Here is a 57,671-nt window from a genome sequence, read left to right on the forward strand (position 1 = left end):
AGCTTCAAAGCGGAGGTGAATTCTAACGAGTTAATTTGAAGAGTCAAACACTTTTTCAAATTTTCTTTTTTAGAAGTTTTCCCTCAACTAACACTGCCTGAAGCCTTGCGGCGTCTGCCGTGTCAGTGAGGCGGCATTATAGGGAGTTTGGTTAGCTTGGCAAGTGCTTTTTAAATAAAAAATGGAAAAACACCTCAACCAGCCTAAAAAGCAACCAAAACGGCATTTTCTGATTACTTTATGAACTATAATTTAAATAAATGCATAAGCATCCGCAAACATACGCTCGTTAACCGCATGTTTATGCTGAGTAAATTGGTCTCTTGCTGCTCCTGCCATATCAAAACGGCCAGCGATATAGATATCAAAGTCAGCTAAAGATTCAAAATCCGCCATCACCGCCTGTAATACATTGCCAACTTTGCCAGACCATGCAGATGATGGCGTTTCCACTGTGGGAATAAAATCCATATTGGAATATTGACTGGCTAACTCTTGCAATTCTTCCAGCGCATAAAGCTGGCTTTCATCCTTAGCTCCCCAGTAAAGATGAATCGGCGTCGTTTGTTGGGTCGCTAAGCAATGATCTAAGATCGAACGCACGTAACTAAACCCAGTACCGCCTGCGATTAATAGTAGTGGTCGCTGGCTATCTTCTCTTACCCAGGCATCCCCATGAGGCGCATCAATAGTGATATCACTGCCCTCAGCCAATGCGGTTTCCATCTGCTGGACAACTTGCTGCGCATAAAGATTATGCTCAGCAGCACCAATATGCAGCTCGATGTTTCCTTCCAGTTGACAAGGGCTATTAGCAATTGAAAATGCCCGTTTGTCCTTTTCTCCCATTATCACCATAACATATTGTCCCGCTTTAAAATCTAATCGCTGCGCGGGCTGCAGTAAAATGCGATAAGTATGGCTCGCTAGAGGAGAAATAGACTTAACTTTACATTGCATAGTGTTGAGCTTCCTTTTTACTTGTTTTGCTCAGGCTGACGACCACAAAACAAGTTATCTATAGCCTAAAAACTAACCAGTACATAGTGAGCGAATTCATCACTGACTGGTATTCTCTATATTATGTGGCAAATTAAAATAATGACGATATCGGTTACCCAGCCACTGAGCACCCCATCGTTAACTTAAAAGTGATCTAACCCGTCTCTATACACGCGCCTAGGTCAACAGCGCATTATTTGATCGCTAATTGTGGCCAAAGTTGATCAATCTTAGCTACTAGCTGAGGATCTTTCTTAATTGGTGTCCCCCATTCACGAACCACTTCTCCTGGATATTTGTTCGTTGCATCTAAAGCAAGAGGCGATATGCCACGACCCTGATTATCCAGTTTGAACGTATCACGAGCTGGATCCATGCGAGTGGTTATCGCCCAAATGACATCATTCCAATCATGCACATTAACGTCTCCATCACAAATCACCAAAAATTTCACAACGGTAAAATATGATAAATATTGCCATACCTGTTCAAGCATTAATTTTGATTGCCCGGCTTGGGTTTTATCCATTGAGAGTAAAACGAACTGATTGTCGGCGCTTGGTGGTAAATAGATCTCGCGCAATTGGCTATGTTGCTGCTTCAATTTCAGCAAATCAGCCTCAGTGATCGGCGTCACCGGTCGAGTATTATTAAGGTTACTCGCCGACTCGACCGGCCATTTCTCAGTCGCGTCTAAGCCCATTTTTGAACCTAGACCAACCACAGGTGAAGCAAAATCCAATGAATCAATAGGGGTGTTTTCAATCATCAAACTATCTCGTACTGGCTGCATATACTGAGCCATAGCTTGAATAACTGACGACCAATCGCGCGCATCCACGGTGTGATCACAGACAATCACAAATTTGGTGTACATAAACTGACGAAGAAATGACCAGACCCCCATCATCACTCGCTTAGCATGACCTGGATATTGTTTTTTCATCGTCACTACCGCCATGCGATAAGAGCACCCTTCCGGTGGCAAATAGAAGTCAACAATTTCAGGGAACTGTTTTTGCAAAATAGGTACAAAGACTTCATTTAACGCAACACCGAGCACCGCTGGTTCATCCGGTGGCCGTCCGGTATAGGTACTATGATAAATCGCTTGTTGACGCATGGTGACATGAGTCACCGTAAAGACATGATGACGCTCAACTTCATTGTAATAACCAGTATGATCGCCATAGGGGCCTTCATCAGCGAACTCATTCGGGTCAATATAACCTTCGAGAACAATTTCAGCACTCGCGGGAACGTCTAAATCGTTACTGACGGATTTAACCACCTCAGTTTTACTACCACGTAATAAACCAGCAAAGGCATATTCAGACAAGGTGTCTGGCACGGGGGTAACTGCACCAAGAATGGTTGCCGGATCAGCACCAAAAGCCACCGAAATTGGGAACGGTTCACCAGGGTGAGTTTCCATCCAGTCCCGCAGATCAAGTGCACCGCCACGATGAGCTAACCAGCGCATAATAACCTTATTCTTGGCGATCTTCTGTTGACGATAAATTCCTAAATTTTGCCGTTTCTTGTTCGGGCCACGAGTAATGGTTAACCCCCAGGTTAACAAAGGGGCGACATCATTTGGCCAACAACTCATGACTGGGATTTTATCTAAATCAACCTTATCTCCCTGCCAAATGATTTGTTGGCAAGGCGCTTTACGTAATCGCTTAACAGGCATATTAAGCACTTGCCGAAAAACCGGTAGTTTATCTATCGCATCCTTAAACCCTCGCGGAGGTTCCGGTTCTTTAAGATAAGCGAGCAATTTACCCACTTCACGCAAATCTTGGACGCTTTCTCGCCCCATCCCCATCGCAACGCGTTCAGGTGTGCCAAATAAATTGGTTAAAACGGGCATATCGTAGCCAATAGGATTTTCGAACAGCAGCGCAGGGCCTTTCAAACGTAAGGTTCTATCACTGATCTCGGTCATTTCATAGTGAGGGTCAACCGGATGGGTAATACGTTTTAACTGACCATGCTGTTCCAGATAGTCGATAAAATCACGTAAATCCTTAAAATTCATAAGCTTTCTTGGTCGCTGGTTACCTAGAATTTAGTATAACAAAAAAGCACTTTAGTTCAGCGCTCTTTTCTATCGAATTAGAAGGTAATTTTTATTCAGCCTCCAAACTGACGTGACTGAATAAAAAAACACCACTGATTTGAGTGGTGTTTTTTTTTATCTAATAAAGCGTTATTGTCGGCGCATGGCATCAAAAAATTCATCATTGGTTTTGGTCATTGCCAACTTATCGATGAGGAATTCCATTGCATCAGTTTCGCCCATTGGATGCACGATCTTACGTAAAATCCACATTTTTTGTAACTCATCAGGCTTAGTTAATAGCTCTTCACGGCGGGTACCTGAGCGGTTAAAGTCAATTGCAGGGAAAACGCGTTTTTCAGCAATTTTACGATTAAGGTGCAGTTCCATGTTACCTGTCCCTTTAAATTCTTCGTAAATGACTTCATCCATTTTTGAGCCCGTATCAACAAGAGCGGTAGCAATAATGGTTAAGCTGCCTCCCTCTTCAACATTACGCGCGGCCCCAAAGAAACGTTTAGGACGATGCAACGCGTTGGCGTCAACACCACCGGTCAACACTTTACCAGACGAAGGAACCACCGTGTTATAAGCCCGAGCTAAACGAGTAATCGAATCGAGCAAGATGACAACATCTTTTTTGTGTTCAACCAAGCGTTTAGCTTTTTCAATGACCATATCGGCCACTTGAACGTGACGTGAAGCAGGTTCATCAAAGGTGGAAGCAACCACTTCGCCTTTTACTAAACGTTGCATTTCAGTGACTTCTTCTGGGCGTTCATCAATCAGTAATACCATCAAAACACACTCAGGATGATTGCTGGCGATACTTTGTGCGATGTTTTGCAGCAACATGGTTTTACCCGCTTTGGGTGGCGCAACGATCAAACCACGCTGCCCTTTACCAATTGGGGCGGCAAGATCAAGAACACGTGCAGTAATATCTTCCGTTGAACCATTACCACGTTCCATGATCATGCGCTCATTGGCATGCAAAGGTGTTAAGTTTTCAAAAAGAATTTTGTTGCGGGCGTTATCAGGCTTGTCGTCGTTAACCGTGTTCACTTTAAGCAGTGCAAAGTAACGTTCCCCTTCTTTAGGTGGACGAATTTTCCCAGCGATTGAGTCACCCGTTCGCAAGTTGAAACGGCGAATTTGGCTCGGTGATACATAAATATCGTCGGGGCCAGCTAAATATGAGCTGTCTGCACTGCGTAAGAAACCAAAGCCGTCTTGAAGGATTTCCAAAACACCGTCGCCAAAAATATCTTCGCCGCCTTTAGCATGAGCTTTTAAGATAGCGAAGATAATGTCTTGCTTGCGTAGACGCGCGAGGTTTTCAAGGCCTAGGCTCTCACCAAGTTTCACAAGATCAGACACAGGTCTGTTCTTCAGTTCTGTTAGATTCATTGTGGTGGATACTTGTTTAGTCAAAATAGGATCTATTTTCTAGTTAAGATGGATTTGGTCTCAGGATTGACCAAGAAGTGAACACTTGTTTAATTAACGTGCGATAAACTAGCACTAAATAACAGACTAGTCTAGAAAATGTTTTTTGCAAAATAAAACCGCACCTCATGTGCGGTTTTATACATTGCGCTAAACGTTCGCGTCCAAAAACTCTTTTAGCTGAGTTTTTGATAACGCACCGACTTTCGTCGCCGCCACACTGCCATCTTTAAATAGCAGCAGTGTTGGAATTCCACGGATACCAAATTTCGGCGGTGTCCCGGCATTGTGGTCGATATTTAATTTACCGATAGTGAGTTTGCCTTCATATTCGTCTGCGATTTCATCCAGAATTGGGGCGATCATTTTGCAAGGACCACACCATTCTGCCCAAAAATCAACCAGAACAGGGCCTGCAGCTTTGATCACATCGTTCTCAAAACTTTCATCAGAAAGCTGCAAAATTTTATCACTCATCTTCCACTCCAATGTGTTTTTTCTGAACTGGTTGCATACTAACCAGTAATTAGATGCTCTATTGGAATGTATTTACTTCCGTATTGCAAGTGTAAGCTGATATTCTATAGCAATGAAAAAGACACACATCACAGAGCAAAAGTTCGCCGACTTCGGTTTACACCCGCAAGTCATTGAAGGATTGGATAAAAAAGGGTTTGAATATTGCACCCCGATCCAAGCCTTGGCGTTGCCGGTCCTGCTCACCGGCCAAGACATTGCAGGCCAGGCCCAAACGGGCACTGGTAAAACCCTTGCGTTTCTTACTGCGACCTTTAATCACTTACTAACAACCCCTGAAGCGGAAGGACGAAAACCTAACCAGCCTCGGGCAATCATCATGGCCCCGACGCGTGAATTAGCGATTCAGATTTATCATGATGCAGAATCACTGATTGCCACCACGGGTATAAAAACCGCGCTAGCCTATGGTGGTGAAAGCTACGATAAGCAACTGACTAAAATTCAGCAAGGCGTCGATGTATTAATCGGTACCACTGGACGTATCATCGATTTCTATAAACAAAAAGCGTTCAACCTTAACCATATTCAAGCCGTCGTGTTGGACGAAGCCGATCGCATGTTTGATTTAGGCTTTATTAAAGATATCCGTTTCTTGTTCCGTCGCATGCCTGAACCGAAAGAACGCCTCAATATGCTCTTTTCTGCGACATTATCTTATCGCGTGCAAGAATTGGCCTTTGAACACATGCATAACCCTGAACATGTGGTCGTGGAAGCGACGCAAAAAACCGGTCACCGCATTAAAGAAGAGCTGTTCTACCCTTCAAATGAACATAAAATGGCACTTTTACAAACCATTATTGAAGAAGAATGGCCAGATAAAGCGATTGTTTTTGCTAATACGAAGCATCGCTGTGAACAAGTTTGGGGAAGTTTAGCCGCTGACGGACATCGTGTAGGGCTACTGACTGGTGATGTACCGCAGAAAAAACGTGAACGTATCTTAGAACAATTTACCCAAGGTGAATTGGATATTTTAGTGGCGACCGATGTCGCGGCTCGTGGCTTGCATATTCCCTTAGTCACGCATGTTTTTAACTATGATTTACCTGACGATAGCGAAGATTATGTCCACCGTATTGGCCGGACTGGTCGAGCGGGGGAAAGTGGTTCTTCGATCAGTTTTGCTTGTGAAGAGTACGCCGTCAATTTACCTGCGATTGAAGAGTATATTGAGCATAGCATCCCTGTATCTGAATATGATGCCAGCGCGCTGTTGACCGATTTACCCAAGCCGTTAACACTGCGTTCGTCACAACAGCGTCGTACCAATACTGCGGGTTCACGTTCAGGAAACCGAAAGCCTCAGCGTCGTCCACGAGCACCACGTCCAAAAAAGGATTCGTAACTAACCGATGAGTCAAAGTACTTCTTCACCATTGTATGCAGCTATCGATCTCGGATCAAACAGCTTTCATATGCTGGTTGTACGCCATATTGATGGCAGCGTACAAACGATGGCCAAAATTAAACGTAAAGTACGTTTAGCGGCAGGCTTGGATGAACATAATGTTCTCAGTCAGGATGCCATGCAGCGTGGCTGGGATTGTCTGAGCTTGTTTGCGGAACGATTACAAGACATTCCGGCGCAGCACATTCGTATCGTCGGTACTGCAACGTTACGTACCGCAACCAATGCAGAACAGTTCTTAGTCAAGGCGAATGCCATTTTAGGTCATCCCATCGAGGTCATTTCTGGTGAAGAAGAGGCGGCAACCATATACAAAGGCGTCGCACACACATCTGGTGGTGTGGGTCGTCGTTTGGTGGTTGATATTGGCGGAGCGAGTACAGAACTGATTATCGGTGAAGGGTTTGAAGCAAAAGCCTTAACCAGCCTGAAAATGGGTTGTGTGACTTGGTTGGAGCGTCATTTTAAAGATCGTCAACTGACGGCGATAAACTTTGACCATGCCATTCAAGCGGCCAAGCAGATGATGACTCCCATCTTAGAGGTCTATCGCCAATTGGGTTGGAATGTCTGCGTTGGGGCAAGTGGTACCGTGCAAGCGCTACAAGAAATCATGTTGGCTCAAGGCATGGATGAGGTCATTACGTTAGCGAAACTCCAACGTTTACAAAAACAGGCCATGTTAGCGGATCATCTTGAAGAGCTTGAAATAGAAGGCTTAACGCTTGAGAGGGCTTTAGTTTTCCCCAGTGGCTTGTCTATTTTAATTGCGATTTTTGAATCCTTAGACATTGAAGCAATGACATTAGCGGGTGGAGCACTACGTGAGGGGCTGGTCTACGAAATGGTGCAAGATCTCCGGCAAGAAGATATTCGCGCGCGCACAATTGCCAGTGTACAGAGCCGCTATCAAATCGATCAACATTATGCTGATCAAGTCGCTTCACTGGCTAGTCGGCTTTATCAGCAATGTGGTTCTGAACAATGGATTCCAGAGCCTCAAGCCGAGATGTTGTTACGCTCTGCTGCTCAGTTACATGAAATTGGTCTGGCCATTGATTTCAAAAAAGGCGGCGAACACAGTGCTTATCTACTGAAAAATTTAGACTTGCCAGGCTATACTCGTGCCCAAAAACACTATTTGGCAGAGCTAACCCGTCGTTATCGAGAGACTCTCTCTTCACTGCCCGAACAGCATGCGTTGTCTGCTACCAGTGCAAAACGTGTCTTACGTTTGTTGCGCCTTGCGATTTTGCTAAGCCATCGACGCAATCCAGCCTTAGAGCCGAAATTCGCTTTATGTGCCGATGAAGATAAGTTGACGCTAACTCTCGATGGGCAATGGTTACGTGATAATCCGCTCACTCATGCAGAACTGGAGTTGGAAGCTAACCGACAAACGGATATTGGCTGGCCACTCGCCATTGTAACCCACTCGCCATTGTAACCAAGTAACGCCCATCCAGCCCTTGCTATGCCAAGGGCTTATTCTCCTACTTGATTAAGCAAAGCCCTTAATTTGAGTGGTTTAACTGGTTTGGCCATAAAACTGAATCCGTTAGACTCTATTCCCTCCAGAATATCCGGATTACGATCAGCACTGATAATCACACCGAGAAACCCCTCTCCTAGTCGTAAACGGCATTGCTGTAATACTTCTAATCCTGTTCGACCGTTGTCGAGTCGGTAATCTGATAGAATGACATCCGGAATCCATTGATCATCGAGTGTTTTTAAACTAGATAACAGATCGGTAGACGTTTTTACCTCACAACCCCAGCGCTCAAGCAGATCACGCATCCCAATCAAAATATCGGCCTCATTATCCACACATAAAACCCGTAAATAACTCAGCTCAGAAACTGGGCTGCCCCCCAGCGAAGAAGGGATTATCTGCTCCGCTACACTCGCCCGCGCTAAGGTGATGGAAAAAACACTTCCTTTCTCCGGCCAAGAGCGCATGGAAATTTCATGACCCAATGCTTGGGCGATCCCTTTTGATATCGCCAATCCTAACCCTAACCCTTGATCGGAACGAATTTGTCCGCCTCGATTAAACTCTTCAAAAATCTCTTGCTGTTTATCTTCTTCAATCCCGATGCCGTTATCCCAAACATCAATGCGCACCTTGCCTTGCCTGCGCCTCACACCGAGTACCACTCGTCCTTTGGGATTATACCGAAACGCATTAGTTAAGAAGTTCTGAACAACTCGACGCAATAACTTGGGATCTGAACGCACATACAGTGATGAGGGAACCATATGAAATTCAATCGCTTGTTGCTTCGCTAACGCACTAAATTCGGCATCTAAATTCGTGAAAACATCCTTAATAGCGAAACTTTGCAGCTGAATATCTAATTTCCCCGATTCCAAACGAGAAATATCCAATAAATCACCAATCAAATCCTCAGCGGCACTTAATGCACTTTCAATATGATGAGCAAGCCGCTTCGACTCTTCTTCCTTCGCCACCTCAGATAAAGACGAGGCAAAGAGACGCGCAGCATTCAAGGGCTGCATGAGATCATGGCTGACTGCGGCTAAAAAACGAGATTTCGATTGAGACTCTCGTTCGGAGCGTTGCGTTGCTAATACCAACTGCTTGTTGAGTTTCTCTAGCTCACGCGTTCGCTCTAGCACTCGTTCTTCCAAATGCTCATTGGCTTCTTGTAAACTGCGTTCCACATTGCGAAAAACCGTAATATCGGTAAAGCTCATGACAAACCCGCCTCCCGGCATTGGGTTGCCTTGTACTTCAATCACCCGACCATCGGGACGCATCCGTGATGAGGTATGTCGTGAACCTTGTTCTAAATAGTAAACTCGCTTACGCACATGTTCTTCAGGATCACCCGGTCCACATAGCCCTTTTTCGGCATTATGGCGAATAATATCGGCAATCGGTCGCCCGACCTGAATCAGTCCTGCCGGAAAATCAAATAGTTCTAGATAACGCTGATTCCATGCCACTAGCCTTAACTGCTTATCAACGACCGCAATCCCTTGGCCGATATGCTCAATCGCACCTTGCAGTAATCCTCGGCTAAAGTCATACAGTTCAGAGGCCTCATCGACAATCGTCGCCACTTCTTCAAGCTGCATTTTCCGCCCTTGCAAGGCTGAGGTGAGTACTAACTTCGCCGATGAGGCTCCAAAAACACCTGCTAGCACTCGCTCAGTATGACGAATTAATCCAGAAGAGGCTTGCTGATTTGGCAGCAAGGTTTCTTGCTGTTGATGCCAATATTGCCCGAAGGCACTCCGTACCCTTGGTCGCCCGACAAAACGGGACGCTAACATTTCTAATTCAGCCACCGTTACCCGACTTTGATACAAACTCATATTCTCATTTTCAGGTAACGGCGTCCCAATAAAAGAGGCCGATTGCAAACGTTCACTCAAGCTAGAATGGGTAAAAAGCGACACCACCACATAGCACAACGCATTTAAACTGACACTCAATAGCATTCCCCAATCAATAGGACTCATACCAGCCGCCATTAAAGATTGAGGGGGTGTGATCACCCAAAGTAAAATATTACTGTCAGCATCTCCGGCCAGCATCTGAGTCGCGGTCATCAAGGTAATTAACCACAGTATGAATCCAACGGCTAAGCCAACATAAACGCCTTTACGATTGCCTTCCCGCCAATACATCCCTCCCAATAAGGCGGGGGCAAATTGGGTAATTGCAGAAAAAGAGAGAAAGCCAATCGCGGAAAGAGACGGAATACTATCCAGTGCAAGATAAAATCCCCATGCTCCCATCAACAATAACAAAATCAAGGTACGACGAATAATCACCAACAAGCCCGAAAAATGGCGATGGTTGCGATGTGTTAATCGCATACGACGCAGTAACAACGGCATCACCAAATCATTGGATACCATAATGGCAAGAGCAATGGTTGAAACAATCACCATACCAGAGGCAGCAGAGGTTCCCCCTAAAAAGGCCAACAATGCGATCTGCTCTGCGCCAACCTGCATGGGAATGCTCAACACTAAGGTATCTGGAGAGCCATTCGGTAACAAAATTTGTCCCACCCAAGCAATTGGCAGAACAAACACGCCCATTAATAAAAGATAAAGTGGAAACAACCAGCGAGCGGTGTGCAGATCTTGGGCTCGTTCATTTTCGACAATCATGGTATGAAATTGCCGAGGCAAACAAATAATGGCTAGCATCGTCAAAACAGTATGAACTAGGAGTGTCGGCCAATTGGGTGCTTGATAGGTTTGTTGCACATGACTTAGAAAATCAATGTCTTGCTTGCCAAAAATAAGCAAAACAATAAACACGCCTACCACTAAAAATGCGAATAGCTTAACGAGTGACTCAAAGGCGATCGCCATCATCATGCCACGGTGATGCTCCGTGTTATCGATATGTCGCGTGCCAAATAGCATGGTAAACAGCGCCAAAGCCAAGACCACAAACCAAGAGACATGATTGTCTTGATAGCCCAGTTCTGCATATAAATCAGGGGCAACCACATTAAGCCCCATGGTGATCCCACGCAGTTGCAACGCGATATAAGGTAAAATTCCTGCTACCGCAATCAAGGTAATGGCTACTGCTAACCCTTGCGATTTGCCATACCGCGCGCCAATAAAATCGGCGATAGAGGTAATGTGTTCTCGCTTAGCGATTAAGATCAACCGAGCTAGCATTCGCCAACCGAATAAGAAAACCAATATTGGCGCGAGATAAATGGGGAGAAAAGACCAAGGATTCTCACTGGCTTGGCCGACTGTTCCATAGAATGTCCAAGAGGTGCAATAAACAGCAATCGATAAACTATAAATCCAAGGCCGCCACTGAGCTAACCACTTAGCTTGCCTATCGCCATACCACGCGATTAAAAACAGTACGCCTAAATAAACCAGCGAAACTGGAATAACTAACCATCCTTGCATTATTTATCCTTGGGTAGTCGCCCCGATTGATAAGGAGGCTATTTTCTCAACTAGGAGGATTTAAGCGTCGACCACCATCACTTTAGAAAGTATGAGAAATGTCGTTTCTTTAGTTTAAGTTATAACCGAAAAAATGAATCCTCCGCAATACTTCGAACCAAGCATCACGGAGGATTGCGCTCTAAATCCAATAACATGAATATAAACGAGCGATTATGTCGATTAAAATTAACGTTTACGGTAGCGAACTAAACCAGCCAGGAACATGCCTCCTAAATAGAACAGTCCCATACTTCCACCTGAACTGGATGACAACTCCGGTTCGATTGGGGTCTTGCTCTTCACTTTCTGAGCAAATACATCAAACTCAGCGGCTGAGACAAAATCACCTACGCCCGATAACGCCTCAAATTTCAGATATTTCGCTTGATGTGGCGAAAATTGTAATTTTTGCACGCCATCACGCTGCTCAAAAGTACCTACCGACACTTCGGTGAAGTTCTGACCATCTTCAGACAAAGAGAGACGATAATCACCAATCGCGCCGTTTCCCGCACCAGGCCGTGCAACATAGCTAAAGCCACTGACCATAAAATCAGCGTTCAGATCGATGACAAAATGTTGCGGCGCTTTTTCTGAATCGTGTTCAGGAAACCATGGTGAATGATAAATACTATTCAAATCACCATCGAAAGCTTTTTCGATTTCAGAACCAGATTGCGCTTTAGGTTTTTCAATAAAGCGAATCGCCGTCCGATCAAACTCATTAAAGGTTGCTGTTTCTGGGCCGGTTAATTTTAAATTAGCCCAGTTGACACAATCTCCCGTCACGTCGTGATCGATATCATCAGCACGTAAAATAACCTGTTTGATGTTATACAAATCCAAATCCGGTTTCACTACCGCTGGGCCTTCTAGATCATATTCCCATACTTTAACACCGTCGGCGTAAACGCTCGCTTTAACTTTGTTGCCTTCAATTTTACAGCTGTCATCAATGCCGACATCCGCGGTTAAGCGCGTCCAAGTCCCATCCAGGCTAAAACTGACGTTTGCTGGTGCTTGCATACCAATACCGGACTGAAAATTCAATCCATTCATCTGCATTTCACTGCCCGTGACCGATGAGCCCACTTTGACCTCTCCTTCGATCGAGAGTTGCTCTTCGGTGAGTTCAATCGTTTGGGTTGGTGTGCGCTTTTTCGTTGCAATAATGTCAAACTCTCTTGCACTAACAAAGCCACCTGACGCTGCAACCACTTCAAATCGTAAATAACTCGCTTCAGTTTCTGAAAAATCCGCTATTTTTAACGCCTTTGTTTGTGGCCAAGTTCCTTCAGCAATAGGCTCTCCCCAGTTGCCATTCGTCGTCGATAGATAAAGACGGTATTGAGTAATGGTTCCATTACCTGCCAATTCGTCGGGTAAATAGGTAAAACCGGAAACGTTAAACGTGCCACCTAATTGAACAATAAAATCCATCGGAGCTTGTTCGGATGGTTCTGTCGGCTCCCATGGTGAGTGGTATAAGCTCGCCACATCACCATCTAATGCATTCACAAAAGGTGTTCCCGGTTCAGCTGGCATTGGTTTAACAATCTTGAGCAAACTTTTATCAAATTCCGTATGGTAGTTAGGCTGTGGATACGGTAGCGTTTCTGGCCATATTGCCGCTTCATCAATATCAAGCGTGACTTGCTGTTGCTCATGTACAGACTGTTTAGCAAGTTTAATATGCACTACACCATTTTTATCCGATGGGTCAAAGAACCACCCTTCAGCCACTTGTGCAAAGTCCTCTTGAGTCTGTTGTTGATTCAACACGAGGTGATTATGTTTAACTAACTGCGGAGCAATCAATGAACTCACTTGAAGGTGATAGCTTCGCTGATTAATTTGCCCATCATAAGGATGATGTATAACAGCCGGATCAATCGTGATCGTAATATCACCCGCAGTACCTATCTGAGGAGCTTGCACGCGAATCTGTGTTTCTGCGTAAGCATTCTGCTCTCGGTAAGCGCGAGTTTCGCCATCATCTTCATACAGAGTAAATTGGCTTTCACCGTGTGGGAAAACCTGCATGATCAAATGTGATTGATCTTGTAGTGCATCAGAACGCGCGCCTTGATACATCGGGATAATCGCACCAGCTCGAACTAACACAGGGATTCGATCAATCGTAACGGGATAGTATTCCAACACTTTTCCCCCATCTGGAACAGAGGTACGAGTCCCATCCCAGAAGTCTATCCATTCGCCTGCGGGTAAATAGAGTTGTTTATACCAACCATTGTTTTTTGCCATTGGCTCGTACACCGGAGCAACCAATAAAGACTCACCGTACATATATTGATATTTAAACGCTTCACTTTTCAAACGTGCATCATCAGGAAACTCCCAAGTCATGGCTCGAACGAGGGGCGCTCCCGATTGATCGGCTTGATAAGCATAATGATACATATAGGGCATAAGGGCAGACTTCAACATCAAATAATCCCGATTGATATCCCGATATGATTTGCCATTAAAATCACCATCATGCCACCAAGCATGCTTACGCTCTCCACGATCCCAACCTGACATAGAAATCAATACCGGAGTGAACGTTTTAAATTGGAGATCACGAGTAAAGGTTTCGGCACCCGAACCAAAAATACCATTAACATCTGAAGAGGCATAAGCTTGTCCCGATAATCCAGAACCGATAAATGTTGGAATATGCCAGCGTATATAATCCCAACTTGCCGCTTGATCGCCTGTCCAAGTGACACCATAGCGCTGTGTTCCTGCCCATCCCATGACCGTCCAAATCATGCCGCGCGTTGTTGAGTTTTCCATCAACCCTACATGAGCATCATGATTAGCGGCCAATGAATAAAGCTTTCCAGGGCCTGTCCAAGCAACATCCAATTTATACACTTTTACGCCATCACTCACTTCTTGACGAATTTGATCGAGCGATTTTTGTGTCCACAACCCGGTTTGGATTCCTAGCTGATCTAGCTCATTCACCGTACCCGCTAGATCAGAATATCCACACCCATAACCATCATTCGGTAAAATCCAACCCACCGGCATGTCGTGGTTTTTATAAGGTATTGCGACTTGATCCACCACATCTCTTGTATTTCCTGGCGAATCAGGCCAACCGGAAGGGTAAGCACCATTTTTATTTTGATAACAATCCGCATCGCCCAAATAATAAGCCCAGCGAGCCATCAAATGTGGACGTCCAGTTAATTTTGTATAGTGATCAACCAGCTCATGAGGTGTCTCCCCAACAAAATAGTAGGCATCAAAACGGTTTTCATTATAAGAAGATACCGCTTGATCAATATTGCGGAAATCATGTGCACCGTTGCGCCAAGTATGGCGTAATACCCCATATCCTTTATCTGAGAGATAAAAAGGAGCAGGACTTGGACGATCAAATTCTTCCCAGCCACCGGAATAGGAGGCTTTGAGAATTTTGCCATTAAATTCAAACTCTCCGTTTTGCTGCCCTCCACCGTAAAAATGTTCATCCTCACTGCTGGATAACGTTTGTACCGTTTTCACACTGCTGTTATAAAACTTGAGTTCACTTTGGTCAAAACCATCCACCGAAGCACCTAGATCGATCGGCTGCAATTCTCTCCACAGCAGGGTTGTATTATCGGATTTGTATAAAGCAAAGGTTAACGGCGCATGGTAAACACGTAACGCAAGAGCATCAGTTGTGATGAGATGGTATTCGCCTTGTTGTGAAACATTGATCGCGACATCACCTTGTTGGTCATTAATAACAATGTTAGGCAACGCCTCTGCATTAAAATCACTGCTATCACATTTAAAATTACCACACTGATCGTTGACTGCATCCGTTTTGACATCAGTAAAAATATCATTATGACTGGCTTGTAAACGAAACACGTGACTATTAATAAAATCAATTTTTACATGTTGATTATCAATGGTCTGCAAAAAAACAGATTGTCCATCCTGCGTGATGCTATCTAGATTAAGATGACCAAGTGGCTCGGCTAAGGCATTAACCGACCACGATGAATATATTGCTGCTGTTAATAATATGGGTATCACTTTCAGACGAAAAGCCAAAGGCTTCGTTTTATTTCTATTCATAGTAAAACCTTATTTATTATGGATTAAACCTTAATAATACAGCCAATAAAAAGAAATCAAAGACTTGATGTCACAAATGAAAACATAACAAAAACAAAAAGAAAACGAATTGAAAAAAATTGAACCAATTTAAAGGTTTTATTGCAAATGAGATATAATTTTCATTATTTAATTTCTATTTAAAATAAAAAAACCACCTATAAAATAGGTGGTAAACATTGCGAACAATGTAACGCTTTATCCAGTCTTGGCAAACATAGGGGGGAGACCTGAGCTGAAGACAAAGCAAAAAAAAATTATTATAAAATCAGGTTAAATTCTATTTGCGCTACCACAAACGTTAATTTTACTAATGACGACCTCTTTCATTGCCTGCATACCAGGAACTAAATATTGCCGAGGATCATTCGCATCAGGATGGCTAGACAAATAGTCTTTCATGGCATCTGAAAAAGCAATTTTCAATTCAGTCGCCACATTCACTTTACAAACTCCCAGTTCAATACAATGACGTACATCTTCATCAGAAATACCCGATGCACCATGCAAAACAAGCGGAATATCAACACACTGACGAATTGCAGCTAACCTTTCAAAATCCAGTTTAGGTTCTGCTTTATATAAACCATGAGCCGTACCAATAGCAACCGCAAGAGAATCAATCCCCGTACGCAGAACAAACTCCTTCGCTGAACTTGGATCGGTTAATTGTGCATTGGCTTCATCGACAATAAGATCATCTTCCTGCCCCCCAAGCAGTCCCAGCTCGGCCTCAACGGAGACACCGTGACGATGACACATGTCAACTACCGCTTTAACGGTTTTAATATTTTCGTCAAAAGGAGAATGAGAGGCATCGATCATGGCAGAACGAATTCCAGCATGAATTTTTTCTTCAATATCGGTAATACTTTCATGGTGATCCAGATGTAATACCAACGGTAGTTTATGCTTTTTAGCCGCAGCTTTACAAATAGAAACCAAGTAATCAACACCGGCATGTTTATAAGTTCCCGGCGTACCGGCCAAAATAACTGGAGAACGCATTTCAGCAGCAGTCTCAACAATTACTTGTATCGTTTCTAAATTATGAACATTAAATGCAGGAACTGCATAGTTATTTCTCTGGGCATCTTTTAACATTTCATGTGAAGATATTAGGTACATAAGGTCTCCTATGGCGTGTAATAACGCCACTCAAATAATATATTATTTATGGTTAATTAAAGTTTATTTAAATAATCTTTTTGATTATTAATATTTTTACTCTGTCATTGTTGATTCACAGCACCATACTTTATTCCCATTCACCCAGGTTTCTTTTAATTCAAGCGCTGGGTTAACGCATAAAAAATTAGCTTTTTTACCGACAGCGATGGAACCATATTTATCCTCGAAACCCAATAAACGAGCCGGAAATAAACTGGCTGATTCAATCGCATGTTTTAATTCCACACCCGCCATGGTTGATAAATTCTTCACCCCTTGGAATAACGCTAAAGTACTCCCTGCTAATCCCCCTTCTTGGGTGGTCACAATGCCGCTTTGCATACGGACCGCATTACCGCCCAAGAAATACTCACCATCAGGTTGGCCAGTTGCACGCATGGCATCGCTGATCAGCACTAAACGTTCTGCGGCACAACTGACACAAATTTTCATTGCTGCTGGATGAACATGATGGCCATCTGCAATCAACTCAATATAAGCTCGTGAGTCACTGAGCCCAGCTCCTACCACACCGGGTTCTCGATGATGAAGGCCACTCATCCCGTTGTAGCAATGGACAATGCCATCTGCACCGGCCTCAAATGCCGAGTTTGCTTGAGCGTAACTCGCATTGGTATGTGCCAACATCACGTTGACTTCTCGCTGTTTCAAATGACGAATGGCGTGGCATGCATTCTTTTTTTCTGGTGCTAACGCAACCGCTTTTAATGTGTCTCGACTGACTGCGATCAGATGATCCAGTTCTTGTGTGTCCAACTCACGGAATAAACTGGCATCATGAGCACCTTTATGCCGCTCGGTAAAATAAGGGCCTTCTAAATAACTGCCTAAAATCGTCGCCCCAGGAACACCTTGCACCATGGCTTCAGCCACATTAATCAAAGCACGTTCAATATGTGGTAGCTGATCGGTAACCGTGGTTGCGAGAAAAGCGCCAACGCCTTGACTCGCTAAATGTTGTGATAATTGGGTTAATGATTCGAGCGTGCCGTCCATCACATCGACACCAGCGCCACCATGCACGTGTGAGTCAACCAGTGCGGGTAACATCACTTCCACTTGCATCATGGTGGATATATCGTCTTCGGGCTGCTTAGGCCGAATTTGCGTAAAACACTCATCTTCGATGCTAATAATGTAATCTTGCTGCCATCCTTGCTCGGTAAGAATCTGTTTTACATTAATTTTCACTTTATTCGCTCCTCGACATATCACAAAAGCATTCGGTTAAATGCCTTCACATGCCGTTTCGGTCTGTGATTGTTTGGCCAACTCATCAAATAAACATGTCATTCCACGGTGGCCACATAACAAGGCTTGTTCTCTAAACTCGGTAATGTTGAGTTCGTCACGCTCCAACATCATCTCTAAAATTAATTGCAGGTTAGCCCCTGTAATGACTTCTATATTACCGTGCTCTAAAGCAAGGGTTGACGCGATACGAAATGGACTGCCACCCAATAAGTCGGTAATAAATACCAGCCCATCTTGTGTACCAACATTCTCCATTGCGGCTCGAAATTGTGCTTCCAGTTGTTGGGTTGTTGATTCCGGAGGGAAATCAATCGCTACACATTGCTCTTGTACCCCAATCACTTGGTGCATGGCTTTTTCCATACCTGAGGCAAATGCACCATGGCCGGAAATAATCACACTCAACATCTTCTTTTCCTCTTCTATTAAAGAGGGGGATCCAGCTGACTTAAAGCATAAGCGAAGTCATCGATTATCCAACACTCATGGCAACACCAAGTCAATTGGCTGGTACGTTGATCCCTTTAAGGATTCACGCCCCCTCTGATTGGCCGTTTTCTCTCTCGGTTAAAGCGTTATAAGAAACCGATAAAACGACCCGCAACCGCCATCACAACCGTAACCACAATCAGTTTAATTGGGCTCCAACCACGTTTAACTAGGGTATACATTAGCAAGGTATACACTAATGGAAGGAATGCGGGCATCAGCTTATCAATCACATCCGCTTGCAACTTAACGACCGCATCACCGGCATTAATTTCTAGCGTAGTAGAAAGACGTACATACGTCGCGACCAGTGCCCCAATGACCGTCATCCCCACAATGGAAGCCGCATGACCGACTTTTTTGGTATTGGCTTTAATCATCGGTATCGCTGCCACGCCCATTCGGTAAGCATAATGAGCCAAACCAAAGCGAAGGCCGAAATGGACCACGTTAAATAAGCAGAAGAAAACCACGGCTCCGAGAATCGAGCCTTGCAATGCGAGATCGGCACCAATCCCGCCACAAATGGGCAGTAAAGTAAGCCAGAACATGGCATCACCAATTCCTCCCATAGGAGCACCAACCGCAATTTTAGTGCTTTGGATACTATTCACATTCTGCTTTGAACGCTCCATCGCCAAAATAATGCCCATCACAAACGTAACTAAGAATGGGTGTGTATTAAAAAAGCCCATATGCCCACGCATTGACTTGGATAGGTCACTTTTATTGGTATGAATTTTTTCTAATGCCGGTAATAACCCATACAGCCATCCCGCAGCTTGCATACGCTCAAAGTTAAATGAAGCTTGTAATAGCAGTGAACGCCATGCCATTCGGTTAATGTCTGATTTGGTTAACTCAGTACCAATCGATTTATCACTGTATTCATCTTGTGGGACGTCAGGCGTTTGGTTGACATCGATATTGTGATTAGATCCCATCTTCAAATTCCTCTTGTTTAGTCGCAACAACAGCGGTGTCTGTTCCTTTTTTCATAAAATCAATCAATGCCATCGCCAGTGCTGCAGCGGCAATCGCTAACACAGGGAGTTCAAGCCAAGCTGCCGCGACGAATCCAAGAATAAAATAAGGAATGTAGGCATTTTTCATCATGATTTTCATCAGAACCGCAAAACCAATCGCTGGCATGATGCCACCCGCAACCCCTAAACCGTCGATCAAGGTTTTAGGTAGGGCTTCAACAGCCACCTTGGCGTGTTCTGCACCCAAATAGATTGGAAGAAAAGCCCATAAGAAATAAAAGGTACCCAATACCAGTAGCGCAAAATAGTTGACGCGTTCAATGCCTTTAGTGTCGGCGTTATCTGCCATTTGGTCACATTTAGACATCATTGGTGCCATCACAGAGAATAAGAAAGTAATCCCCATTTGTACGGCAACCGCAAAAGGTACCGCGACCCCAACCGCGACATCAGCGGGCACGCCGGAACTGATAGAAAATGTCGTCCCAACAATCGTCCCAATAATAACATTGGGTGGCTGAGCCCCCGCTAACGGGGCTAACCCCATCCAAACTAGCTCTAATGTTCCGCCCACTAATATCCCCGTTGGTAAATCGCCCAAAATCAAGCCAACTAAAGGGCCTAATACCACAGGTCTATGAAAGTGAGTTAAACCGTTAAAGAGATCTAATCCAGCGAAAAATGCCAGTATTCCCAGCATTAACGCTTGTATGAATCCTATTTCCATCTTTCAGTTCCTTTCTTAATTAAAGTAATTCAAAAACATCCGTAGCAGATTCGGTAGGGACTCCCTGCACACGGCATTTCACGTTATGTTTTTTTAATTGTTCAAAGCTTTCAATATCTTGTGCATTGACGGAAACGGTTTTATGAATTTGTTTTTTTCCATCCACGTAATGCATATTGCCAATATTAATGTCTTGAATTGGCACTCCGCCTTCAACCATCCTTAAAAAATCAGACGGTGTTTTAGCGACTAACAAAATTTTCTGGCGATCAGCGGCTTTGTGAATATTGTCGATGACTTTTTGAATACTCCAGAAACGAATCGCAATGCCTTCGGCAATCACCATTTCCATTAAATTTTGTTGGATGGTGTCCTCGGCAACGTCATCATTAGCCACAACGATGATATTTGCATCGACAAACCCAACCCATTGCACGCCCACTTGACCGTGCACCAAACGTTCATCAATGCGACTTAATACGATATTTGGCATTGTTTATTCCTTTTTAACGGTTGAACGGATAAATATTAACGCCCTGTACCACACGATTGACTTCCCCACTTGGGCAAGGATTATCTGGGCCAATCTCGAGATCAAACGAGCGAGTAAATGCATAAATCTGGGCAAACAATAAGAATGGGAAAGCCAGTGCCGCATCATCTGCATCGGCAAAATGCGGAATTTGAAAATAATCGCCTTCGGCAATCATGGCATCAACTTCAGTGGTTAACGCCACCACTTTCAGAGCTTTATTTTCCGCTCGTAACTCCCTCAAGAGATCACGATCATATTGGCGGGTATAAGGGTCATTAGAGATAAAAATAAAGATTATACTGGCATCATCGACAACCGATTTAGGGCCATGACGAAAACCTACCGGGGAGTCAAACGTGACAGAAAGCTTACCCGCCGTTAATTCAAGTAACTTTAATGCCGCTTCTTGCGCGACCCCTTGCAAGCTGCCACTGCCTAAGTAAATAATTTTATTGGCGTCTAAACGAGCCAATGCGGTAATACTAGCTAACTGGCCAGTCAAAATGGCACGGCACGCCTGTTCTATCGCGTTAAACCGTTCTTCATTAAACTGCTGGGGAAGCAAGGCATGTAAACAAGCAGCCATCATACTCGTTAGGCTACTGGTCATCGCAAAGCCTAAATCATTCGTTTCAGGTGGCATTAATAAGGCAAAACTCCTTACATCTTCGCTGGCTCGTAAATACAAGTTACCTTGCTCATTACACGTAATCACCAAATGATAACAGGTATCAAGCACTTGGCTGGCAAGCTCAACCGCAGCAACGCTTTCTGGGCTATTACCAGAACGAGCAAACGAAATCAGCAAGGTGGGACAGTTTTCCGCAAAATACTCTTCAGGATCAGCCACAATATCGGTGGTTGCGATTGCATCAATTCGACGCTTTAATTTTCCTGATAAATAAGGCGCAAGAGCGCGTCCAGCAAAGGCAGAACTGCCCGCTCCCGTGAGCACAATTCTTCCATTCGGATAAGAAAAAAAGGTGTTCATAAAATCGTTGATGCTCGCTTGCAAAGGCATTAATCCTTGTAACGTTCTTTGCCAAGCATCAGGCTGTTGTGTAATTTCTTTAGCGGTTGCTAATCCATTTTTATGCGCTAATTGTTGTTGAGAAATATTTAAATACATAAGGTTAGCCTTCTATTTATCACGGCAAGCGGCAGCATATAACGCCACCACTTCACCAATTTTGTTAACAATGATTGCCTTGGGATCCGATGTGAGCCGACCTTCACGGATCGCTTGAAACTGAATGGGTAAATATTGGCTGATTAACGGCAGAGGAATAGGATGATCTTGTAAGTTGTGTAATAGCACAGCTAAGCCGTCATTGACCTTTTGATCAGGCCAGTAGTAGCGAATGCGATCAGAAAAACTAAAGCTACGGGCTAAACGCTGAGTTTCGCTGTCTCCTTCGTAATACCCCTGCCAATATTTAGGCTCAGCATGCATCGCCCCTTCAAGTACTTGTCGTAATCCAGAGCAATGTCTCGCTGGAATTAATTCTTCTTCAATGCATGAGAGGGAAAATAAAGCCTCACGCAAAGCAAAGGTTAACGCGGGCCCAACTTTTAAAATCGCAAAATGATCGCGAACTAATGCTTTATAAGCCTGTGCGGTTTGATAATCGGTCGAATGAGCTTCAAACACCAAATGAGGATAACGTTCAACGACTTTACTCAGCGCTTGTGCTTTCTCTGGGCAATAATCAATAATGCCTTGATGATCAAACTCAACACCAGGTTGTACTACAAGGCCAATAACGCGTGACCAAATGTCTGCTAACCCTTGCTCAACAAAGGCAGAATAATGCGTTTCGATCGTGTTAATCGCCGCTTGAGGTTGAGTGACTTGTACGCTGCTTAGCGTTTCTGTTGCGCCACCAGGAACAGGAACTTCGGTGCCGATCACATAAACCAATGTGGAGTGGCCAAAAATACGACCCGCGGTTTTTTCTGCCACGAGAGCCAGTTTCGCTGCACGTTGTGCCACCGTTTCATCACTCAAGGGTACGGCATCACCCAAACAGCTCATGCTGCAATCTAAGTGAATTTTTTGAAATCCTGCAGAGACATAAGCCACAATTTGATCTTCAGCGAATTTCATCGCCGTATCTGCATCTAAATGCTGCCAACGATTGGGGCCTAAATGGTCGCCCCCCAACACGATACGTGACATGGGAAAGTGAGCCGATTCAGCTAACCGTTCAACCAAAGCACAGAAATCATTAGGTTGCATCCCTGTATAGCCACCAAATTGATCCACTTGGTTTGATGTTGCCTCAATTAAGAGCACGCTATTATCTAATTTTGCTTGCTCAATAGCGGCTTCGATAACCAGTGGATGTGCCGAGCAGACCGAATAAATGCCAACGGGACGCCCTTCTTTATGTTGTTTAATGATTTCTACAAGATGATTCATTCTTTCTCTTCGCTTCATTTTATCGCTTGAGTAAACTATAAAACAAAGGGAAACGAAACAAAACAAAACAAAAGAATAATTTAGAAGTGCGTCGCAAAAACAAAACGAAACCAAAGGTTACAATCACACACAGTGAAACAAAAAAGACAGATAAAACAAAAGATAACAGCACAAAAAGAAATAAAGTGAAAGTTTATTTCTTTCTATTTCTATTCGTAATGAAGATGGCTATAATCCAATTTCGTCTAAATCAGAAGGTAGATAAAGTGAAAAATACCAGTAAACGACGTGAGCATACGATTGCATTACTTAAAAAAAATGGCAGTGTGCAGGTCACTGAACTCAGCCAACAATTTGGTGTTTCAACTGTCACCATAAGAAATGATTTGGCAGCATTGGAAAAGCAAGGAATCGCAACGAGAGCTTATGGTGGTGCTTACCTTCAAGACAATGACATTCGGCCATATGAGCACTCAGTTGAAGATAAAAATCAACTCAATAAAACCTTGAAGGAAAAAATCGCCGCAGCGGCCGTTAGTCTGATTGAAGACGGAGATACCCTGATCCTTGACTCGGGCACCACAACCCACTGTATTGCAGAGGCACTAAGACACGCCAATGATTTAGTGGTTCTGACGAATGGCTTAAATATTGCCAATGCACTTTTTCCAGCAGAAGGCGTTGAGGTGTTAGTCATTGGCGGAAAGTTACGCCGAAAATCCATGTCATTTTACGGCGAACAAAATGATGGCGTGTTAGAGAACTATCACTTTAATAAATTATTTCTTGGGGTGGATGGGTTTAACCTAGAAAAAGGCATTACTACACATAATGAAAATGAAGCAAGACTGAACCGGAAAATGTGCGATATTGCCGATGAAGTGATTGCTGTTACCGATTCATCAAAATTCGGTAAAGTCAGTCTGCATAAAATTCTAGAAACCACACGAGTTGATAAAGTGATCACCGATCACGGGATTCCCGAGGAATATTTACAAGGCTTGAAGCGTCTAGGGATCAGTGTAATTTTAGTCGACGACTGAACGACGTTCGACGATCACAATCTGATTGATCTTACCGCCGATGGTAACTTATCAAGACAAAAAACCTCTCGTAACTGAGAGGCTTTTTCATGAACATTCAACACACAGAACTCAATCCATTAAGATCAATGTTGCGCTTCTGGCTCTACCTTTGACTCAGCCACCGGATCTGTTTGCGCTTGTGGTAATTCAACCTTAATAAATAAAGCCAAAACGCCCATCAACGCCATCGCCCAGAAAACAGCCGCACCCCAATGTTCATATCCCCATCCGCTGAGCGTTGTCATTGCCGCAATCACCGCACCAAGAGGAATCGCATTGTAAAGTGCCTGCAATGCCACCATTTTATTTTGTGGCGCATGCTGAATGTATTGAATGGCCGCAATATGTGCCATAGCAAAGGTGACGCCATGCAGTAATTGAATCGCAACTAAAGCCACAATCATCGTGGTCGAGGCCGTCAATCCCCAACGGATGATCACCCCAATGGCAGCGACCATAAAGAGTGAACGTAAACTCCAGCCAGCAAACATCCGTTTACTCAAGGCAAAGACTAACACTTCAGCAACCACCCCCAAGCTCCACAGGTAACCGATGATCGCCTCAGAGTGTCCCGCCTCTTTCCAATAAATCGCACTAAAACTGTAATAAGCAGCATGGCTTCCCTGAATCAATGCCACCAACACTAAAAACTTAATAACCGGTAATTCACGTAGCAGTTCTGAGAGTTTCGGTCTAACCGCATAGGCTTCACTCTCGGTGACTGGCAATGGTGTTGGATTACGTAAACTAATCAGTAGCGCCACCGCCACGCCAAATAAGGCGGTATACAAAATCATCGGAGTGCCATACAACGCAACAAGATAACCAACGACTGTTGAACCCGCAATAAAGGCCACCGACCCCCATAAACGTGTCCGTCCATAATCCAACAAATTGTGTTTTGCGTAGTAGTTCGCCATCGCGTCAGACAGTGGCACCACAGGGCCACAGCAAAGGTTAAACAAGATCGTCGCTAATGCCATTAACCAAAAACTGCCCCCAGTAAAAAAGTGGAAAGCAATAAACAGGACAGCTGCCAAGCTTAACCACCGTAAGGCCGGTAATAGATGCTCAACTTTATGAACGCGTGGGGTAATCACTAAATTAGCAACACAGCGTGTCGCAAAACCGATACCGACTAACAAACCAATATCAGTTGCCGAGACACCTTGATCTGCAAACCAAAGCGCCCAAAATGGTAAATACACCCCATACGCAAAAAAGAAACCAACAAAATATTGGGATATCCACCCAAACGGAGAGGGGTTAAACATACTACATCCTAGAAAATCAATAACCAGTGAATCATCAGTGGTACTTACAAAGGTCGCTATTATGCAATGACTCCCTTTAACTAAAAAGGGAACTTTCACTTAAAATCTTATTTCCCTGATCTGCTAAGTCGATAAGGACTATACCCAAACAACTTGCAGTTGCAGGGAGGTGGCAAGTGAGTGACAAATTTGTCTGGAACAAATTTGAATAGCCGTAGGCTGGCCTTGGGTGAAAGTCACGGATAGCTCTCATCATCCCCATCAGCATAGGCAAGCTATGTGATTGGGGTGAACGAACGTAGCCAACACACTGCCGCTTCAAGTAGGAAGGGTATAGACCAAAGTCGTCTGGCGAGAGACAAAAAATTAGCCACACTTAATCCAGTGTTCTCGTTGCGGTGAAAACCATGCCAGAAAAATTCAATATGCACTCGCCTCCGTTTGATCGACTCACGGAACCTCAGCAACAACTGCTCCGCCGTTCATTAGATATCGCCTACTACCGTGAGCGGGATATTTTGATTCAAAGTGGCCAAACGTGTCAGCAACTCTGGATTTTGATTAAAGGCACCGTCGAAGAACGCTCTGCCGATGGTCGAGAGATTTATGCCCATTACGCTAACGACGATATGTTTGATGTACGTGCCCTGTTCGAGCCGCACGCCAAACACCATTATGTGGCCTTAGAAGATACCTTGAGCTATCTATTACCCAAAACGATATTTTTAACCTTATATCGAGAAAATGGTCAATTTGCGGCTTACTTCGATAATAACCTCGCTAAACGACAAGCCCTCATTGAAGCTGCCCAGCAACAAAAAAATATCGCTGAATTTATCCTCACCAAGATAGAGCCTTCGCTCTATCTTCCCCCAACATTACTCAAACCAGAAGACTCTTTACAAGCGGTAACACAACTCATGAGAGAGCAGAGTATTGATGCCGCTTTTGTCGAATTAGCCCCCGATGATCCACGTTTAACCCAGCAGAATATTCCGCCTTATGCCATTATCACCAGAACCAATTTATTGCACGCGATTGCGCTAGACCATTATCCGCTTGATACCCCTGTGGCTCAAATAGCCACCTTTCCCGTGTTACATATTGAACAAGGTGACTTTCTGTTTAATGCCATGGTGATGATGACTCGCCATAAGGTCAAACGTTTAATGGTCTGCGATGGACATCGTGCGGTGGGGTTGCTATCGATGCTGCAGATCTTAAGTACCTTTTCGACCCACTCTCATGTCTTAACACTCGCGATTGCCAGAGCTTCTAGCATCGATGAGTTAGCTCTCGCCGCCAATAAACAACGACAACTGGTGGACAACTTACTCAGCCGCGGGGTTCGTACTCGTTTTGTGATGGAATTGATTGCGGCGGTCAATGAACAAATTATCGAAAAAGCCTTTACTCTCGTGGTTCCACCAGCGCTGCATGATCACTGCTGCTTTGTCGTACTTGGCTCAGAAGGACGTGCGGAACAAATACTCAAAACCGATCAAGATAATGCCTTGATCATCAAAGATGGCTTTGAATGGCATTCATTTTCACCGGTGTTAGAGACGTTAACCCACACCTTGTTACAACTTGGCTATCCACTTTGTCCCGGTCAAGTGATGGTAAACAATCCCGAATGGGTAAAATCGCAAGCAGCATGGAAAAAGACCCTCACCGATTGGGTGAAAAACGCGCATCCCGAGCACGTAATGAAGCTCGCCATCATGGCCGATGCTCATGCTGTCGCCGGCAATCAACAGCTATTATCGCCGATCAAACAACACCTCAGCCAATTAATGGCCCATCAAGAATTGATTTTAACGGAATTTACCCGCCCCGCACTTAACTTCTCGGTGCCACTGACATTATTTGGGCAGGTCAAAAGTGGCAAATCTGGGTTAGATATTAAACAAGGCGGCATTTTTCCAATCGTCCATGGTATTCGTGCGCTCAGTTTAGAATATGCCATCACCTGTAATAACACTTTCCAACGTATCGAAGCCTTGGTCAAACAACAAATATTAGAAAAAGAAACGGGAGATAACCTCAGTGAAGCCCTCAAGTTATTTTTTAAACTGCGCCTCGCTCAACAGCTCGATAATCAACATAACCATAACCAGCTTGACTTAAAACAGCTAGAACGAGCCGAGCGTGATCTGCTACGCCACAGTTTGCATGTGGTAAAAAAATTTAAACAATGGTTAGGCTACCATTACCAAATTAGAGATTAAATAACGATGAATCGGCTTATGCGATATTATTGGTTTCGTAAGTTAAAGGGCTCGCCATATCAAGCGCTTTTTGCTCCCTGTCAACAACAAGAGCTGGTCTCTCTGGACTGTGAAACCACGAGCTTAGATCCTAAACGAGCAGAACTTGTCACCATCGCGGCCACTAAAATCATCGGGAATCGTATTTTAACCAGTCAGCCCTTCGAAGTCCGCTTGCAAGCACCACTATCTTTAGATTCTCAATCAGTCCGCATTCATCGCCTGCGCCATCAAGATCTGGTTTATGGCCTCACAGAACGAGAAGCCTTGCTCCAGCTGATCGAATTTATGGGGAATCGCCCATTAGTGGGATATCACATCCGCTATGATAAAACGATTCTTGATCGCGCATGTCGTCAACAGCTTGGCTTTCCATTACCCAACCGATTAATCGAAGTTAGCCAACTTTATCAGGATAAATTAGAGCAGCAATTACCCAATGCTTATTTTGATCTGAGCTTAGCGGCCATCTGCCATCATCTCGACCTCCCTTTACATAACAAACACGATGCTCTGCAAGATGCGATTGCCGCTGCACTGGTATTTGTTCGTTTAACCAACGGCGATCTTCCCCGTTTAAGCTCTCCCTATCAACACATCGCTTAATTCGATACCAAACGTCTCATACTTCATCCTAAAGTCTAATTGTAGAAATTGTGCCTGTGGCTAACAGTTATAGGTATCGACCCAGCCCACTCGAAGTTATCGCTTCCAGTCAAAAATGGGGTCATTAATTTCCTCAGTGATGTTTAAAACCGGCACTGAAATGGAAATTTGTCGTATTCACAAGGAGAATAACAATGAGTGATGCCTATATCTATCCGGTCAAAGACCATATTAAAGCCCATACTCATGCTGACAACGAGACGTACCTAACCATGTATCAACAGTCCGTGAACGATCCAGAAAGCTTTTGGAGTGAGCATGGTAAAATGGTTGATTGGATAAAACCTTTTCATCAAGTCAAGCACACCTCATTTGATACTGGCCATGTGGATATACGCTGGTTTGAAGATGGTACTCTGAACGTTTCTGCCAACTGTTTGGATCGTCACTTGGCAGAAAAAGGCGATCAAATCGCGATCATTTGGGAAGGGGATGATCCGGAAGATGATAAGACATTAACCTACCGTGAACTGCATCAGCAAGTATGTCGTTTTTCAAATGCCCTAAAAGAACAAGGCGTTGGTAAGGGCGATGTCGTCTGCCTCTACATGCCGATGGTACCAGAAGCCGCGGTTGCCATGCTGGCTTGTACCCGTATTGGTGCCGTTCACACCGTAGTATTCGGTGGATTCTCTCCTGAAGCCTTGTCTGGGCGCATTATTGATTCGAATGCGAGTGTCGTGATTACCGCCGACGAAGGCATTCGTGCTGGCCGACCGGTTCCGCTCAAAAAAAACGTCGATGAAGCCTTAACCAATCCTGAAATCAAAAGTATTAACAAGGTCATCGTCTTGCAACGAACAGGCGGCCATGTTGAGTGGCATAACCACCGAGATGTATGGTGGCATGATGCCATTGCCCATGTCTCCGATGACTGTCCAGCAGAAGAAATGCGTGCCGAAGATCCACTCTTTATTCTTTACACCTCCGGTTCAACGGGCAAACCCAAAGGAGTATTGCACACCACTGGCGGCTATTTAGTTTATGCAACCATGACGTTTAAATACGTGTTTGACTATCAACCACAAGAAGTGTTTTGGTGTACTGCAGATGTCGGTTGGATCACCGGGCATAGCTACCTAATTTACGGCCCACTCGCCAATGGTGCAAAAACCATTTTATTTGAAGGTGTGCCAAATTATCCAGATACCAACCGTATGAGCCAAGTCATTGATAAACATCAAGTCAACATTCTCTATACTGCACCAACAGCGATTCGCGCCTTAATGGCGAAAGGGCATGAAGCCATCAAAGACACCCATCGCAGCAGCTTACGCATTATGGGATCGGTTGGCGAACCAATAAATCCAGAAGCTTGGGAGTGGTATTACAAAACGATTGGCGAGCAAAAGTCCCCGATTGTTGATACCTGGTGGCAAACAGAGACTGGAGGCATATTAATCAGCCCGTTACCCGGCGCAACCGCATTGAAACCCGGTTCAGCAACTCGACCTTTCTTTGGTGTTCAGCCAGCGTTAGTGGATAACATGGGTAATATTATTGACGGCGCAGCAGAAGGAAACTTAGTCATTCTCGACTCTTGGCCGGGGCAAATGCGCAGCGTCTATGGTGATCACGATCGATTCGAACAAACCTATTTTTCTACCTTTAAAGGGATGTATTTTACGGGTGATGGCGCACGTCGCGATGAAGATGGTTATTACTGGATAACTGGACGCGTAGATGATGTGCTCAACGTTTCTGGCCACCGAATGGGCACAGCGGAAATTGAATCCGCCTTGGTTGCATTCGATAAAATTGCCGAAGCCGCCATTGTTGGTGTCCCACATGATATTAAGGGACAAGCGATTTATGCCTATATCACCCTAAATGATGGCGTCTACCCTAGCGCGGAATTACATAAAGAAGTCAAAGACTGGGTACGAAAAGAGATAGGCCCAATTGCTACCCCTGATGTTCTGCATTGGACCGACGCACTCCCCAAAACCCGTTCAGGCAAAATCATGCGCCGTATTTTGCGTAAAATCGCCACAGGTGATACCAGTAACCTGGGCGATACCTCCACACTGGCGGATCCAAGCGTGGTCGACAAGTTGATCGCCGAAAAAGCACTACTGTAGAACAGTAAGCTAGGGTTTTAGGTCCTAGGTTTTAAGTCCTAGGTTCTAGGTTTTAAGTCCTAGGTCCTAGATCCTAGGTTCTAGGTTTTAGGTTCTAGGTTTTAAGTCCTAGGTCCTAGGTTCTAGGACCTGGTTTTCGCTTTTCCTAGGATCTGCTTTCCTCTAGGCCTCTCCTTTTCTAGCACCGTTTTTAGCTAAGATCCGATCAGCTTCAGCCAACCACATTCGTTCAAAAAACCACCCAACCGAGTCATTAGACCAGTAAATTGCTGCCATTTGCGATGAATTAGCTATAATCATGGTCAATTTAATAAAAACAGTGAACTTTTGACCAAAAAAATGTGTCGAAAAATTTAAAATATGGGATTATTGGATTACATCTCACAATAGAGGAAGATAGCCACACAATGTCCACAAATTTACGCATTCTTGTTCTTAATGGTCCAAACTTAAACCTACTCGGTCTACGTGAACCAGAACACTACGGCTCGCAGAACCTAGCGCAAATCGTCGAAAAACTAACAGAACAAGCCGCACAAGCTAATGTGGAATTAGAGCATCTCCAGTCTAACCGTGAGTATGAATTGATCGAAGCTATCCACCGAGCCTATCAACGGGTGGACTTTATCATCATTAATCCAGCCGCATTTACGCATACCAGTGTCGCTCTACGTGATGCGCTGCTTGGTGTGGCCATCCCCTTTATTGAAGTGCATCTGTCAAATATACACGCACGAGAAGCTTTTCGTCATCACTCCTATCTATCGGATAAGGCCCAAGGGGTGATATGTGGCCTAGGCGCACAAGGTTATGAATTTGCTTTGGCTGCAGCAATCAATACGTTGCAAACCAAGTAATAACCCAACACTCTACAACCCAAACTGGGTTGTCTTACTCACAAGATAAAAGAGAAAGAAACAATGGATATTCGTAAAATCAAGAAACTGATCGAATTGGTGGAAGAATCTGGCATTTCTGAGCTAGAAATCTCTGAAGGCGAAGAATCAGTACGTATCAGTCGCCATAATCCAGCGCCAACCGCTCCGGTTCATTACGCTGCAGCACCGGCTCCAACTGCCGCACCTGCGCCCGCTCCGGTGGCTGAAACCGCTGCACCAGCAGCGAAAGTACCAACGGGTCATCAAGTGCTTTCTCCAATGGTTGGCACCTTCTACCGCTCGCCGAGTCCTGAGGCAAAATCGTTCATTGAAGTAGGACAAAGCGTTTCAGCAGGCGACCCTCTATGTATCGTAGAAGCCATGAAAATGATGAATCAAATCGAAGCCGATAAATCAGGCGTGGTAACAGAAATTTTAGTCGAAGATGGTCAGCCAGTAGAATTCGACCAACCTCTTGTGGTCATCGAATAATCGAGGCGTGTTGTTATGCTAGATAAATTAGTCATCGCGAACCGAGGCGAAATTGCGCTTCGTATTCTTCGTGCATGTAAAGAATTAGGCATCAAAACTGTTGCCGTCCACTCCACCGCTGACCGTGATTTGAAACATGTTCTGCTGGCGGATGAAACTGTCTGTATTGGTCCAGCAAAAGGGATCGATAGCTACCTAAATATTCCTCGTATCATTTCCGCCGCTGAAGTGACAGGGGCGATTGCTATCCACCCAGGTTATGGTTTTTTATCAGAAAATGCCGATTTTGCCGAACAAGTTGAGCGTAGTGGCTTTATTTTCGTTGGCCCAAGAGCGGAGACCATTCGCTTGATGGGGGATAAAGTCTCCGCTATTACAGCAATGAAAAAAGCCGGTGTTCCTTGTGTACCGGGGTCAGATGGGCCACTCGATAACGATGATGCCAAAAACAAAGCTCACGCTAAACGCATCGGCTATCCCGTTATCATCAAAGCCTCAGGCGGTGGCGGTGGCCGCGGTATGCGCGTAGTTCGCAGTGAAGCAGAGCTTATTCCAGCCATCAATATGACCCGCGCAGAAGCAAAATCGGCGTTCAACAACGACATGGTATATATGGAGAAATACCTAGAAAACCCACGTCACGTTGAAGTTCAAGTGTTAGCCGATGGCCAAGGCAATGCGATCTATTTAGGAGAACGTGACTGCTCCATGCAGCGTCGTCACCAAAAAGTGGTCGAAGAAGCGCCAGCTCCGGGAATTACCGAAGAAGTTCGTAAATACATCGGTGAACGCTGTACTCGTGCTTGTATCGAAATCGGCTACCGTGGTGCAGGTACCTTTGAATTCTTGTATGAAAATGGTGAATTTTACTTCATCGAAATGAACACACGAATTCAGGTTGAGCACCCCGTAACCGAAATGATCACTGGCGTTGATTTGATCAAAGAGCAATTACGTATTGCCGCTGGCCAACCACTCTCCTTTACGCAAGATGATATTAAGATCCGTGGCCATGCGGTGGAATGTAGAATTAATGCCGAAGATCCTGAACGCTTCCTTCCTTGTCCGGGTAAAATCACTCGCCTCCATACTCCAGGAGGAATGGGAGTTCGTTGGGAATCACATATTTATTCCGGTTATACCGTTCCGCCATACTATGACTCAATGATCGGTAAACTCATCACCTATGGTGAAAACCGTAATGTAGCGATTGCTCGTATGCGTAACGCGTTAGACGAAATGATTATTGAAGGAATTAAAACCAACATTCCTTTGCAAGACATGATCATGAGAGATGAAAACTTCCAAAATGGTGGCACAAATATCCACTATTTGGAGAAAAAGCTTGGCATGCAATAATCTATTGGCCTGTTAATAATCCTCATGAGCATAGATACACCATGCTCATGAGGTAAACGGACTTGGCTAATACCGCAACCACTTAAAATAGAAGGAATATAACATCATGATGTCTTTTGCTGAGTTAACCTGAAACCACCTAATGTAATACCTAACTCTTGTGCTTGCTTATTCAAGTTCTCAGCTAAAGTTTGCAACTGTTCCGCCTTACTCTCAGTCGTTCGACTTTGTTCACTAATTTTCTCTACCGATTCACTCATTTCACGCGTAGCCTGCTCTTGCTGTGCGGCGGCAGAAGAGATTTGTTCACTCATATCAGCAACCGCATCTGCTTGCACACGAATATCATTAAAGTTTTGCTGGGATTTATTCACATTATCAAGTGCCACCTTGGCATGATTACTATTCTGAGTAATAGTTTCCGATGATTGAGCAATCCCCAACTTGAGACTCTCCAGCATAGAACGGATATCCTGTGTTGCTTGCTGGGTTCTCGTCGCTAGTTCGCGGACTTCATCGGCAACAACCGCAAAACCACGGCCCTGCTCCCCAGCGCGCGCGGCTTCAATGGCAGCATTCAAAGCTAATAAATTGGTTTGTTCAGCAATCGAACTGATAGACTCCGTCACCGTACTAATTTTTTGGCTCTCATCAGAAACAGTAATAATCTGTTGAATCGTGTGCTCCAACTCGGTAATAAATTTACCCATACTCATCACGGCACTTTCAACTAACTGGTCACCTTCACGCACTTTTTGTTGAACTTCGTCAGCAGCATGAGCAGTTTGCACAATACTCTCGGTGACTTCGATAACCGTTGCGGTCATCTCCGTCATCGCGCTCGCCACTTGGGTAGTATGTATGGATTGAGAGCCCATCTCATTCTGCATTGAATGGCTATGCTCCGACATTTTACCAGCATAAATAACTAAATCTTGAGTCACTTCTTGCATGCGCCCAAGAACCGCCTTGTAACGAGCTTGGATCATTTTACTATTTTGAATCAGTAAACCCATTTCATCTTCGCCTGCTAACTGAATGTTTTCCGTTAAATTTCCCGTAGCAAGTCTGCGTAATGTCCTCGACATGATTTCCACTTGCTTAAGCAATCTGCCTCGAATCAAATAGAGTTGGAAGATCAACACAACCGTGGTAAGCGCTAACGATATTAAAACTGGCCACTGCTGAGTCATATCGATTTGAGTGACCGAAAATATCAACATCAGCAAAGCAAAACAACTCAAGCTAGTATAGAGAGAAGCATAGGTGAGTCTCTGCAACCAATTGGGCTTAGGTAACAACTTGGTTGGATCGGCTTTCATCTGCTTATAAAGCGCTTCAGCTTGGCTAACTTGCTCTCTAGTCGGTTCTGAACGTACCGACTGAAAGCCAATGATTTCCCCCTCTTGGGTAATCGGAGAGACAAACGCATCAACCCAATAATGATCGCCATTTTTACAACGGTTTTTAACCATGCCACGCCAGTTTTTGCCTGATCGGACGGTCTCCCATAAACTTTTAAACGCGGCAGGCGGCATATCAGGATGGCGAACCATATTATGGTCACTCCCCATCAGCTCTTCTGTGCTATAACCACTAATCGTTATAAAAGGATCATTAACATAGCGAATTTTTCCTTGCGTATCGGTGATCGATACAAGATCACCGAGTCCATTAAAGTACACTTCCTTATTTGTCACTGGCCCATTATTTCTCATATTATTGCCTCCCACCAAGTCCCTTACGATGACATTTCATTGCTGTATTTATACTGATTACAACTGCTGAAAATATCACTGAGCAAATATCGTTCCAGAAAAAATAAGCAACAAAATACATAAGCAACTGATTTTTTTTAGCTACATTTGGCGTTGTAGACATTCTGTTGCAATTTAGTAATCATGTAGAGAAGCCGTTGCAAATTGCGAGCTTGGCACCAAATCATATTCATCAACACCACCTTATTAGAAAATATGCAAATGAACAGGTAATGAGATCTATCTGTTTCGTTACCAGCTCTTTTCTCTTACACTTAATCTCAATCGTTAACCAACCCTCTAAAGAGCCGATCTCCATGCCTTGGATTCAAATAAAACTTAACGCCACCAATCAAAATGCCGAGCCCATTAGCGATATGTTAATGGAAAAAACTGGTGCATTGTCTGTCACCTTTCTCGATGCAAAGGATACCCCTGTTTTTGAACCTCTTCCGGGTGAGACTCGCTTATGGGGGGATACGGATGTACTGGCCCTTTATGACGCTGAAATCGACACACAACGCGTCATTCAGCAGATTCAAGCAAGCCAGCTACTGGCTGATGGCTTTGCGTATAAAATTGAACAGATTGAAGATAAAGACTGGGAACGGGAATGGATGGATAACTTTCACCCCATGAAATTTGGTCAACGGTTATGGATCTGTCCAAGCTGGCGGGAGATCCCTGAACCAAATGCTGTCAATGTTCTTCTCGACCCGGGTCTGGCTTTTGGAACCGGAACACACCCAACGACAGCGTTGTGTCTACAATGGCTAGATTCACTCGATCTATCCGGTAAAACCGTCATCGATTTTGGTTGCGGCTCCGGTATTCTCGCCATTGCTGCGATTAAACTCGGTGCAGCAAAAGTAATCGGAATCGATATTGACCCACAAGCATTACTCGCTTCTAAAGATAACGCCGCTCGTAATGGCGTTGCCGATAAAATTGAGGTTTACCTGCCACAAAATCAGCCGGAAAATTTAATGGCCGATGTCGTGGTCGCCAATATTCTAGCCGGGCCACTACGTGAGCTTTCCCCTGTCATTAAAAGCCTGATTAAACCCGGAGGGCAACTGGCGATGTCTGGTGTACTCAATACTCAAGCTCAAGATGTCGCTAACTATTATCGTGATGAATTGAGTATTGATCCGATTATCGAGCAAGAAGAGTGGTGCCGAATCACTGGGCGAAAACAAGGCTAGTGATAAGTTTATACGCTAATTGATTGAAAAATAGACTATTTGCAAAAACAATTTGCTAACGCTCAAATATTAGTCTTTTCACACAGTAAAAAAATGCGTAAAATGCGCGCCCTTGCTGGTACGAAGCTGTGAATACGTTTTGAAAATCGGAAATCATCAACTTAACAACAATCTCATCGTTGCCCCGATGGCCGGTGTCACCGATAGACCGTTTCGAGAGTTGTGTCTCCGTTATGGTGCAGGAATGGCAGTCAGCGAAATGATGTCATCCAATCCGGCACTATGGAAAACAGATAAATCGAAAAACCGCATGGTACATGAAGGCGAATCGGGCATTCGTTCTGTACAAATTGCAGGTAGCGATCCACAGCTGATGGCCGAAGCTGCGCAGTTTAGTGTTGAAAACGGTGCACAAATCATCGACATCAACATGGGCTGCCCAGCCAAAAAAGTGAATAAAAAGCTAGCCGGTTCTGCACTATTACGCTATCCGGATATTATAGAAGGTATCCTCAAAACCGTCGTCAATGCAGTGAATGTTCCTGTAACACTCAAAACCCGAACTGGCTGGGATACAGCGCATAAAAACTGTGTCTATATCGCTAAATTAGCCGAAGACTGCGGCATACAAGCACTTGCCCTTCACGGGCGCACTCGAGCTTGTATGTACCAAGGAGAGGCAGAATACGACAGCATTAAAGCCGTTAAGCAGGCCATCAGTATTCCTGTCATCGCTAATGGAGATATTGATTCTCCACAAAAAGCCAAACAGGTACTGGAATACACAGGGGCCGACGCTTTAATGATTGGACGCCCAGCCCAAGGCCGCCCATGGATTTTTCAGGAAATCCAACACTATTTGGAAAACGGTACCACCATGCCTGAACTTCCAGTGATGGAAGTAAAAGCCATTTTGCTTGGTCATGTAAGCGCTCTCCATCAGTTTTATGGTGAGTATTTAGGGCCTAGAATCGTGCGTAAACACGTAGGCTGGTACCTAAAAGAACATGAGCAAGCAAGTGAGTTTCGCCGTGCCTTCAACGCGATAGAAGCAGCATCGCTGCAACTAGAAGCGCTTGAAGGTTATTTTGATAACGTTGCATCATAATTAAGAGAAGAGCTAGACCGAATATGTTCGAACAAAATCTGACTTCAGAAGCTTTAACCGTCACTACTGTCACTTCACAAGATCAAATCACGCAAAAACCCCTGCGCGATTCCGTTAAAGCATCTCTTAAAAACTATCTTGCCCAGTTAAATGGTCAAGAAGTCACTGAACTCTACGAATTAGTTCTAGCTGAAGTTGAGCAGCCACTGCTCGACACTATCATGCAGTATACGCGTGGAAACCAAACTCGCGCAGCAACCATGATGGGGATCAACCGCGGTACACTTCGTAAAAAACTGAAAAAATACGGCATGAACTAATACCCATTAGTTAACCTATTATTTATAAAGGGCTTATCTTTTAAAGAGTAGGCCCTTTTTTATTAAACGACCTTATAAACTATTTTAGACGGCTCAACGCTGATGCTTGAGTTGTGTGAAGTGAAGAAAAGAAAAAAGAGCCCGATTGGGCTCTTGATTGAATCATTAACAGTGAGTGGAAAGGCGTCAGATTTAACATCCATCGTTTTCCCGAACCACCACTCACCGGATTGGTGGCTAGGCTTTTAGTACCTTCACCGTGTAGCTGCCATCATTTTGATGATACAGACCGTGAATATCGGTCTCAAAGCCTGGATAGTGAGCACCAATTTCACACAGCATTTCTAGAAATTCCAATACTGGGCGAGAATCTTCAGTCACCATTTCACCAGGAAGCACCAAAGGAACACCCGGAGGATAAGGCAAAATCATATTAGCACTAACTCGGTTTACCATCTCACTAAGTTTCACTTCTTCAGTTTGACCGCGTAATTCTTGCTGCCAAGCCGCATGAGGGGTTACTTTCATTTCAGGTAATACATCAAATGCTTTATACATCAACTCAGGCAATTGATATTTTTTAATCAGATCATGAATACCTTGCGCCAACTCTTGAATGCGCATGCCTTCATAGAAACTTGGATCTTCTTTATACAGTGCTGGCAACATCGTACGGATCGTTAGGTTCAAATCATAACCACGTTTAAATTCGGTTAAGCCGCGTAGCAATTGCATCGCTTTTGACTTATCAATCCCAATCGAGAATAGGAACAGCAAGTTATAAGGGCCGGTTTTTTCCACCACAATACCGCGTTCATCCAAGAATTTCGCTACCAAAGAGGCTGGAATACCCGAACCTTCAAGCTCCCCATCCTTGCTCATTCCTGGCGTTAGTAGGGTAATTTTGATCGGATCAAGGTACATGTGGTTATCATCGAGATCCTTGAAACCATGCCAGTTCTCTTTAGGATCTAACTTCCAACATTCCGTGGTTTCAATATTTTCAGGTTGCCAAACATCAAAGAACCAACTTTCGCTTTCCCCTTTCAACCGTTTAATCTCTTTACGGAAGCGCACTGCACGATCGATAGAATCTTGCATCAATTTGCGCCCGGTATTACCGCGCATCATGGCCGCCGCAGTTTCAGTTGAAGCGACAATCCCGTACTGCGGTGAGGTTGAGGTGTGCATCATAAAGGCTTCATTGAAGGACTCTTTATCAAATTCACCTTTAATATGAATCATCGATGCCTGAGAGAAAGCGGCAAGCAACTTATGGGTTGATTGTGTTTCGTAGAACACTTTACCCGGCATCGCTTCACCACTCATGCCACACTTACCTTGATAAATCGCGTTAAAGTTAGTGTAAGGCACCCAAGCACTATCGAAGTGGATATGTTTACAATCTAACGACTCTTTAATGAACTGAGTATTGTAAAGCAAACCATCGTAAGTTGAGTTGGTGACAACCGCATAGCTTGGTGCGCTTGCACCCGGTGTGTTTGCCACTTTTTCTGCAATCACTTCACGGCTAAATTCACGTTGCGGAATACCGCCTAAAATCCCGTAAGCATTACGAGTAGGACGGAAATAAATCGGTGTGACATCGGTCATCATCATCAGATGAGTGAGCGATTTATGACAGTTACGGTCAACTAACACTGTGCTACCCGCAGGAGCGGAGAACATGCCAACAATCTTGTTTGAGGTCGACGTTCCGTTGGTCACAATGTAAGAGCTATCAGCATTGAAGGTGCGAGCAATGTACTCTTCTGCTTCTTGATGTGGGCCTGAGTGATCAAGCAATGACCCCAATTCAGGCATAGAAATGGATACGTCTGCTTTGAATGTATTTGGACCGTAGAAATCATAGAAGATGCTACCTGCAGGGCTTTTTTGAAATGCGGTGCCGCCCATGTGTCCAGGTGTACAGAAGGTATATTTACCTTCTTCGACATACTTAAAGAGTGCTTTGGTAAACGGAGGCATAATCGCCTCTTTATACTCTTGTGTCGCCTGATTGATTTTAATCGCAATATCATCGGCCATGCCTAAAGCATATTCGAAAAAGCTCACGTTCAAACGCAGATCAGTTAAAGAAATATCCAGGGTCGATTGCTCATTGGCAAAGGCATGCACTGGCAATTTTTCATTGACCTGACTGATGCGCTCGCACAGTTCCAGTGAGTATTTATCCCAGTCAAACAACACACCACAGATACGAGGGTTCATTTCAATCAGTTTAATCAGGTCTTTGTCATCAACCGGATAAACCACTTCATAACCCGCTTTTTCTAAAGCCGCATGCAGTTGGCGCACTGGCTCTTCTTTAAAGAACACACCCATGTGGTTCAAGATAGCAAAAATATTCATTTGGACATCTCCAAGACGAAAGAAGGCGCTCCCTATCTAACCTGATAGTGAGTATTAGGAACGCCAAAGAAATTAATTGACTAGCGCAAGCTCGGTATTGCGAGCGCTAGCATTGAGGAATTAAGCTGCTGACGTCGAAACGCGCTGCTTATGCGATTCATGGTATTGAGCAAAACCGGCTTTTTTGCTGTAGAACATCAATATGACTAATGAAATGATGAAGGTTGCGGTCAGTGTGCTTCCTTCTGCTCCTGCAAGCGCAATCATACAAAAAGCACAAGCAACACCAGAGAAGAGCATGACAAAACCATTACGGGTGGTCATACCTTCAAAGCGAATCAAGTTAATGCTGGAATAAAAATAAGGCAGCATGGTCAGTAGTACCGCATCGGTCGTAAGTTGGCTAAAGATGTCCGCGGCATGAGCGGTTTGCGAGCTAAACAACATCAACACAATCATTAAGGCTGTCATTTTCAGCGACGCAAGGATTAAGCCTTTTTTCGGTACACCATTACTATCCGTTTCACCATAAACTTTCGGGAAGTTACCATCAGCCGCCGCACGTTTACCGGCTTCACCCACCAACATCATCCAAGAACCTAATGATGTAAAACAGGCTAATGCGGTAAAGGCAGACACAAAAGGTGCAGACCAACTACCAAATAAGTTGGTGGTTGCCATCGCAAAAGGGGCACCAGAAGCGGCAATTTCACCCGCAGGGAAAAGGCCACTAATCATCTGAGTTGAAACAATATAAATAACACCGGCCAATGCTGTACCCAGCATGGTTGCTAATGGAACAGTGCGTTTTGGATTGTGAACCATACCGGAAGAAACCGCAGCAGACTCAACCCCCACAAACGACCATAAACAAATAAGTACCGCGCTGATGATTGCATGACTATCACTACCAGCAGACACATTCCAGTTATGCTGATAAATGGCCATGTCAAAATTCATCCAACCAAATAACGCCGTTCCAAGAACCGGGATCAAAATCAGCACCAAACCAATCGTACATAAACGGCTCACCCAGCTGCCACCAAGTAAGTTAACCAAGGTAAAAAGCCATACAGAAGCAATGGTTGCCAAACCAGCAGGAACCGGGTTATTCAGAATAGGGAAGAAAACAGAAAGATAAGAAACACCCGTAATGGCAATCGCGAGGTTACCAATCCAGTTAGCATGGTAGTAGAGTACGCCAGCCTGAAAACCAAACACTGGTGACACTTCCCCAGCATAAGCAATCGGGCCACCCTCTTGTGGGTTTTTTGTCGCTAAACGTGCGAAAACAAAAGCCAGACTCAACGCACCAATAATGCAGATAATCCAACTAAATAAAGAAATAGATCCAACGGTCGCCAGACTTGATGGTAACAAGGCAATGCCACTACCCATCATGTTACCTGCGACGACCCCAGTACAGGCAATAACGCCAATTTTTTTGGTACTCGATGACATAACGTCTCCCGATTTTTCCACGAGCTATTTGCTCAAACCCTCAGAAGTAAAAGAGCGCAACACAAGCAGGCTCCTTCACTGAACAGGGCGAAGGTTACGCTGAAAAAGCGCAGAAAAAATCAAGATGTGATTATCAATAAAAAAATGACCAAATCTTTATTTTGGTCACAAGCTGATAAAAATAAAAAATATAAACAATTTAAAATACAAAGCCTTATTGACAAAAAATTGTGTCAATAGGAAAAATATAAAGATATAAACCACCCCACACGATTCATCTTTATACCCAATAAAGTTATCAACCTTTATACCCTTCCTACTTCAAGCTGCAGGGGTGTTGGCTACGTTCTTTCACCCCAATCACATAGCCTGTCTATGCTCATGGGGATTCACTCACTTGCCGCCTACCTGCAACTCCAAGTTGTTTGGGTATACTTAAACCGTTAAAGGGAAGCATAGCTGAGTGATTTTTTCATCGTGCGCAACCGTTCCATCACTCCTAACGCAACACGTGGATTGAGAACGATCTTGCGATCAAATCGACCTGATCATTGAACAAGCAAGGGAAAGGCAGTAGCGGGGAAACTGTCCTAAGTAAAAAGCATCGTAAGTAAGAAATAAGATGAGTAAGAAAGATGGATCAGTAAATCGACGCCTTCCAATCATCCAAGATAACTGGAAAGCGCATCATCACCATAATCGTCAGTTTACGTTATCCGTAAAGGCTATAGCACGGTGGTTACAGAAGGGTGTACTGAGCGATAAAGCGCATAATCAATTGATTTTAAGTTGCTATAAAACGCTAGGTTTTCGCATAATAAATAGGTTTCTAATGAGGTATCAATATAAAAAGCTTCGCTATAAGCATCACTGGCAGCCTCCATATCCCCGTTTAATTCAAAAAGCTTACCCCGCAACACATAGCCTAATACCGATTCACGCTGGGTAAATGCTTGCTGCAAATAAATATGCGCCTGTTCAGGGCGGTTGGATACGATTTCATGCAGCGCTAACGCTTCAACAATGCGCCCTTGAATGTCAACGTCAGCCAATTGAGTGGCGTTGATGAGCTGATACGTCAGTTGATTAATTCGATCTTGCGCTAACGCTTGCTCTGGTGCTAAAGCGACTTGCACATAATAAGCCACTAATAATTCTGCTTGCACATAACGATTGTCTGGCTCAGCACGTAATACTTGCTCTAATAATTGAATCCCACGTTGAAATGATTCAGGTTGTGAGGTATTCAAATAATGATGCGCTCGAATTAATTGAGAAAGTGTTTGGTGATTCACCGGCAGACCAGCCATTAACTGCTCTACATGACTTTGAGCATCAACGACCTGTAAGGCCTGCATTAAGTCAAACGAGACCTGTTTAAGCACACGATTCAAGTGTGGAGGAACCAGCAAGTATTGACGACTAAATAAAATGGTACCGGATGCATTATTTCGGTATTCCAGATCGAGATAAGCCTTATCCTCTTGCTCTTTAACCAATACAGTCACGGTTTTTCCCGGTAATATTCCCGATGCAAAGCGAGCCTTACTCAGTCGGATACGGTAATGGGTCACTTGGCTTATATCTGCCGCTAATTTTTGTACAATCCCATCAGCTAATTCGGCACGCTCCTCGTGTTGAGAAAAGCCGTGATCAAATCTAAATTCAATTAAACGCGTATCGACCGCTTGAGTGATCGAGATATCAGATTGATGATAGGTAAAAAGGCCAAAGCCGATAATAAGCACGCTGATCCATAGCACATCAAAAATCAAAGTTCGCCAGCGTTTAAATGCCGTATGATGATCTTTGGTCGTCGTGCAACGAAATTGAAATGCTCGAGTTAATGGGGCCGCCGGGAAAGTGATATCAGAAGAAGAAACAGCGCCCTCTTGCTCAATGGCCCGGGCATCGTCGACAGTGATTGGTGGGCTAAGATCCCCTTCCTGCAATTGATGCACAGGATCAGAAAAAACTTCAGTGACCGTGGCGACTAATTTATAACCTCGCTTAGGTACCGTCGTTAAATAAGAAATGTTTTCTTCACGTCCATCACGTAGCAATTTTCTCAATTCAAAAATAGATTGAGTAACCACTTGATCGGTGACGATAGCGCCACCCCAGACATGTTCGATTAATTCCTCTCGACCAAAGACTTCGCCGGCATTTTTTGCTAAAAAATACAATAGATTAATCAATCTTGGCTCAACCGAAACTTCCCTATTTTGGCGATACAATTTATTTTCATCAACACTTAGCATCCAGTCGTTGATTTGAAAGCATCTTCCAACCATGTGTACACCATGAAGTCACAGTAAAGGCAGTGAGTTATCTCACCGCGACTGATCCATCCCTAACCATCCAATAACAAAAGAGACGAATTATACTGATTTTTTACTCCGCAAGACTAACACTCAAAAGCCTCAAAAATGGAAACTAAGGTTGGGCTATTCTAAGGCCGCTAAAATTGAGCAGTGACTGGCATCATCATCAGTATCGCCACAACACGCATCGTTAATTTTTTTCAGTGCCGATCGAATTCGATTTAACTCCGCAATTTTTTCATCAATCAATTTGAGCTTAGCACTGGTAATTGACTTGACTTCGGCACAGCTGTGCTCGGTAGCTTCCAGTTTAATCTCAAGCAACTCTTTTATTTCATCAAGGCTAAGCCCCAACGCTTTGGCTTTTAAAATAAAACTGACTTGCTGTTCATTCGCTTCATTATACAAACGATACCCGGACTCACTGCGTCCGGCCGGTTTGATCAGCGCATTTTTCTCATAAAAACGCAACGTATCACTCGATACCCCACAACGTTTCGCTAATTCACCAATTTGAAACATCCGCTTATCCTTTTTTCTGTCTGATTAAAGTGCGCGTTGCTAACAGCATTTTTACTTGAAAAAGGCCTTTTTAACGGTTATTTTCCCAATGCCAAACGATTGCGCGAGATCTTTGTACATAAACTCGCTAGAATATGCATCATTAAAATAATCAGCAAAAGGCCTTTACCCCAGTGAAGAATGCCATCATGTTAACGCATAGTATCGGCCATTGTGGTAAAGCTCTTTAGTGATAGTCCACGATGTAACATCGTATAAATTGAAGGAAAATGGAAGCATGAACCACGCTCGCCCTATTCGTCGCGCTCTGATCAGCGTATCCGATAAAACTGGTATTGTTGAGTTTGCGCAAGCCCTCGCGCAACGAGGTGTCGATATTCTCTCCACTGGCGGTACTGCTCGTTTGTTGGCGGAACAAGGAATTACCGTGACCGAAGTGTCTGACTATACCGGTTTTCCAGAGATGATGGATGGGCGAGTAAAGACCCTTCATCCCAAAGTTCACGGGGGCATATTGGGCCGTCGCGGTCAAGATGACGCGATCATGGCCGAGCACGGCATTCAATCCATCGACATGGTAGTGGTTAACCTGTATCCCTTTGCTCAAACCGTGGCAAACGCCGATTGTACTTTGGCAGATGCCGTAGAAAATATCGATATTGGCGGGCCAACTATGGTGCGTTCAGCCGCCAAAAACCATCAAGATGTGACCATTGTGGTCAATGCTAAAGACTATTCACGAGTGATTGCAGAAATGGATGCCAATGAACGCTCACTCACACTGGCAACGCGTTTTGATTTAGCCATTGCCGCATTTGAACATACCGCCGCCTATGACGGCATGATTGCCAACTACTTCGGCACTATGGTTCCTTCTTATGGTGACAACACAGAAGGGGATGAAGAATCGACCTTCCCTCGCACTTTCAACCAGCAATTTATCAAAAAGCAAGATATGCGTTATGGTGAAAACAGCCACCAATCTGCCGCTTTCTACGTAGAAGAAACCCCTCAAGAAGCCTCGGTTGCGACCGCTCGCCAAATCCAAGGCAAAGCCCTTTCTTACAACAATATTGCTGATACCGACGCAGCATTAGAGTGTGTTAAAGAGTTTGTGGAACCCGCTTGTGTAATTGTCAAACATGCCAATCCATGTGGAGTCGCCCTAGGCAGCGATATTCTCGAAGCCTATAACCGCGCTTACCAAACCGACCCCACCTCGGCCTTTGGTGGCATTATCGCTTTCAACCGAGAACTTGATGCAGCAACAGCAAACGCAATTGTGGAACGCCAGTTTGTCGAAGTGATCATTGCACCGAAAGTCTCAGCGCAAGCGGTCGAAGTGGTGGCAGCGAAGAAAAATGTTCGTCTACTAGAGTGTGGTGAATGGTCAAGCAAAACTACCGGTTTGGATATGAAACGGGTCAATGGCGGCTTACTGGTGCAAGAACGCGATCACGGCATGGTATCAACCGCTGACCTTAACGTCGTCTCCAAACGTCAACCCACGGAAGAAGAACTCAAAGATGCGTTGTTCTGCTGGAAAGTGGCCAAGTATGTAAAATCCAACGCGATTGTTTACGCCAAAGGTGACATGACGATTGGCGTCGGCGCAGGGCAAATGAGCCGCGTTTACTCAGCGAAAATTGCAGGTATTAAAGCCGCTGATGAAGGTTTACCAGTAGCAGGGTGTGTCATGGCGTCAGATGCATTCTTCCCTTTCCGTGATGGCATTGATGCCGCGGCCCAAGCGGGTATTAAATGCGTCATTCAGCCTGGGGGTTCCATGCGTGATGAAGAAGTCATCGCCGCTGCGGATGAACACGGCATGGCGATGATCTTCACTGGAATGCGCCATTTCCGTCATTGAGTTTGGTTCTAGGTTCTAGGTTCTAGGTCCTAGGATCTGTTCTTCCTCGGACCTAATATAAAAATTTAAGGTAATTATTTATGCAAGTTCTCGTTATCGGTTCTGGCGGTCGTGAGCACGCTCTAGGCTGGAAAGTCGCGCAAAACCCTCAAGTAGATACCGTATTTATTGCGCCTGGCAATGCCGGTACTGCGCTTGAACCCAAGTTAGAAAACGTCAACATAGCGGTCGAAGATATCGCTGCTTTGGTGACATTTGCTGAGCAAAAACAGATTGATCTGACCATTGTTGGCCCAGAAATTCCATTAGTACTTGGCGTCGTCGATGCCTTCCGTAGCGCTAATTTACCCATATTTGGCCCAACTCAGGCCGCAGCACAACTCGAAGGTTCAAAAGCCTTTACCAAAGACTTTTTAGCTCGCCATCGTATTCCAACCGCGGCTTATGCTAATTTTACCGAAATCGAACCCGCACTGGCTTATGTGCGAGAGCAAGGTGCACCGATTGTCGTGAAAGCTGATGGGCTTGCCGCTGGAAAAGGCGTTATTGTCGCCATGACGGTGCAAGAAGCAGAAGCCGCCATTAAAGATATGCTGGCAGGGAACGCGTTTGGTGACGCGGGCAGCCGAGTTGTGATTGAAGAGTTTTTAGAGGGTGAAGAAGCCAGCTTTATTGTTATGGTCGATGGTGAACATGTATTACCGATGGCGACCAGCCAAGACCATAAACGCGTCGGTGATAACGACACGGGCCCAAATACGGGCGGGATGGGCGCTTACTCACCGGCTCCGGTCGTCACGCCAGATATTCATGAACGGATCATGCAGGAAGTAATTTATCCAACGGTGCGTGGTATGGCAGAAGAAGGCCATCCCTATACTGGATTTTTATATGCGGGTCTTATGATTGATCGTTCAGGCACACCAAAAGTGATTGAATACAACTGTCGCTTTGGCGATCCGGAAACACAGCCGATCATGATGCGTATGCAGTCGGATCTGGTTGAGTTATGCTTCGCCGCACTTGATGGCAAGCTAGACCAAGTCGAATCACACTGGGATCCTCGCGCATCGATCGGTATCGTCTTAGCCGCAGGCGGCTACCCTGCCGAATATCGTAAAGGGGATGTGATCCACGGTTTACCCACGACAGCAACAAGCGACCAAAAAGTTTTCCATGCCGGAACCGTCGAGCAACAAGGTGAGGTACTGACCAATGGTGGGCGGGTTTTATGTGCTACGGCACTGGGTGAAACGGTTTATCAAGCCCAACAACATGCTTATCAGTTAGCGAAGCAAATTCACTGGCAAGGCATGTTCTACCGCCATGATATCGGTTATCGCGCTATCGCCCGCGAGCAAGCGGAGAAGTAATCCAAACGCTTAATCGCAACTCTGTTGTCTCACAAGCCGGGTATCCCGGCTTGTTTATCTACCTATCGTTATCGTGCACCATTCACTCATCGCCAATCAATTCAGGCTGTTCAATACATCCATGTTGACTGTCCGTCATCATCAGTACATCTTGAACCTGCAATTGATTTCGAGTCTTTTTACCTAACAAAACAAGAAAATGCTCGTCGTTCAAACGTGATTGAATCCATTCAGGAACCGAAGCTTCAAAGGTAACTTGAGAGAATGATTGCGCCGAACAACTGGTCAATGTCTGATCGCGCCAAACACCTTGAAATAAAGTGATATGTTGACTCGCTTGCGCTTTACTGAGTTCAGATAAACCTTGTGCCTGCTGTTGATACTCGCGCCACTGCTGTTGGTTTAGGGGAAGGACTTTACCTTCGAGGCGAAACTGCTGATAAATCGCCTCACCTTGTTGGTTAAATCTTAAATGAACGCGATAAGGCACCAACGCGTTATCCTTTAACTGCATACCTTCCCGAACCACTTCACGAACTTGTCCATCTTCCCAGCGATAACTGGTCTGATAGTGTCCATAGTCACCTAATAAAACATAGTCTGAAGCTTTTACTGGACGATTCTGATACTCGGTGTACCAGTAGAGACGCGTCGCATCGCCGAGAGTTTGACCACCGGAGTAATCATGCAGTAATTCAAGGTTAGGATGAGGGAGAGAAGAGGCGCAACCGGCCAATAAGCCTATGGTATAAAGTTGTAGCAGAAGCCGTTTTTTCATAAAAGAGACGCCGAGATAAGATACCTCGGCGTAGTATAAATTACTTTACTGAATCTTTCAGTGCCTTACCAGCAACAAACGCTGGAACATTGGCCGCAGCAATTTGGATTTCTTCACCTGTTTTTGGATTACGCCCCGTACGAGCGGCACGATGATTTACTTTGAATGTACCAAAACCAATGAGTTGAACCTGGTCTCCTTCTTTCAGTGCCCCTTCAACAGCACCAAGAGTAGCTTCAAGAGCAGATTTAGCCTGTGCTTTTGAAAGATCTGCTTTCTCTGCGATAAAGTCGATTAATTGGGTTTTGTTCATTAGGTTTCCCTTCTTATAGGTTGTCAAATTCAGCCCACTCTAAAACATAAAGCCCCTGTCTGGCAAAGGTTTGTCGCGTCACTTCGGCTTCTCTGACGTAGTTTTAACCATAATATGAGCTTTAACTCACAATTTCCCCTTGATGATGGTAGGTATTAACCTTGTTTTTGGACGTTGACGCCATTATTTATACCCAAACAACTTAGCGTTGCAGGGAGACGGCAAGTTGGAAAGATATAGTTCAACATGGCGACAACAAGCATCAAAAACTAGATCAAAGCCAGCTTAGATAAAAACAGTATCCGACTTTAACCACGACAAATTGAACGTTTAACTGAGTAATTTTTCTTGCTATGAAGAGTAAATCACGATAGAAACACAACACATTAACTCGGTCAGACACCTAATTTTTAACATCACCATTTTTTGATCACGACCAGCTTAATGCTAAGGACTTTATGCTACTGCTTACTCTATACATCACGATTGCTATTGGTGTGTCATTTATCTGTTCGGTACTTGAAGCGGTGCTACTCAGTGTCACCCCAAGCTATATCGCTCAACTGAGACAACAATCTCATCCTGCAGCTCAAAAACTGAGCGACATGAAAGCAGATATTGATCGTCCACTAGCCTCTATCTTAACGCTCAATACGATCGCGCATACTGTCGGCGCATCTGTCGCGGGCGCGCAAGCGACCTTGGTATTTGGTAATCATTGGTTAGGGCTATTTTCTGCTCTGTTAACGCTGGCCATATTAGTTTTTTCTGAGATCATTCCGAAAACGATCGGGGCAACCTATTGGCGTCAATTGGCTCCGTTGAGTGCAACAATTCTGCGTGCCATGATCTGGTGGCTAACGCCTTTTATTTGGTTTTCTCAACAAATCACCAAGCGACTAGCAAAAGGAAATGAAACCCCGAGGCTGCGCGATGAACTGTCGGCGATGGCCTTAATGGCCAGTGATAGCGACGAGTTTGATGTCGGTGAATCTAAAATCCTTAATAATCTACTTAATATTCGGGCCGTCCCGGTGACCCAAGTGATGACTCCTCGGCCAGTTCTGTTCCGAGTACCAGCAGAAATGTCGGTTAACCAGTTTCTGCAAGAGCATCAAGATACGCCCTTTTCTCGGCCTTTAGTCTATAGCGAAGATACCGATAACATCCTTGGTTTTGTTCATCGGTTGGAATTATTCAAATTACATCAAAATGGTCTTGGTAATCAGCAACTCGGGGCCGTCATGCGCCCGATCCATGTACTACTTAATACCCAAACACTACCTGTAGCGTTTGAACAAATGCTTAAAATGCGCTTACAACTGGCGTTGGTGGTGGATGAATATGGTACGGTGCAAGGTTTGTTAACCTTAGAGGATATTTTTGAACACTTACTGGGCGAAGAAATCATTGATGAGGCCGATAAAATTACCGACATGCAACAACTTGCGACTGAACGTTGGGAGCGCTGGAAAAAAGAGCACCGGGTGATTGAAAGCCGAGATGAAGAAGACCCACAATAAGCGCACCTAGGGGAAATCTATCCGTCCCCCAATAAAACGCCATCCCCGCCTAAGCGGAGGATGGCGAAAAAGACCAAAACAGCTTCAATGCACCTGCCAATGGCGAAAATCACTCCCGGTAGGAGCCTGAGAGACGCGTAAATCAAACTCTGGCAACACAGCATAAAGATGGTCAAAAATATCTGACTGAATCCGTTCGTATTCCACCCAAACCGTGGTGGCCGTAAAGCAATATAACTCTAAGGCAACCCCTTCATGAGTCGGTGCCAGCTGACGCACCATCAAGGTCATATGCTGATGAATTTCAGGATGAGCACGAAGGTAGCGTTCTAAATAAGCCCGAAAACTGCCTAAGTTGGTCAACCGACGACCATTTATCGGAGTACTATCATCCACCTGATGCTCACGATTATAGGCGGTAATTTCTTCAACCTTTTGTTTTATATAAGGTTCCAGTAACTGAGCATGGGTTAATCGTTCAATCTCACGCTCAGATAAAAAGTGGATACTCGAGGCGTCAATCAGCACGCTACGTTTGATCCGTCGCCCCCCTGACTCCTGCATTCCTTTCCAGTTTTTAAACGAATCAGAAATCAGTGCGTAAGTCGGAATCGTGGTAATGGTTTTATCCCAATTTTGTACCTTGACCGTGGTTAAGCTGATATCAATCACAGCACCATCCGCACCATATTTTGGCATTTCTAGCCAGTCACCGACACTGAGCATCTTATTGGCCGAGAGTTGAACTCCGGCAACTAATCCTAAAATAGGATCTTTAAATACCAACATAATCACAGCGGTCATCGCACCAACACCGCTGAGTAGAATCAAGGGTGATTTGCCAATCAGAACCGAAGTGATCAATAACGCGGCAATAATAAACAAAATGATTTTCAGACTTTGAGAAATGCCTTTCAGGGGCATATTTCGCCCAATCGAGGTTCGAGAAAGTAACACCTCCAATGCGTTCAACAATGAGTACAAAGCTAGTAGCGCATAAATCACCACCCACAGCGCGACAAACATCAGAATACTTTCTCGTATTGCACTATCCGGAGCCAACCACCATTTGGCCTGAATCCCTATGACTATCCCCTGAATCATTAATGCAATACGGCTAAATAAGTTGCCAGCAAAAAGCACATGACGCCAAGAAGCCTGAGATTGTTCAGCATGCCGCTTTAACCAAGCCACCACACCTCGATGTAATAGGATATGGATAACAATGGCAATCAGCACAATCAGCCCCAAAGCTTCAGTCAGCTGAATCACTTGCGACATCTTAATACCATATTGACTCAACCATTGAGTCATGGATTCCAGCATGCTTTACTCCTTTTCTTACTTTTCTTAGCCTAAAGTGAGACCAATATTGCTGACACATTCATCACGCAACTCTTGGCGTAAATCTTTGATCAACTCAATATCTCTCTCAGTCGCTTCACGTAACGGTCGAAAAATTGCCCATTGCACATCCCATTCCTCGCACACCGCTTGATTATTTTTCTGATTATCGTTGGTAATGACGTCACCGGTTTGCGCTTCTTCCAACTGGGCAACCGTACGCACCGAGATCTGACTGATTTTTTGCATCGATTGGTAAAGATCATCCCGATCTAATAAGCCATGCAATAAGGTAGACAATGCTTCACAGGCATCAATGGCGGGATAAACTAAATAAAGCTCAAACTCCGCGGCGGTCGGAATTAAGACTTCCAGCTTTTCTAATTGACGTTCGAAATTGATTTTAGCATTTTTCACCGTCATCAGCTCCCAGACGCTATCAAGGATATCTCGATAGCCACGCGCTTGAGCAAACTCCGTTTGTTCACAGAACAAGGCGTAATTAGGATACATACGTTCACATAGGCATGCCATAAAGGTAATCTGTTGCCAAGGTTCAAACTTCTCAAGACGAAGTTGTAATGGGTTCTGTAACATAGCCACTCTAATGGTTGTGGAAAAAGACAACGAAAGTGTACTGGATAACCAGCAGAGGGAAAAGGATGCTTATCGATAATGTGCCCGATAATAACCCAAGATCAGATTGATATAACAAGATAGGGAAGCAGGATCATTTCCCTATCTTGGGCTGGCGGTTAAATATTCAGCAACAGGCTGGTTAACCAATGCGATGGGTACATTAATGGTTTGGCTGTCCCCTTTAATCACGCTTAATTCTCAAAAGACTAGCTGATCCTTAATGATCGCAAGCATTAACGCCTGAGGTTAAACGCCCACCAAGATAAGCCTGAACTAATAATTCTGGTGTCTCTGATGGTGCACCAACAACAACTTGAATTGAACGCGCTTCAAACAGCTGTTTCGCTTTTTGGCCCATTCCACCCGAAATAACCAATTCGACATTTTTGTCACCTAACCATGCTGGCAATAATCCAGGTTCATGGGGAGGAGCATCAACATCATTTCGTGAGACAATTTTTTTAGTATCTAAATTCACATCTAATAGTGCGAAGTTTTTGCAATGACCGAAATGTAGATCAAGTTTTCCGTCTGCGACAGGGATAGCTATTTTCATTTTATTTCCTTTATCTAACAAGCAATTGCCTGTACTTGATTCCAAATAATTTGAATCTCTTTTGATACATCGCTCTCACCTAGCTCGATCACACTTTTCTCTTCGATTTGAGCCTGAGTGATCGCTTTGTCATATCGGATTCGTCCAAGAATATGAGCGCGATAAGCAGCAGCAAGACCTTCAATCTCGGCCGTCATATCAGGGTTTATGTCCCATTTATTTACCACGATAGAAGCTGGTAGGGAAAAATGTTTCGCCAGCTGCAAAACACGTTCAATATCATGCTTTCCTGATAATGTTGGTTCGGTAACTAATACCAAAAAATCGGCACCAGTAATGGAAGCAATAGCTGGACACCCTATTCCGGGAGGCCCATCAACCAACAAAACATCAGCCTGTATTTGTCTGGCTTTTTTCTTTGCTTCCTGCCTCACCAGACTCACCAGTTTTCCGGAATTTTCGGCTGCGATACCCAAATGCGCGTGAACCATAGGGCCAAAACGGGTGTTTGAATGATACCATTCACCACATTTCCTTATAGGGAAGTCAATACAATGATCAGGACAAAAATGGACACAGACACCGCAGCCTTCACAAGCAATCGGATCGATACGATATTCACCACTTTCTTCGTTACGCTGGATGGCACCGAAACGGCAGTAATCGGTACATACGTCACACTGCGAACAGTCTTGAGTGCGAATAACCGCTTCATGTCCGCTAGTAAAGGTATGAATAGTCTGGATATCAGGTTGAAGGATCAGGTGTAAATCGGCAGCATCAACATCACAATCAGCGAATACCGCTTTATTGGCTAACGAGGCAAATGACGCTGTGAGACTGGTTTTACCTGTCCCTCCTTTACCACTTAAAATCACAATTTCCTTCATGCAACCTCTCCCGATTCTAAAACAAGTTTTATTGCAGACAATAATTGACTAAACTCGTCTTTTAATTGAGGTAATGCTGAAAACAATGACTCTCCCCGAGAGTAAGCTTCAGCTATCTTTCTGTTTTCGGGAATACGAAGCAAAACAGCGATGCCCTGATCCGCACAAAACCAATCAACACAGTTATCTATATTCTCAAAACGATTAATGATGACAGCAAAGGGGCGCTTTAACACTTCAAGCGTTTTGACGGCGATCTTCAAATCATGCAAACCAAATGGAGTGGGTTCTGTAACCAATAGAACAAAATCTGCATCCTGCACCGTACTCACCATTGCACAGGACGTCCCCGGAGGTGAGTCAATAATCGTCACTCCGTCTGATACCTGTTCTTTTACCGCATCAATCACCGGCGTCGCCATGGATGCACCGACATTCAATAAGCCTTCTATATAACGTATATTTCCTGCTTGGCCTTGGTTAAGCAAACCAACCGGATGCATTTCTTCCGTAATGGCTCTTTCAGGGCAAACATAGACACATCCACCACAACTATGACAAAGTTCAGGAAACACCATGGCATATTTCCCTTGAGTAACAATGGCATTAAACTGGCAGATATCAACACAATCGCCACATCCTGTGCAGCGTTGACGATCAATGACAGGAACCGGTACGCAAACCTTTTCGCTTAGCTCTATTTGTGGCTGAAAAAACAACTTCCCATTAGGCTCTTCAACATCGCAATCTAAATAAGTCACGGTACTCTCTGCTGACAGAGCCAATGCGATGGATACGGTTGTTTTGCCGGTTCCACCTTTACCAGAAGCAATGGCTAACTTCATAACTTCCCTCAATTTGATAAAAATTCAAGCTCCGAGCTTTTATCTCCCGAAGCTTGAGTTTATAGATCAGGCTTCTATGAGCTTGCCGCTATTAAGTAATTCAAGACACGCCTTCAGCGTCACTGAATCACTGTTAAAAATTTTAACGCCAGCACTTTTAAGCACTAGAGTGGCTTTGGGCCCACAAGAACCCGTGACCAAATATTGGACACCAGCCGCGATAACATCCTGAGCGGCCTGAATACCGGCTCCCTGAGCTGAAGCTGAATTGAGGTCATTATTCAGATATTGGATACTTTGCTGATCGGTATCGTAAATCAAAAATCCTGGCGCTCGACCAAACTTAGGATCTAATTCACCATTCAACGTGGATGATGCGGTAGTAAAAGCGATTATCATCTATGTGCCCTTTTATATACTGTCCCGTGTTAATGCCTGTATTCGTACTAGGCCGTAGAAAGTGCTCTGTGCTATTCAAAGTCAACAAATCCAATTCGGCCTTGTCCCACAGCATTTCTTCCCTGCCCTTGAACAGGAGTTCTCCGCCTCATTCCTTGAGAACCTTGCACGTTTTGTCCAGCTCTACGACCATTTCCAACCCCGGCGTTATCTCTTCTGTTACAATTTGGCCCGTCTTGACAGGCATTTCTCATTCGCTGACGTCGTCTGATGCGTTTACATGATTCACCATCACGCATGCGAGTTTGCTCTTCCCCACGACTCAACCCCATACTTCGGCCAGTACGTGGCCCATTACCTTGTGGTCCTGTTTTGTCATATCTAGGCATCGTTGCCTCCTAAATGTTTAATTTGTCTTCGACAGTGATTATCTGAGTTCCGGCAACCATTTCCTTGTGTCCTCTGCCTTATTCGCCGTCTCTTACCGCAACCAGGCATAGCAAAAGACACCCGTTCAAGCTGATCTTTCTGCCAACATTCAATAAGCTCGGAAACTTCCCCGGAACAGAACGGATAAACATTGATGCCTTGTTCTTCAATGGCTAACTGCAAGGAACGGGAAATCGCGCCACATATCAGCAAGTCGACTTTCTGAGAAACCAAAAAAGTCAGTTTATTGATTGCCGAGTCCACAGGTAAATCGACCACTTGTTGCTGCTGGATTACACTTTGTTGCGCTTCCAGCAACAAGACATGTTGTGCAACATCAAAAACCGGAGAGATTCGATTATTCCAAATAGTTAATGCGACTTTCATTCTGGACTCCATTGCTGATAATCCCTATAGAGCAACAAGCATTCCACTTTAATAACAAATACAAATTAAACTTATCCCTTTGTTTTTTAATACAAAACTAGAAAGATAAAAATCAGAGTTCCACACTACTGTTGCAATATTGCAAGCATAGTGATTGCAGTTCGATTCACAAATGCAACCATTGCAACGCCTTCTCACCCCATCACCAAACGTGACCTTATTCACGCTTTGCACAACACATCACCATTTCTAGGACTTTTTCCTAGTTCACCTAAGCCGCTCTCTGATGTTCAGAGATCAGACAAGACATACACTTTGCGACAACGCTTTAATGTCCCTTTTATTTATACGGCAAAGAGAACGTATTATGTTGCAATTCCTAGAACAAGTCAGAAAACCGACGCTAGACATCCCCGTCGAAGTAAGACGGAAAATGTGGTTTAAGCCCTTTCTTCAATCTTATTTAGTGGTCTTTATTGGCTATATGGCCATGTATTTGGTGCGCAAAAACTTCAATATTGCGCAAAATGATATGATCTCAACCTATGGTCTATCGATGACCGAACTGGGCTTAATCGGCCTTGGTTTTTCGATTACCTATGGGGTAGGTAAAACGTTAGTTTCTTACTACGCTGATGGTAAAAACACCAAACAATTTCTTCCCTTTATGCTGATCCTTTCCGGTTTAGCCATGCTTGGCTTTAGCTTTAGTATGGGTGGCGGTAGTGTGAGCCTGTTCTTAATGATCGCTTTTTATTCATTAAGTGGTTTATTCCAAAGTACCGGTGGGCCATCAAGTTATTCGACCATTACCAAATGGACACCACGCAATAAACGTGGCTCTTACTTAGGGCTATGGAATATGTCACACAACGTCGGTGGCGCTGGTGCGGCTGGGGTGGCTTTATTTGGCGCTAACTACCTGTTTGATGGCCATGTAATCGGTATGTTTATCTTCCCGTCTATTTTGGCATTAATCATCGGTTTTATCGGCTTACGTTATGGTAGTGACTCACCAGAAGCTTACGGCTTAGGTAAAGTTGAAGAGCTGTTTGGCGAAGCGATCAGTGAAGAAGATACTGCTGCCGAAGCGAACAACATGACTCAATGGCAAATTTTTGTTGAGTATGTTTTGAAAAACAAAGTCATTTGGTTACTTTGCTTTGCCAATATTTTCTTATATGTCGTACGAATCGGGATTGACCAATGGTCTACGGTTTATGCTTTCCAAGAGCTTGGTCTTTCAAAAGAAGTAGCAATTTCTGGCTTCACCATGTTTGAAGTCGGTGCACTCATTGGCACCTTGATGTGGGGGTATTTATCTGATCTCGCCAATGGTCGCCGCGCATTAGTCGCCTGTGTATCACTTGCCTTAATCATTATGACGCTGGAGTTCTACCAACACGCCAGCAGCGAATTTATGTATCTGGCCTCCCTTTTTGCTCTTGGCTTCTTGGTGTTTGGCCCGCAACTTCTCATTGGTGTTGCTGCGGTTGGCTTCGTACCGAAAAAAGCCATCTCGGTCGCAGATGGGGTCAAAGGCACCTTCGCCTACTTAATCGGGGATAGTTTTGCGAAACTGGGCCTCGGCATGATTGCTGATGGAACACCAATTTTTGGTCTTACCGGTTGGAAGGGTACCTTTGCTGCGCTGGATACCTCTGCATTTCTTTGTATTACCTTACTCGCTTTTGTTGCGATAGCTGAAGAGCGAAAAATTCGTAAAGAGAAAAAACGCCTGCTGCAGCTTGCAAGCAATCAAGCTTAATGATTCTCTCCCCACCGAAGAGCGACCTAGTCGACCAGTAGGATGGGGATAGCTGCCAAGTGGCAGGCCTATCATGACCTAGCCTGCCACTATTGCCCTCATCAATATTGTATTTATCCAATTACTCATTGCCAGCATCCTATTTTGGCGTTAATTTACCCAATTGGTTCTTCTAATCGATTCTGCTCATGTATAACGTCGTCTTAGTTGATGATCATATGATT

Annotated in this window: 47 protein-coding genes (1 of these 47 running past the window's edge); 17 read left to right on the forward strand and 30 right to left on the reverse strand. The window is 44.4% G+C overall.

Annotated features, from left to right (window positions below; all coding sequences use genetic code 11):
- Positions 1-252: 252 nt before the first annotated feature.
- The 4 genes from fre to trxA form a co-directional block, all read right to left on the reverse strand.
- Positions 253-960, reverse strand: coding sequence for an NAD(P)H-flavin reductase (fre, locus tag CAG57_RS13895; RefSeq protein ID WP_161427113.1), 708 nt, complete (start codon positions 958-960; stop codon positions 253-255).
- 235 nt (positions 961-1,195) lie between these two features.
- Positions 1,196-3,046, reverse strand: a complete 1,851-nt coding sequence (gene ubiD, locus CAG57_RS13900) for a 4-hydroxy-3-polyprenylbenzoate decarboxylase (RefSeq protein ID WP_161427114.1) — start codon at positions 3,044-3,046, stop codon at positions 1,196-1,198.
- A 171-nt stretch (positions 3,047-3,217) separates the two neighbouring features.
- Positions 3,218-4,477, reverse strand: a complete 1,260-nt coding sequence (gene rho / locus CAG57_RS13905) for a transcription termination factor Rho (protein ID WP_099610693.1) — start codon at positions 4,475-4,477, stop codon at positions 3,218-3,220.
- Between the two features lie 189 nt (positions 4,478-4,666).
- On the reverse strand, positions 4,667-4,993 hold the full coding sequence (gene trxA, locus CAG57_RS13910; protein WP_099610694.1) for a thioredoxin TrxA: 327 nt from the start codon (positions 4,991-4,993) through the stop codon (positions 4,667-4,669).
- Between the two features lie 112 nt (positions 4,994-5,105).
- Between trxA and rhlB the strand changes: the two genes are divergently transcribed.
- Both rhlB and gppA read left to right on the forward strand, forming a co-directional pair.
- Positions 5,106-6,404 carry an ATP-dependent RNA helicase RhlB gene (gene rhlB / locus CAG57_RS13915; RefSeq protein ID WP_099610695.1) on the forward strand — a complete coding sequence of 433 codons (1,299 nt, stop codon included), beginning with the start codon at positions 5,106-5,108 and terminating at the stop codon, positions 6,402-6,404.
- Between the two features lie 7 nt (positions 6,405-6,411).
- Entirely contained in the window at positions 6,412-7,914 is a 1,503-nt protein-coding gene (gene gppA / locus CAG57_RS13920) for a guanosine-5'-triphosphate,3'-diphosphate diphosphatase (RefSeq protein WP_161427115.1), read from the forward strand.
- Positions 7,915-7,952: 38 nt separating this feature from the next.
- Here the strand turns inward: gppA and CAG57_RS13925 are convergent, their stop codons facing one another.
- The 10 genes from CAG57_RS13925 to kbaZ form a co-directional block, all read right to left on the reverse strand.
- On the reverse strand, positions 7,953-11,390 hold the full coding sequence (locus tag CAG57_RS13925) for a hybrid sensor histidine kinase/response regulator (protein WP_161427116.1): 3,438 nt from the start codon (positions 11,388-11,390) through the stop codon (positions 7,953-7,955).
- Between the two features lie 228 nt (positions 11,391-11,618).
- Positions 11,619-15,515, reverse strand: a complete 3,897-nt coding sequence (locus CAG57_RS13930) for a discoidin domain-containing protein (protein WP_161427117.1) — start codon at positions 15,513-15,515, stop codon at positions 11,619-11,621.
- 312 nt (positions 15,516-15,827) lie between these two features.
- Positions 15,828-16,682, reverse strand: a complete 855-nt coding sequence (locus CAG57_RS13935; RefSeq protein WP_161428195.1) for a tagatose bisphosphate family class II aldolase — start codon at positions 16,680-16,682, stop codon at positions 15,828-15,830.
- A gap of 96 nt (positions 16,683-16,778) precedes the next feature.
- Positions 16,779-17,936, reverse strand: a complete 1,158-nt coding sequence (gene nagA, locus CAG57_RS13940) for an N-acetylglucosamine-6-phosphate deacetylase (RefSeq protein ID WP_161428196.1) — start codon at positions 17,934-17,936, stop codon at positions 16,779-16,781.
- A gap of 36 nt (positions 17,937-17,972) precedes the next feature.
- Positions 17,973-18,407 carry a PTS galactosamine/N-acetylgalactosamine transporter subunit IIA gene (agaF, locus tag CAG57_RS13945; protein WP_099610733.1) on the reverse strand — a complete coding sequence of 145 codons (435 nt, stop codon included), beginning with the start codon at positions 18,405-18,407 and terminating at the stop codon, positions 17,973-17,975.
- A gap of 167 nt (positions 18,408-18,574) precedes the next feature.
- Positions 18,575-19,432 (reverse strand): PTS N-acetylgalactosamine transporter subunit IID, encoded by an 858-nt coding sequence (gene agaE, locus CAG57_RS13950; protein WP_161428197.1) that lies wholly within the window; start codon positions 19,430-19,432, stop codon positions 18,575-18,577.
- The gene (agaW, locus tag CAG57_RS13955) at positions 19,422-20,201 is read right to left on the reverse strand and encodes a PTS N-acetylgalactosamine transporter subunit IIC (protein ID WP_161428198.1); all 780 of its coding nucleotides are present in this window, start codon (positions 20,199-20,201) and stop codon (positions 19,422-19,424) included. The genes agaE and agaW overlap by 11 nt, the downstream gene beginning before the upstream one ends.
- A 19-nt stretch (positions 20,202-20,220) precedes the next feature.
- Positions 20,221-20,694: a PTS N-acetylgalactosamine transporter subunit IIB gene (agaV, locus tag CAG57_RS13960; RefSeq protein WP_099610735.1), complete on the reverse strand. Its 474-nt coding sequence runs from the start codon at positions 20,692-20,694 to the stop codon at positions 20,221-20,223.
- Between the two features lie 13 nt (positions 20,695-20,707).
- The gene (locus CAG57_RS13965; protein ID WP_099610736.1) at positions 20,708-21,865 is read right to left on the reverse strand and encodes an SIS domain-containing protein; all 1,158 of its coding nucleotides are present in this window, start codon (positions 21,863-21,865) and stop codon (positions 20,708-20,710) included.
- A 12-nt stretch (positions 21,866-21,877) separates the two neighbouring features.
- A complete protein-coding gene (kbaZ, locus tag CAG57_RS13970) occupies positions 21,878-23,158 on the reverse strand; it encodes a tagatose-bisphosphate aldolase subunit KbaZ (protein ID WP_161428199.1) in 1,281 nt (426 codons plus the stop codon).
- A gap of 266 nt (positions 23,159-23,424) precedes the next feature.
- Here kbaZ and agaR point away from each other — a divergent pair, with 266 nt between their 5' ends.
- Positions 23,425-24,201, forward strand: a complete 777-nt coding sequence (gene agaR / locus CAG57_RS13975; RefSeq protein WP_337247054.1) for a transcriptional repressor AgaR — start codon at positions 23,425-23,427, stop codon at positions 24,199-24,201.
- A gap of 125 nt (positions 24,202-24,326) precedes the next feature.
- On the opposite strand, the gene CAG57_RS13980 is transcribed toward agaR, so the two are convergent.
- Positions 24,327-25,517, reverse strand: a complete 1,191-nt coding sequence (locus tag CAG57_RS13980) for a 3-phenylpropionate MFS transporter (protein ID WP_099610739.1) — start codon at positions 25,515-25,517, stop codon at positions 24,327-24,329.
- A gap of 407 nt (positions 25,518-25,924) precedes the next feature.
- Between CAG57_RS13980 and CAG57_RS13985 the strand changes: the two genes are divergently transcribed.
- The 6 genes from CAG57_RS13985 to accC all read left to right on the forward strand — a co-directional run bounded on the left by CAG57_RS13985 (position 25,925) and on the right by accC (position 33,263).
- Positions 25,925-27,748 (forward strand): DUF294 nucleotidyltransferase-like domain-containing protein, encoded by a 1,824-nt coding sequence (locus tag CAG57_RS13985; RefSeq protein WP_161428201.1) that lies wholly within the window; start codon positions 25,925-25,927, stop codon positions 27,746-27,748.
- Positions 27,749-27,754: 6 nt separating this feature from the next.
- Positions 27,755-28,393, forward strand: coding sequence for a 3'-5' exonuclease (locus CAG57_RS13990; RefSeq protein WP_099610741.1), 639 nt, complete (start codon positions 27,755-27,757; stop codon positions 28,391-28,393).
- A gap of 194 nt (positions 28,394-28,587) precedes the next feature.
- Positions 28,588-30,534 carry an acetate--CoA ligase gene (acs, locus tag CAG57_RS13995; protein ID WP_161428202.1) on the forward strand — a complete coding sequence of 649 codons (1,947 nt, stop codon included), beginning with the start codon at positions 28,588-28,590 and terminating at the stop codon, positions 30,532-30,534.
- Positions 30,535-30,941: 407 nt separating this feature from the next.
- A complete protein-coding gene (gene aroQ, locus CAG57_RS14000; protein WP_161428203.1) occupies positions 30,942-31,391 on the forward strand; it encodes a type II 3-dehydroquinate dehydratase in 450 nt (149 codons plus the stop codon).
- A 63-nt stretch (positions 31,392-31,454) separates the two neighbouring features.
- Positions 31,455-31,904 (forward strand): acetyl-CoA carboxylase biotin carboxyl carrier protein, encoded by a 450-nt coding sequence (gene accB, locus CAG57_RS14005; protein WP_099610744.1) that lies wholly within the window; start codon positions 31,455-31,457, stop codon positions 31,902-31,904.
- A 15-nt stretch (positions 31,905-31,919) separates the two neighbouring features.
- Positions 31,920-33,263, forward strand: a complete 1,344-nt coding sequence (gene accC, locus CAG57_RS14010; protein ID WP_099610745.1) for an acetyl-CoA carboxylase biotin carboxylase subunit — start codon at positions 31,920-31,922, stop codon at positions 33,261-33,263.
- A gap of 104 nt (positions 33,264-33,367) precedes the next feature.
- Here accC and CAG57_RS14015 read toward each other — a convergent pair whose 3' ends face one another.
- Positions 33,368-34,981 (reverse strand): methyl-accepting chemotaxis protein, encoded by a 1,614-nt coding sequence (locus CAG57_RS14015; RefSeq protein ID WP_161428204.1) that lies wholly within the window; start codon positions 34,979-34,981, stop codon positions 33,368-33,370.
- 356 nt (positions 34,982-35,337) lie between these two features.
- Between CAG57_RS14015 and prmA the strand changes: the two genes are divergently transcribed.
- From prmA to fis, 3 genes are all read left to right on the forward strand, one after another.
- Positions 35,338-36,225, forward strand: coding sequence for a 50S ribosomal protein L11 methyltransferase (gene prmA, locus CAG57_RS14020; protein ID WP_099610747.1), 888 nt, complete (start codon positions 35,338-35,340; stop codon positions 36,223-36,225).
- Positions 36,226-36,364: 139 nt separating this feature from the next.
- On the forward strand, positions 36,365-37,333 hold the full coding sequence (dusB, locus tag CAG57_RS14025) for a tRNA dihydrouridine synthase DusB (protein WP_161428205.1): 969 nt from the start codon (positions 36,365-36,367) through the stop codon (positions 37,331-37,333).
- A 23-nt stretch (positions 37,334-37,356) separates the two neighbouring features.
- The gene (gene fis, locus CAG57_RS14030) at positions 37,357-37,653 is read left to right on the forward strand and encodes a DNA-binding transcriptional regulator Fis (RefSeq protein ID WP_000462885.1); all 297 of its coding nucleotides are present in this window, start codon (positions 37,357-37,359) and stop codon (positions 37,651-37,653) included.
- A gap of 237 nt (positions 37,654-37,890) precedes the next feature.
- On the opposite strand, the gene CAG57_RS14035 is transcribed toward fis, so the two are convergent.
- The 4 genes from CAG57_RS14035 to zntR all read right to left on the reverse strand — a co-directional run bounded on the left by CAG57_RS14035 (position 37,891) and on the right by zntR (position 44,333).
- Complete coding sequence (locus CAG57_RS14035; RefSeq protein WP_099610749.1) at positions 37,891-40,026, reverse strand: lysine decarboxylase CadA; 2,136 nt, start codon at positions 40,024-40,026, stop codon at positions 37,891-37,893.
- Positions 40,027-40,146: 120 nt separating this feature from the next.
- Positions 40,147-41,487, reverse strand: a complete 1,341-nt coding sequence (cadB, locus tag CAG57_RS14040) for a cadaverine/lysine antiporter (RefSeq protein WP_099610750.1) — start codon at positions 41,485-41,487, stop codon at positions 40,147-40,149.
- A gap of 725 nt (positions 41,488-42,212) precedes the next feature.
- On the reverse strand, positions 42,213-43,781 hold the full coding sequence (gene cadC / locus CAG57_RS14045) for a lysine decarboxylation/transport transcriptional activator CadC (RefSeq protein ID WP_161427953.1): 1,569 nt from the start codon (positions 43,779-43,781) through the stop codon (positions 42,213-42,215).
- Between the two features lie 153 nt (positions 43,782-43,934).
- Positions 43,935-44,333: a Zn(2+)-responsive transcriptional regulator gene (gene zntR, locus CAG57_RS14050; RefSeq protein ID WP_099610752.1), complete on the reverse strand. Its 399-nt coding sequence runs from the start codon at positions 44,331-44,333 to the stop codon at positions 43,935-43,937.
- Between the two features lie 277 nt (positions 44,334-44,610).
- On the opposite strand from zntR, the gene purH reads away from it, so the two are divergent.
- Both purH and purD read left to right on the forward strand, forming a co-directional pair.
- Positions 44,611-46,203, forward strand: coding sequence for a bifunctional phosphoribosylaminoimidazolecarboxamide formyltransferase/IMP cyclohydrolase (gene purH / locus CAG57_RS14055; protein WP_161427954.1), 1,593 nt, complete (start codon positions 44,611-44,613; stop codon positions 46,201-46,203).
- 80 nt (positions 46,204-46,283) lie between these two features.
- Positions 46,284-47,576 (forward strand): phosphoribosylamine--glycine ligase, encoded by a 1,293-nt coding sequence (gene purD / locus CAG57_RS14060; protein WP_161427955.1) that lies wholly within the window; start codon positions 46,284-46,286, stop codon positions 47,574-47,576.
- A gap of 82 nt (positions 47,577-47,658) precedes the next feature.
- Here the strand turns inward: purD and CAG57_RS14065 are convergent, their stop codons facing one another.
- Positions 47,659-48,354 carry a DUF1481 domain-containing protein gene (locus tag CAG57_RS14065; protein WP_161427956.1) on the reverse strand — a complete coding sequence of 232 codons (696 nt, stop codon included), beginning with the start codon at positions 48,352-48,354 and terminating at the stop codon, positions 47,659-47,661.
- Positions 48,355-48,394: 40 nt separating this feature from the next.
- A complete protein-coding gene (hupA, locus tag CAG57_RS14070) occupies positions 48,395-48,667 on the reverse strand; it encodes a nucleoid-associated protein HU-alpha (protein ID WP_099610756.1) in 273 nt (90 codons plus the stop codon).
- Positions 48,668-49,125: 458 nt separating this feature from the next.
- On the opposite strand from hupA, the gene CAG57_RS14075 reads away from it, so the two are divergent.
- The gene (locus CAG57_RS14075; protein WP_099610757.1) at positions 49,126-50,190 is read left to right on the forward strand and encodes a CNNM domain-containing protein; all 1,065 of its coding nucleotides are present in this window, start codon (positions 49,126-49,128) and stop codon (positions 50,188-50,190) included.
- Between the two features lie 84 nt (positions 50,191-50,274).
- Here the strand turns inward: CAG57_RS14075 and CAG57_RS14080 are convergent, their stop codons facing one another.
- From CAG57_RS14080 to CAG57_RS14115, 8 genes are all read right to left on the reverse strand, one after another.
- Entirely contained in the window at positions 50,275-51,516 is a 1,242-nt protein-coding gene (locus CAG57_RS14080; RefSeq protein WP_161427957.1) for a mechanosensitive ion channel family protein, read from the reverse strand.
- Positions 51,517-51,540: 24 nt separating this feature from the next.
- Positions 51,541-52,131, reverse strand: coding sequence for a YjaG family protein (locus CAG57_RS14085; protein ID WP_161427958.1), 591 nt, complete (start codon positions 52,129-52,131; stop codon positions 51,541-51,543).
- 259 nt (positions 52,132-52,390) lie between these two features.
- Positions 52,391-52,729, reverse strand: a complete 339-nt coding sequence (locus tag CAG57_RS14090) for a NifB/NifX family molybdenum-iron cluster-binding protein (RefSeq protein WP_161427959.1) — start codon at positions 52,727-52,729, stop codon at positions 52,391-52,393.
- 14 nt (positions 52,730-52,743) lie between these two features.
- Positions 52,744-53,619 carry an ATP-binding protein gene (locus tag CAG57_RS14095; protein ID WP_161427960.1) on the reverse strand — a complete coding sequence of 292 codons (876 nt, stop codon included), beginning with the start codon at positions 53,617-53,619 and terminating at the stop codon, positions 52,744-52,746.
- Positions 53,616-54,464 carry an ATP-binding protein gene (locus CAG57_RS14100; protein ID WP_099610762.1) on the reverse strand — a complete coding sequence of 283 codons (849 nt, stop codon included), beginning with the start codon at positions 54,462-54,464 and terminating at the stop codon, positions 53,616-53,618. The genes CAG57_RS14095 and CAG57_RS14100 overlap by 4 nt, the downstream gene beginning before the upstream one ends.
- A gap of 66 nt (positions 54,465-54,530) precedes the next feature.
- Complete coding sequence (locus tag CAG57_RS14105) at positions 54,531-54,863, reverse strand: NifB/NifX family molybdenum-iron cluster-binding protein (RefSeq protein ID WP_099610763.1); 333 nt, start codon at positions 54,861-54,863, stop codon at positions 54,531-54,533.
- 71 nt (positions 54,864-54,934) lie between these two features.
- A complete protein-coding gene (locus CAG57_RS14110) occupies positions 54,935-55,252 on the reverse strand; it encodes a DUF5320 family protein (protein WP_099610764.1) in 318 nt (105 codons plus the stop codon).
- Positions 55,245-55,679 (reverse strand): NifB/NifX family molybdenum-iron cluster-binding protein, encoded by a 435-nt coding sequence (locus tag CAG57_RS14115; protein WP_157928682.1) that lies wholly within the window; start codon positions 55,677-55,679, stop codon positions 55,245-55,247. Before CAG57_RS14115 ends, CAG57_RS14110 begins: the two co-directional genes overlap by 8 nt.
- A gap of 367 nt (positions 55,680-56,046) precedes the next feature.
- On the opposite strand from CAG57_RS14115, the gene uhpT reads away from it, so the two are divergent.
- Positions 56,047-57,447, forward strand: a complete 1,401-nt coding sequence (gene uhpT / locus CAG57_RS14120) for a hexose-6-phosphate:phosphate antiporter (protein WP_099610766.1) — start codon at positions 56,047-56,049, stop codon at positions 57,445-57,447.
- 188 nt (positions 57,448-57,635) lie between these two features.
- On the forward strand, positions 57,636-57,671 hold the beginning of the coding sequence (uhpA, locus tag CAG57_RS14125; RefSeq protein ID WP_099610767.1) for a transcriptional regulator UhpA. Its footprint extends 573 nt past the window's final position; only the first 36 of its 609 coding nucleotides appear in the window; the start codon lies at positions 57,636-57,638; the stop codon falls past the right edge of the window.

The sequence above is a fragment of the Vibrio sp. V30_P3S12P165 genome, assembly GCF_009904905.1.
Lineage (GTDB): Bacteria > Pseudomonadota > Gammaproteobacteria > Enterobacterales > Vibrionaceae > Vibrio > Vibrio fujianensis.

Bases quoted from the DNA above. Each gene is read 5' to 3' on its own strand.
- cadC (WP_161427953.1), bottom strand. From the start codon at position 43,781: ATGGTTGGAAGATGCTTTCAAATCAACGACTGGATGCTAAGTGTTGAT.
- CAG57_RS14100 (WP_099610762.1), bottom strand. From the start codon at position 54,464: ATGAAGTTAGCCATTGCTTCTGGTAAAGGTGGAACCGGCAAAACAACC.
- agaE (WP_161428197.1), bottom strand. From the start codon at position 19,432: ATGGGATCTAATCACAATATCGATGTCAACCAAACGCCTGACGTCCCA.
- CAG57_RS14105 (WP_099610763.1), bottom strand. From the start codon at position 54,863: ATGATAATCGCTTTTACTACCGCATCATCCACGTTGAATGGTGAATTA.
- CAG57_RS13925 (WP_161427116.1), bottom strand. From the start codon at position 11,390: ATGCAAGGATGGTTAGTTATTCCAGTTTCGCTGGTTTATTTAGGCGTA.
- CAG57_RS13985 (WP_161428201.1), top strand. From the start codon at position 25,925: ATGCCAGAAAAATTCAATATGCACTCGCCTCCGTTTGATCGACTCACG.
- CAG57_RS14015 (WP_161428204.1), bottom strand. From the start codon at position 34,981: ATGAGAAATAATGGGCCAGTGACAAATAAGGAAGTGTACTTTAATGGA.
- CAG57_RS14075 (WP_099610757.1), top strand. From the start codon at position 49,126: ATGCTACTGCTTACTCTATACATCACGATTGCTATTGGTGTGTCATTT.
- CAG57_RS14080 (WP_161427957.1), bottom strand. From the start codon at position 51,516: ATGCTGGAATCCATGACTCAATGGTTGAGTCAATATGGTATTAAGATG.
- CAG57_RS13930 (WP_161427117.1), bottom strand. From the start codon at position 15,515: ATGAATAGAAATAAAACGAAGCCTTTGGCTTTTCGTCTGAAAGTGATA.
- acs (WP_161428202.1), top strand. From the start codon at position 28,588: ATGAGTGATGCCTATATCTATCCGGTCAAAGACCATATTAAAGCCCAT.
- agaW (WP_161428198.1), bottom strand. From the start codon at position 20,201: ATGGAAATAGGATTCATACAAGCGTTAATGCTGGGAATACTGGCATTT.
- CAG57_RS14095 (WP_161427960.1), bottom strand. From the start codon at position 53,619: ATGAAGGAAATTGTGATTTTAAGTGGTAAAGGAGGGACAGGTAAAACC.
- CAG57_RS13980 (WP_099610739.1), bottom strand. From the start codon at position 25,517: ATGTTTAACCCCTCTCCGTTTGGGTGGATATCCCAATATTTTGTTGGT.
- cadB (WP_099610750.1), bottom strand. From the start codon at position 41,487: ATGTCATCGAGTACCAAAAAAATTGGCGTTATTGCCTGTACTGGGGTC.
- CAG57_RS14065 (WP_161427956.1), bottom strand. From the start codon at position 48,354: ATGAAAAAACGGCTTCTGCTACAACTTTATACCATAGGCTTATTGGCC.
- fre (WP_161427113.1), bottom strand. From the start codon at position 960: ATGCAATGTAAAGTTAAGTCTATTTCTCCTCTAGCGAGCCATACTTAT.
- CAG57_RS13965 (WP_099610736.1), bottom strand. From the start codon at position 21,865: ATGTATTTAAATATTTCTCAACAACAATTAGCGCATAAAAATGGATTA.
- CAG57_RS14090 (WP_161427959.1), bottom strand. From the start codon at position 52,729: ATGAAAATAGCTATCCCTGTCGCAGACGGAAAACTTGATCTACATTTC.
- purH (WP_161427954.1), top strand. From the start codon at position 44,611: ATGAACCACGCTCGCCCTATTCGTCGCGCTCTGATCAGCGTATCCGAT.
- hupA (WP_099610756.1), bottom strand. From the start codon at position 48,667: ATGAACAAAACCCAATTAATCGACTTTATCGCAGAGAAAGCAGATCTT.
- accB (WP_099610744.1), top strand. From the start codon at position 31,455: ATGGATATTCGTAAAATCAAGAAACTGATCGAATTGGTGGAAGAATCT.
- purD (WP_161427955.1), top strand. From the start codon at position 46,284: ATGCAAGTTCTCGTTATCGGTTCTGGCGGTCGTGAGCACGCTCTAGGC.
- rho (WP_099610693.1), bottom strand. From the start codon at position 4,477: ATGAATCTAACAGAACTGAAGAACAGACCTGTGTCTGATCTTGTGAAA.
- agaV (WP_099610735.1), bottom strand. From the start codon at position 20,694: ATGCCAAATATCGTATTAAGTCGCATTGATGAACGTTTGGTGCACGGT.
- agaF (WP_099610733.1), bottom strand. From the start codon at position 18,407: ATGTTGAGTGTGATTATTTCCGGCCATGGTGCATTTGCCTCAGGTATG.
- CAG57_RS14110 (WP_099610764.1), bottom strand. From the start codon at position 55,252: ATGCCTAGATATGACAAAACAGGACCACAAGGTAATGGGCCACGTACT.
- aroQ (WP_161428203.1), top strand. From the start codon at position 30,942: ATGTCCACAAATTTACGCATTCTTGTTCTTAATGGTCCAAACTTAAAC.
- uhpT (WP_099610766.1), top strand. From the start codon at position 56,047: ATGTTGCAATTCCTAGAACAAGTCAGAAAACCGACGCTAGACATCCCC.
- CAG57_RS14115 (WP_157928682.1), bottom strand. From the start codon at position 55,679: ATGAAAGTCGCATTAACTATTTGGAATAATCGAATCTCTCCGGTTTTT.
- ubiD (WP_161427114.1), bottom strand. From the start codon at position 3,046: ATGAATTTTAAGGATTTACGTGATTTTATCGACTATCTGGAACAGCAT.
- CAG57_RS13935 (WP_161428195.1), bottom strand. From the start codon at position 16,682: ATGTACCTAATATCTTCACATGAAATGTTAAAAGATGCCCAGAGAAAT.
- CAG57_RS14035 (WP_099610749.1), bottom strand. From the start codon at position 40,026: ATGAATATTTTTGCTATCTTGAACCACATGGGTGTGTTCTTTAAAGAA.
- CAG57_RS14085 (WP_161427958.1), bottom strand. From the start codon at position 52,131: ATGTTACAGAACCCATTACAACTTCGTCTTGAGAAGTTTGAACCTTGG.
- kbaZ (WP_161428199.1), bottom strand. From the start codon at position 23,158: ATGAATCATCTTGTAGAAATCATTAAACAACATAAAGAAGGGCGTCCC.
- trxA (WP_099610694.1), bottom strand. From the start codon at position 4,993: ATGAGTGATAAAATTTTGCAGCTTTCTGATGAAAGTTTTGAGAACGAT.
- fis (WP_000462885.1), top strand. From the start codon at position 37,357: ATGTTCGAACAAAATCTGACTTCAGAAGCTTTAACCGTCACTACTGTC.
- rhlB (WP_099610695.1), top strand. From the start codon at position 5,106: ATGAAAAAGACACACATCACAGAGCAAAAGTTCGCCGACTTCGGTTTA.
- accC (WP_099610745.1), top strand. From the start codon at position 31,920: ATGCTAGATAAATTAGTCATCGCGAACCGAGGCGAAATTGCGCTTCGT.
- zntR (WP_099610752.1), bottom strand. From the start codon at position 44,333: ATGTTTCAAATTGGTGAATTAGCGAAACGTTGTGGGGTATCGAGTGAT.
- CAG57_RS13990 (WP_099610741.1), top strand. From the start codon at position 27,755: ATGAATCGGCTTATGCGATATTATTGGTTTCGTAAGTTAAAGGGCTCG.
- gppA (WP_161427115.1), top strand. From the start codon at position 6,412: ATGAGTCAAAGTACTTCTTCACCATTGTATGCAGCTATCGATCTCGGA.
- prmA (WP_099610747.1), top strand. From the start codon at position 35,338: ATGCCTTGGATTCAAATAAAACTTAACGCCACCAATCAAAATGCCGAG.